General features: G+C 45.8%; 51 protein-coding genes and 4 tRNA genes (1 of these 55 cut by a window edge). 7 read left to right on the top strand and 48 right to left on the bottom strand.

What is annotated here, in order from left to right:
- The first annotated feature begins 276 nt into the window (after positions 1-276).
- Both WMO28_RS07595 and WMO28_RS07590 read left to right on the top strand, forming a co-directional pair.
- Positions 277-1,095: a histidinol-phosphatase HisJ family protein gene (locus WMO28_RS07595; protein WP_178644283.1), complete on the top strand. Its 819-nt coding sequence runs from the start codon at positions 277-279 to the stop codon at positions 1,093-1,095.
- 55 nt (positions 1,096-1,150) lie between these two features.
- Positions 1,151-3,253 carry an alpha-amylase family glycosyl hydrolase gene (locus WMO28_RS07590; RefSeq protein ID WP_349056578.1) on the top strand — a complete coding sequence of 701 codons (2,103 nt, stop codon included), beginning with the start codon at positions 1,151-1,153 and terminating at the stop codon, positions 3,251-3,253.
- 134 nt (positions 3,254-3,387) lie between these two features.
- Here WMO28_RS07590 and WMO28_RS07585 read toward each other — a convergent pair whose 3' ends face one another.
- From WMO28_RS07585 to WMO28_RS07570, 4 genes are all read right to left on the bottom strand, one after another.
- Positions 3,388-5,919 carry a cation-translocating P-type ATPase gene (locus tag WMO28_RS07585; protein ID WP_349056577.1) on the bottom strand — a complete coding sequence of 844 codons (2,532 nt, stop codon included), beginning with the start codon at positions 5,917-5,919 and terminating at the stop codon, positions 3,388-3,390.
- An 88-nt stretch (positions 5,920-6,007) separates the two neighbouring features.
- Positions 6,008-6,454, bottom strand: coding sequence for a Fe-S cluster assembly scaffold protein NifU (nifU, locus tag WMO28_RS07580; RefSeq protein ID WP_349056576.1), 447 nt, complete (start codon positions 6,452-6,454; stop codon positions 6,008-6,010).
- Between the two features lie 28 nt (positions 6,455-6,482).
- Positions 6,483-7,670 (bottom strand): cysteine desulfurase NifS, encoded by a 1,188-nt coding sequence (gene nifS, locus WMO28_RS07575; RefSeq protein WP_349056575.1) that lies wholly within the window; start codon positions 7,668-7,670, stop codon positions 6,483-6,485.
- Between the two features lie 25 nt (positions 7,671-7,695).
- Complete coding sequence (locus WMO28_RS07570) at positions 7,696-8,124, bottom strand: RrF2 family transcriptional regulator (RefSeq protein WP_119239594.1); 429 nt, start codon at positions 8,122-8,124, stop codon at positions 7,696-7,698.
- A 122-nt stretch (positions 8,125-8,246) separates the two neighbouring features.
- Between WMO28_RS07570 and WMO28_RS07565 the strand changes: the two genes are divergently transcribed.
- Together WMO28_RS07565 and WMO28_RS07560 are read left to right on the top strand one after the other, a co-directional pair.
- On the top strand, positions 8,247-9,587 hold the full coding sequence (locus tag WMO28_RS07565) for an oligosaccharide flippase family protein (protein ID WP_349056574.1): 1,341 nt from the start codon (positions 8,247-8,249) through the stop codon (positions 9,585-9,587).
- An 80-nt stretch (positions 9,588-9,667) separates the two neighbouring features.
- Positions 9,668-10,699 carry a 3-deoxy-7-phosphoheptulonate synthase gene (locus tag WMO28_RS07560; RefSeq protein WP_178643306.1) on the top strand — a complete coding sequence of 344 codons (1,032 nt, stop codon included), beginning with the start codon at positions 9,668-9,670 and terminating at the stop codon, positions 10,697-10,699.
- Between the two features lie 81 nt (positions 10,700-10,780).
- Here the strand turns inward: WMO28_RS07560 and xerD are convergent, their stop codons facing one another.
- From xerD to recA, 5 genes are all read right to left on the bottom strand, one after another.
- Positions 10,781-11,665, bottom strand: coding sequence for a site-specific tyrosine recombinase XerD (xerD, locus tag WMO28_RS07555; protein ID WP_178643308.1), 885 nt, complete (start codon positions 11,663-11,665; stop codon positions 10,781-10,783).
- A 206-nt stretch (positions 11,666-11,871) separates the two neighbouring features.
- The gene (locus tag WMO28_RS07550; RefSeq protein WP_178643310.1) at positions 11,872-12,480 is read right to left on the bottom strand and encodes a stage II sporulation protein M; all 609 of its coding nucleotides are present in this window, start codon (positions 12,478-12,480) and stop codon (positions 11,872-11,874) included.
- Between the two features lie 162 nt (positions 12,481-12,642).
- Positions 12,643-14,202, bottom strand: a complete 1,560-nt coding sequence (gene rny / locus WMO28_RS07545; protein WP_349056573.1) for a ribonuclease Y — start codon at positions 14,200-14,202, stop codon at positions 12,643-12,645.
- A gap of 142 nt (positions 14,203-14,344) precedes the next feature.
- Complete coding sequence (locus WMO28_RS07540) at positions 14,345-14,830, bottom strand: RecX family transcriptional regulator (protein ID WP_178644348.1); 486 nt, start codon at positions 14,828-14,830, stop codon at positions 14,345-14,347.
- Between the two features lie 3 nt (positions 14,831-14,833).
- Positions 14,834-15,895 carry a recombinase RecA gene (gene recA / locus WMO28_RS07535; protein ID WP_349056571.1) on the bottom strand — a complete coding sequence of 354 codons (1,062 nt, stop codon included), beginning with the start codon at positions 15,893-15,895 and terminating at the stop codon, positions 14,834-14,836.
- A 282-nt stretch (positions 15,896-16,177) separates the two neighbouring features.
- Here recA and pepT point away from each other — a divergent pair, with 282 nt between their 5' ends.
- Entirely contained in the window at positions 16,178-17,404 is a 1,227-nt protein-coding gene (gene pepT / locus WMO28_RS07530) for a peptidase T (RefSeq protein ID WP_349056570.1), read from the top strand.
- A gap of 87 nt (positions 17,405-17,491) precedes the next feature.
- Here pepT and WMO28_RS07525 read toward each other — a convergent pair whose 3' ends face one another.
- The 28 genes from WMO28_RS07525 to WMO28_RS07390 all read right to left on the bottom strand — a co-directional run bounded on the left by WMO28_RS07525 (position 17,492) and on the right by WMO28_RS07390 (position 47,500).
- Positions 17,492-19,117 (bottom strand): putative polysaccharide biosynthesis protein, encoded by a 1,626-nt coding sequence (locus tag WMO28_RS07525; RefSeq protein ID WP_349056569.1) that lies wholly within the window; start codon positions 19,115-19,117, stop codon positions 17,492-17,494.
- Positions 19,118-19,133: 16 nt separating this feature from the next.
- Positions 19,134-19,808, bottom strand: a complete 675-nt coding sequence (gene ung / locus WMO28_RS07520) for a uracil-DNA glycosylase (RefSeq protein ID WP_178644356.1) — start codon at positions 19,806-19,808, stop codon at positions 19,134-19,136.
- A 24-nt stretch (positions 19,809-19,832) separates the two neighbouring features.
- A complete protein-coding gene (hisF, locus tag WMO28_RS07515) occupies positions 19,833-20,591 on the bottom strand; it encodes an imidazole glycerol phosphate synthase subunit HisF (protein WP_178644358.1) in 759 nt (252 codons plus the stop codon).
- A 2-nt stretch (positions 20,592-20,593) separates the two neighbouring features.
- Entirely contained in the window at positions 20,594-21,226 is a 633-nt protein-coding gene (gene hisH, locus WMO28_RS07510) for an imidazole glycerol phosphate synthase subunit HisH (RefSeq protein WP_349056568.1), read from the bottom strand.
- 171 nt (positions 21,227-21,397) lie between these two features.
- Positions 21,398-22,915, bottom strand: a complete 1,518-nt coding sequence (locus WMO28_RS07505) for an ATP-binding protein (RefSeq protein WP_178643058.1) — start codon at positions 22,913-22,915, stop codon at positions 21,398-21,400.
- Positions 22,912-23,592, bottom strand: coding sequence for a response regulator (locus tag WMO28_RS07500; RefSeq protein WP_178643060.1), 681 nt, complete (start codon positions 23,590-23,592; stop codon positions 22,912-22,914). Before WMO28_RS07500 ends, WMO28_RS07505 begins: the two co-directional genes overlap by 4 nt.
- A gap of 157 nt (positions 23,593-23,749) precedes the next feature.
- A complete protein-coding gene (locus tag WMO28_RS07495) occupies positions 23,750-24,616 on the bottom strand; it encodes a phosphatidylserine decarboxylase (RefSeq protein ID WP_178643063.1) in 867 nt (288 codons plus the stop codon).
- A complete protein-coding gene (locus WMO28_RS07490; protein ID WP_349056566.1) occupies positions 24,613-25,296 on the bottom strand; it encodes a CDP-alcohol phosphatidyltransferase family protein in 684 nt (227 codons plus the stop codon). The genes WMO28_RS07495 and WMO28_RS07490 overlap by 4 nt, the downstream gene beginning before the upstream one ends.
- A gap of 45 nt (positions 25,297-25,341) precedes the next feature.
- Positions 25,342-26,397, bottom strand: coding sequence for a flippase-like domain-containing protein (locus WMO28_RS07485; protein ID WP_178643065.1), 1,056 nt, complete (start codon positions 26,395-26,397; stop codon positions 25,342-25,344).
- Positions 26,394-27,095, bottom strand: coding sequence for a phosphatase PAP2 family protein (locus WMO28_RS07480; RefSeq protein ID WP_178643067.1), 702 nt, complete (start codon positions 27,093-27,095; stop codon positions 26,394-26,396). The genes WMO28_RS07485 and WMO28_RS07480 overlap by 4 nt, the downstream gene beginning before the upstream one ends.
- Positions 27,096-27,437: 342 nt before the next feature.
- On the bottom strand, positions 27,438-28,085 hold the full coding sequence (locus tag WMO28_RS07475; protein ID WP_178643069.1) for an L-rhamnose mutarotase: 648 nt from the start codon (positions 28,083-28,085) through the stop codon (positions 27,438-27,440).
- A gap of 70 nt (positions 28,086-28,155) precedes the next feature.
- The gene (locus WMO28_RS07470) at positions 28,156-29,079 is read right to left on the bottom strand and encodes an AEC family transporter (RefSeq protein WP_178643071.1); all 924 of its coding nucleotides are present in this window, start codon (positions 29,077-29,079) and stop codon (positions 28,156-28,158) included.
- A gap of 30 nt (positions 29,080-29,109) precedes the next feature.
- Entirely contained in the window at positions 29,110-30,297 is a 1,188-nt protein-coding gene (locus WMO28_RS07465; RefSeq protein ID WP_178643073.1) for a S41 family peptidase, read from the bottom strand.
- Positions 30,298-30,423: 126 nt separating this feature from the next.
- The gene (ftsX, locus tag WMO28_RS07460) at positions 30,424-31,329 is read right to left on the bottom strand and encodes a permease-like cell division protein FtsX (RefSeq protein ID WP_178643075.1); all 906 of its coding nucleotides are present in this window, start codon (positions 31,327-31,329) and stop codon (positions 30,424-30,426) included.
- Complete coding sequence (ftsE, locus tag WMO28_RS07455; RefSeq protein ID WP_178643077.1) at positions 31,319-32,002, bottom strand: cell division ATP-binding protein FtsE; 684 nt, start codon at positions 32,000-32,002, stop codon at positions 31,319-31,321. Before ftsE ends, ftsX begins: the two co-directional genes overlap by 11 nt.
- Before the next feature lie 283 nt (positions 32,003-32,285).
- Positions 32,286-33,377 (bottom strand): helix-turn-helix domain-containing protein, encoded by a 1,092-nt coding sequence (locus tag WMO28_RS07450; protein WP_178643624.1) that lies wholly within the window; start codon positions 33,375-33,377, stop codon positions 32,286-32,288.
- Between the two features lie 136 nt (positions 33,378-33,513).
- Positions 33,514-34,383 carry a YitT family protein gene (locus WMO28_RS07445; protein ID WP_178643626.1) on the bottom strand — a complete coding sequence of 290 codons (870 nt, stop codon included), beginning with the start codon at positions 34,381-34,383 and terminating at the stop codon, positions 33,514-33,516.
- A gap of 191 nt (positions 34,384-34,574) precedes the next feature.
- Positions 34,575-34,949 carry a PqqD family protein gene (locus WMO28_RS07440; protein ID WP_021650789.1) on the bottom strand — a complete coding sequence of 125 codons (375 nt, stop codon included), beginning with the start codon at positions 34,947-34,949 and terminating at the stop codon, positions 34,575-34,577.
- Entirely contained in the window at positions 34,949-36,847 is a 1,899-nt protein-coding gene (locus WMO28_RS07435; RefSeq protein WP_178641074.1) for an OPT family oligopeptide transporter, read from the bottom strand. Before WMO28_RS07435 ends, WMO28_RS07440 begins: the two co-directional genes overlap by 1 nt.
- Positions 36,848-37,067: 220 nt before the next feature.
- Positions 37,068-38,864, bottom strand: a complete 1,797-nt coding sequence (locus WMO28_RS07430; RefSeq protein WP_435376096.1) for a vWA domain-containing protein — start codon at positions 38,862-38,864, stop codon at positions 37,068-37,070.
- Positions 38,857-39,774: an AAA family ATPase gene (locus WMO28_RS07425; RefSeq protein WP_178641069.1), complete on the bottom strand. Its 918-nt coding sequence runs from the start codon at positions 39,772-39,774 to the stop codon at positions 38,857-38,859. The genes WMO28_RS07430 and WMO28_RS07425 overlap by 8 nt, the downstream gene beginning before the upstream one ends.
- Before the next feature lie 112 nt (positions 39,775-39,886).
- The gene (locus WMO28_RS07420; protein ID WP_349056565.1) at positions 39,887-42,004 is read right to left on the bottom strand and encodes a glutamine synthetase III family protein; all 2,118 of its coding nucleotides are present in this window, start codon (positions 42,002-42,004) and stop codon (positions 39,887-39,889) included.
- Between the two features lie 63 nt (positions 42,005-42,067).
- Complete coding sequence (locus WMO28_RS07415; RefSeq protein ID WP_178641063.1) at positions 42,068-43,033, bottom strand: diacylglycerol/lipid kinase family protein; 966 nt, start codon at positions 43,031-43,033, stop codon at positions 42,068-42,070.
- Between the two features lie 180 nt (positions 43,034-43,213).
- A tRNA-Met gene (locus WMO28_RS07410) sits at positions 43,214-43,287 on the bottom strand.
- 16 nt (positions 43,288-43,303) lie between these two features.
- Positions 43,304-43,376 (bottom strand) — tRNA-Val (locus WMO28_RS07405).
- A gap of 6 nt (positions 43,377-43,382) precedes the next feature.
- Positions 43,383-43,456 (bottom strand) — tRNA-Met (locus WMO28_RS07400).
- 15 nt (positions 43,457-43,471) lie between these two features.
- Positions 43,472-43,544, bottom strand: a tRNA-Val gene (locus WMO28_RS07395).
- 197 nt (positions 43,545-43,741) lie between these two features.
- Positions 43,742-47,500, bottom strand: coding sequence for a phosphoribosylformylglycinamidine synthase (locus tag WMO28_RS07390; protein ID WP_349056564.1), 3,759 nt, complete (start codon positions 47,498-47,500; stop codon positions 43,742-43,744).
- 155 nt (positions 47,501-47,655) lie between these two features.
- Here WMO28_RS07390 and WMO28_RS07385 point away from each other — a divergent pair, with 155 nt between their 5' ends.
- A complete protein-coding gene (locus WMO28_RS07385) occupies positions 47,656-48,525 on the top strand; it encodes a LysR substrate-binding domain-containing protein (RefSeq protein WP_178640899.1) in 870 nt (289 codons plus the stop codon).
- A gap of 88 nt (positions 48,526-48,613) precedes the next feature.
- Here the strand turns inward: WMO28_RS07385 and WMO28_RS07380 are convergent, their stop codons facing one another.
- From WMO28_RS07380 to WMO28_RS07370, 3 genes are all read right to left on the bottom strand, one after another.
- The gene (locus WMO28_RS07380; RefSeq protein WP_178640896.1) at positions 48,614-49,444 is read right to left on the bottom strand and encodes a P-loop NTPase; all 831 of its coding nucleotides are present in this window, start codon (positions 49,442-49,444) and stop codon (positions 48,614-48,616) included.
- Between the two features lie 93 nt (positions 49,445-49,537).
- Complete coding sequence (locus WMO28_RS07375) at positions 49,538-49,909, bottom strand: metal-sensing transcriptional repressor (RefSeq protein WP_178640893.1); 372 nt, start codon at positions 49,907-49,909, stop codon at positions 49,538-49,540.
- 14 nt (positions 49,910-49,923) lie between these two features.
- On the bottom strand, positions 49,924-50,151 hold the full coding sequence (locus tag WMO28_RS07370; protein ID WP_178640877.1) for a hypothetical protein: 228 nt from the start codon (positions 50,149-50,151) through the stop codon (positions 49,924-49,926).
- A 176-nt stretch (positions 50,152-50,327) separates the two neighbouring features.
- On the opposite strand from WMO28_RS07370, the gene WMO28_RS07365 reads away from it, so the two are divergent.
- Positions 50,328-50,900, top strand: a complete 573-nt coding sequence (locus WMO28_RS07365; RefSeq protein WP_178640874.1) for a xanthine phosphoribosyltransferase — start codon at positions 50,328-50,330, stop codon at positions 50,898-50,900.
- A 104-nt stretch (positions 50,901-51,004) separates the two neighbouring features.
- Here the strand turns inward: WMO28_RS07365 and WMO28_RS07360 are convergent, their stop codons facing one another.
- From WMO28_RS07360 to WMO28_RS07325, 8 genes are all read right to left on the bottom strand, one after another.
- The gene (locus WMO28_RS07360; protein WP_349056561.1) at positions 51,005-52,372 is read right to left on the bottom strand and encodes a substrate-binding domain-containing protein; all 1,368 of its coding nucleotides are present in this window, start codon (positions 52,370-52,372) and stop codon (positions 51,005-51,007) included.
- A 13-nt stretch (positions 52,373-52,385) separates the two neighbouring features.
- Positions 52,386-52,997 carry a hypothetical protein gene (locus WMO28_RS07355; protein ID WP_178640868.1) on the bottom strand — a complete coding sequence of 204 codons (612 nt, stop codon included), beginning with the start codon at positions 52,995-52,997 and terminating at the stop codon, positions 52,386-52,388.
- A 10-nt stretch (positions 52,998-53,007) separates the two neighbouring features.
- Complete coding sequence (locus WMO28_RS07350; protein ID WP_178640865.1) at positions 53,008-53,736, bottom strand: glutamine amidotransferase; 729 nt, start codon at positions 53,734-53,736, stop codon at positions 53,008-53,010.
- Positions 53,733-55,067 (bottom strand): MurT ligase domain-containing protein, encoded by a 1,335-nt coding sequence (locus WMO28_RS07345; protein ID WP_178640861.1) that lies wholly within the window; start codon positions 55,065-55,067, stop codon positions 53,733-53,735. Before WMO28_RS07345 ends, WMO28_RS07350 begins: the two co-directional genes overlap by 4 nt.
- Positions 55,068-55,098: 31 nt before the next feature.
- On the bottom strand, positions 55,099-55,953 hold the full coding sequence (locus WMO28_RS07340; protein WP_349056560.1) for a phosphatidylinositol-specific phospholipase C/glycerophosphodiester phosphodiesterase family protein: 855 nt from the start codon (positions 55,951-55,953) through the stop codon (positions 55,099-55,101).
- Positions 55,954-56,189: 236 nt separating this feature from the next.
- Positions 56,190-56,462, bottom strand: coding sequence for a hypothetical protein (locus WMO28_RS07335; RefSeq protein WP_349056558.1), 273 nt, complete (start codon positions 56,460-56,462; stop codon positions 56,190-56,192).
- Positions 56,463-56,659: 197 nt separating this feature from the next.
- Positions 56,660-57,196: a L17 family ribosomal protein gene (locus tag WMO28_RS07330; protein WP_178640856.1), complete on the bottom strand. Its 537-nt coding sequence runs from the start codon at positions 57,194-57,196 to the stop codon at positions 56,660-56,662.
- A gap of 136 nt (positions 57,197-57,332) precedes the next feature.
- Positions 57,333-57,671: the final stretch of a DNA-directed RNA polymerase subunit alpha gene (locus WMO28_RS07325; RefSeq protein WP_178640853.1), read on the bottom strand. Its footprint extends 621 nt past the window's final position; only the last 339 of its 960 coding nucleotides appear in the window; its start codon lies beyond the right edge, outside the window; its stop codon occupies positions 57,333-57,335.

Here is a 57,671-nt window from a genome sequence, read left to right as displayed (position 1 = left end):
AATTGAATGGTGATTAAATCGTTCCTTTGTTAAAGAAACATCAACCTGTTTCATATTGTACCTAATTCCAAACAAAAATTCAAGAGCTATTTATAAAAAAGCATATCAAAATAAATATTAAGAAAATTCCTGGAAAATGTGCTATAATTCTGTGATAGAAAGTTCTGTCCTGTAAATATGGAAATACAGCCGGACAGAAACCAACTGTACCACTGCTGTTACAGGTACAGCCTCACAATCGAAAAACACAGATGTTATAAATTACGGAGGTACAACATGGACCAGAAAATTTTATGGGACTGCCATATGCACTCCTCTTTTTCCGCAGATTCCGATACTCCTATGGAGGATATGATCCAGACTGCATCAGACCTTTGTCTTGAGGGAATCTGTTTTACCGAGCATCTTGACCCGGATTATCCAAAAACACCGGAAGGACTTGATTTTTCTCTGGATATTCCGGCATACCGCAGTCGCCTTGATGAGCTTAAAGAAGCTTTTAATGATCAGATCTCTGTGAATTTCGGAATCGAGCTGGGACTTCAGCCTCATCTAGCCGGAACTTTTTCGGAGCTTCTGAAAGAGGTTCCTTTTGATTTCGTTATCGGATCTTCCCATCTGGTGCACGGATATGATCCTTACTATCCTGATTTTTTTGAAGGACGCCGGGAATCCGAATGTTACATGGAATATTTTGAATCCATCCTGGAAAACATCGCTGCTTTTGATGAAATGGATGTGTACGGACATATTGACTACGTAGTACGTTATGGTCCTAACCAGAACCGCCAGTATTCCTACGGACGTTACAAGGAGATTCTGGATGAAATTCTCCGTACACTGATCCGTAAAAATATCGGCATTGAGCTGAACACCGGCGGTTATCATTACGGACTTGGCGAACCTAACCCCTGTGTAAACGTTATCCGACGCTATCATGAACTGGGCGGTGAAATCATCACCATCGGCGCCGATGCACACACTCCGGATAAGATCGGCTACGCCTTTGACAAGGCAGCTGACGTTCTAAGAGAATGTGGTTTTTCCTATTATACTGTATTCCAGAACCGCCAGCCGGTTTTTCATAAGCTTTAGATTTAATTTTTCACAACCGATACTAATCACTTAATTTAAGGAGGAAATATTTATCATGGCAAAAAAAAGACTCCAGAAGAAAAAAGCAACCATGCAGGCAAAACAGACGAGCCAGCAGAAAAAAGCTCCCGTTGCTGCAGGCGATGTTAAAAAAATTGAAACTGCGAAAGTAGAACCAAAGAAAGTTACAACTACTAAGACGGAACCTATTAAGGTCGAGACTTCTAAAACAGAGCCGATTAAAGTTGAAACTTCCAAGACGGAGCCAGTCAAAGTCGAAACCTCTAAGACGGAACCGATCAAGGTTGAGACTTCTAAAACGGAGCCGATCAAAGTCGAGACCTCTAAAACTGAACCAATTAAAGTCGAAACCTCTAAAACTGAACCAATTAAAGTCGAGACCTCTAAAACTGAACCAATTAAAGTCGAGACCTTTAAAACTGAACCAATTAAAGTCGAGACCTCTAAAACTGAACCAATTAAAGTCGAGACCTCTAAAACTGAACCAATTAAAGTCGAAACCTCCAAGGAAGACACCGCTTATGATGCCCTCTACAAAAAGCGTCTGAACCACTACTACAACGATCTGAAATGGCTCTACTGCGAGCTGTTCCGTGACCATCCGGAAGTCGCCGGAACTTTCACCAGCCTTACAAAAAAAATGAAAGAAATCTACAGCGAACGTTCTCTTTCCCTGAAAGCTGCCGACCTGATCTGTGCAGAAGATCCGGACTGGTTCCGCAAAACTACCTTTACGGGAATGGCTGTCAATCCGGCAGACTTTGCAGGTACCCTGGCCGGACTGTCCGATAAACTGGACTATATCAGCGAATGTAACGCAGACACCCTGTACCTCACCGATCTTTTCCAGGCGACCTCCAACTGTGCGCTTCGCATCATCCCTGAAATCGGAAGCTCTGATGACCTGCACGCACTTGCTGTAAACTGCCGGAAAGCGAATATCCGCCTTGCAGTTGAGATTCCTTTAAGTCTCTCTGTGGATGATCCCCAGTCCGGTATTCCATGCGTACTTCAGACACCGGCATATTTCAATGCCATGCTCCTTCAGATTCTGGAGCTCGCAAACGAAGGCACAACCGTTTTCAGCCTCGGTGTCCTTCCAATGCTGAACACCGAAGATCTCTGGAAGCTTCACTCCCTGCTTCGCATGACACGTATGGTCTGCGAGATCGTATGCCCCGGAATTCTTCTCCTTGGTGAGACAGACCGCACACCTAGTGAAGCTGCTGCATTTGGTGGAACCGCTGATATGCCGGAACTCCACATTGTAAACAGCACACAGCTGATGTCCGATATCTGGCACACCGTTGCCACAAAGGATGCTTCTCTCCTTCGCCACGGAATCGACAAAACGGCTGATCTTTCCCAGGCACCGGTATTCCAGAACTACCTCCGCAACCGTAACACCGTACGCTGGAATCTGGACTACGATTTCCTGAAAAACAGCTTCATCACAGAGGGACCGCACAGAGATTATCTGAATGAATTCCTCGCAGGACTTTTCCCGGCTTCCTTTGCAAGGGGCGAAATCTACGAAAATCCGGAAACACAGGAAGCAGAGCTCTGCGGTACAACTGCATCTCTTGCAGGAATCGAACGTTTTGACTACGAAGGCAATGCAGATGGTGTCAGCCGCGGAATCCGCTACGATGTAACCCTTCATGCTCTCCTTCTTTCCCTCCCGGGAATCCCGGTACTTCGAAGCGGAGACGAGATCGGACAGCTCAATGACTACACCTACAAAACCGATCCGTCCAAAGCAGCTGATCCACGCTGGCTCCACAACGGCCACTTCAACTGGACGCTGGCCCGGAACCGTGCTGACGCCGAGACCATCCAGGGACGCATTTTCAACAGTCTGGAGCAGCTGGAAGCCATCCGGAACAGTCACTCCGCATTCGCCCCTGAAATCCCGGCCCACACCCTGGAAACCTGGGACAAAGCTCTGCTCGCACTCGTAAAAGAAACTGAGCAGGAAAAACTGATCTGCCTCTACAACTTCAGCGACCAGGACAAAGTCGCCTGGATCAACGAACAGGACGGCACCTACGAAAACCTCCTCACCGGAGTCCAGCAGGACGCCCAGGCCGTAGAGCTGGAAGCATTCAGCTTCACCTGGCTTCTCCGCATCAAATAAACGCCTCAAAAAAGAAGCAGACCCAAACAGTCTGCTTCTTTTTGAATGCCCAAGCCCTCCCAAATCACAGCCGTTCACTCACCAAAAGAAGAAAAGGCACTGTTTTTCAACAGCACCTCTTCCAATCATCTTATCTACTTTCTCAGTTTATCAATAAATGTAGCAAATTTTCCCTGCTCTCCCTTATCCAGCGACCGGTCATAGATATTCCGGATCCACGCCGTAATCACATCAATAAGGATCGGAGAAAACGTCATAAGCAGGAATACCAGAATGATCATACCAAACTCCAGCGATCCCAGTGTCAGAAGATTCTGCAAAACAACCGCAGCACCGAAAAAGATCACCTGCATACTGTAAATGATCACCTTACGATACCTGTTAAGCGGCGCATAGACCGTCTTCAGTGCCGCCATATAATTCCAGCCTGTAACCAGCACACAGGCTGTATTCAGCATGGCATTTGAGTGATAAACATTCTGACATACCAGCATTACCGTAAATACACAGCCCGTGATCGCCACGGCAGCCGGAAACGCATTCATAAACACATGACGCAAAAATGTATGGTCGATCTTATCATAATTATTCTCCTGAGCCAGCAGGAAGGTAGGAATACCAACCGCACACGCACTGATCAGAGACATCTGTATCGGCTCAAACGGATATGCATCCCCGAAAAAGATCGTGATCAGTGACAACAGCACCGAAAAGATCGTCTTGATCAGGAACATGGACGCCGCCATCCGGATATTATTTACAACACGGCGGCCCTGGTTCACGATCTCCGGCATCGCCGCAAAATTCGAGTCCAGAAGAACCACATTGGCAATGTTCTTGGCAGCATCACTGCCCTCAGCCATGGCAATACTGCAATCCGCCTCCTTAAGAGCCAGAACATCATTCACACCATCACCAGTCATGGCAACGGTATGACCTTGCGCCTGCAGAGCCTTCACCATTGCCTGCTTCTGCTGCGGGGTCACACGTCCGAAAACGCTGTACTTCGCAACTGCTGCATCCATCTCCTCCTGGGTAGTTATGGTCGTGGCATCTACATATTGTTCCGCATTCTTAAGACCGGCACGCTTCGCAATAGCGGAAACCGTCACAGGATCATCACCGGAGATCACTTTCAGATCCACACCCTGACTCTCGAAATATGCCAGCGTATCCGGTGCCTCCGCACGGATCACATCCGTCAGAAGTAAAAGCCCGATCGGTTCCAGTCCCTCCGGAAGTTCCGTCCCCTCATTCACCTTATCACTGTGTGCAAGAACCAGGACACGAAGACCATCACTGGCAAAGCCTCCACAGTATTCCATAAGCTCCGGATTTCCCTCCGGGAAAAGAAACTGTGCGGCCCCCATCAGATACGTACCTGCATCTTCAAAAGCCGCTCCACTGTATTTCCTGTCGGAAGAAAACGGAATCGCATGATCCAGTGTCAGATCCTGTCCAACCGGAAATCTTGCACGCAGGGCATCCGCCGTAGCATTCTGATCCTTCAGAACAGCAAGAAGATTTCCCATGATGTGCTCGATCTCACGGATCTCCGGGGTGACTTCCTGAACATTTTTTTCGTTCACCGGAGATGGTGCCGCCTGTTCTGAAAGCACCTCGCTTCCGTCCTCCCTGGAAATCGCATCAGCTGCATCCAGCTTTTCGGAATCCTGTTCTGCTGTTTGCAGTGTTTCTTCTGCCGGCTTCTCATCTGCATTTCCTGTGGGCGGATAGCTCTCCACAGCCTCCACACACATGGTTCCCTCTGTGATAGTTCCTGTCTTATCCAGACAAAGCGTATCCACACGTGCCAGAGTCTCAATACAATAGAGCTCCTGCACAAGCGTTTTCTTCTGTGCAAGCTTCAGGGCTCCAAGTGTCAGGGCAACACTGGTCAGCAGTACCAGTCCCTCCGGTATCATACCCAGAACCGCTGCAACCATACTGACTACAGAATCCCGGATATTATCTCCCACAAAATAATACTGTTTATAAAAAAGCACCGCACCAAGAGGTACGATAATAATACTGATCACCTTAAGGATCGCATTCAGAGAATTCCGAAGTTCTGAATTATGGCGCTTGAATTCCTTCGCCTCACTGGTGATCCTGGAAGCATAATTCTCACTTCCCACATGAATAACCTGACAACAGGCCTGCCCGGCCGTCACAAAGCTTCCTGAAAAAAGCTCATCTCCCAGATTCTTCGGAAGATTATCCGCTTCACCTGTAAGAAGCGACTCATTAACTTCCAGATTACCTTCCAGAATCTTCGCATCCGCCGGTACCTGTTCACCGGCTTTCAGAAAGATCAGATCATCCACCACTAACTTTTCTGTAGATATTTTCCATTTTTTTCCTTCGCGCAGGACTACAGTCTTGGCTTCTGTCAGGATCGCCAGCTTGTCGATCGTCTTCTTCGCACGGATCTCCTGAATGATTCCAATAACCGTATTAATAAAAATGATTCCTACAAACATGGAATTCTTGTAGGAACCAACCAGCAGTACGAGAACCAGCAGCACCAGGTTCAGAAAGTTGAAGAATGTCAGTGTATTCTCCAAGATGATCTGTTTATATGTCCTGGTGTTGGGGTTTTCGTTATTATTTACCTGGCCCTGTGCAATTCTCTCCTGAACTTCTTCGTTCGTAAGTCCTGTCATTCTCTGTACTTACCTGTCCTTTCAATGGCTTACGGTTCCGTTCGCGCGAAGCTTGCTCATGCCACGGTTATGATCTTGTAAAAGGGAATTAATATTCCTCCTCTGTATCCTCTTCTCCTTCGTGGATATCAGACTTCGGTTTGGAAAGACCCTCGATCTTAATGTGATGTTTCTCTGCGTAATCCCAGAGAGCTGCATGAATTGCCTCTTCAGCAAGCAGGGAACAGTGGATTTTTACTGGCGGAAGTCCGTCCAGTGCCTCCATAACAGCCTTGTTGGTTACTTCCATTGCTTCCTCAATAGTTTTTCCCATTACAAGCTCTGTTGCCATGCTGCTTGTCGCAACTGCTGCACCGCATCCAAATGTTTTGAATTTGCAGTCTTTGATAATATGAGTCTTGTCATCGATATCAAGGAATATTCTCATAATATCGCCGCATTTGGCATTTCCTACAGTACCCACGCCGCTTGCATTCTCGATTTCGCCTACATTACGTGGATGCTGAAAATGATCCATTACTTTTTCACTATACATTATTTTTTCCTCCTGGCAAGTGTTTTTATTATTTTTTCTGTTTTTTCATAAAATCTTCATATAATGGAGACATACTTCTTAAGTTTGCAGTAATATCTTTCAGTTTATCTACTACAAAATCAACGTCCTCCAGAGTTGTCTCCTCGCTTAAAGTCATACGGAGAGAACCATGTGCGATCTCATGAGGAAGACCGATCGCCAGCAGAACATGTGACGGATCCAGGGAACCGGATGTACATGCAGAACCGCTGGATGCACAGATTCCGAAGTTGTCAAGCATCAGAAGAAGGGACTCACCCTCGATGAACTGAATGCTTACATTCACGTTGTTCGGAAGACGTTTTACCTTGTCTCCGTTAAGACGAACATACGGAATCTCTGTAAGGATTCTGTTGATCATATGGTCACGAAGCTCAATCTCCTTGGCTGTACGCTCTTTCATGGATTTGTTTGCACGCTCTGCTGCAAGACCATATCCTACGATACCCGGAACATTCTCTGTACCTGCACGACGTTTTCTCTCCTGTGCTCCGCCGTGTACGAAGGAACGGATCTTTACGCCTTTACGGATGTAAAGAAAGCCGATTCCTTTCGGTCCGTTGATCTTATGGCCGCTAGAGCTGAGCATATCGATATTGAATTCATCTACATTGATCGGAACCTGGCCGAATGCCTGAACAGCGTCTGTGTGGAACAGGATTCCGTGCTCACGTGCGATCTGTCCGATTTCTTTCAGCGGCTCAAGTGTACCGATCTCATTGTTTGCAGCCATAACAGAGATCAGGATCGTCTCCGGTGTGATGGCTTTCTGGAGCTCATCAAGATCAACAAAACCATTCTCATCTACATCAAGATATGTGATCTTCGCTCCGCGCTCTTTCTCAAGATACTCGCAGGTATGAAGGATCGCATGATGCTCGATCTTTGTTGTGATGATATGATTTCCTTTATTCTTATACGCTTCAAAAGTAGCTTTCAGAGCCCAGTTATCAGACTCGGAACCGCCTGCTGTGAAGTAGATCTCCTCTTTCTTGGCTCCGATCACATCTGCGATCTGCTGTCTTCCCTTGGCAATAGCTGCCTTGCTGTTTGCAGCAAAATCATAAACTGTTGATGCATTACCATAAAACTCTGTAAAATACGGCAGCATTGCTTCCACAACCTCAGGTGCGGTCTTTGTTGTTGCCGCATTATCCAGATATATCATTTTTCCCATTTTCTTTTCCTCCTGATCAGGATAATTATTTTTCGTGTATTCTCCGGCTCTCTTCGATCAGCTCACTGAGCATCAGTGTATCCACTGCATCTGTAATGCTGTCGTTGATCCTCTTCCATACCAGCTTCGCCACACAGAGATCGGATCCCTGGCAGCCTCCGTCGCCTTCTGTTCCCGGACATGAGGCAGCCTCCAGGCCACCCTCCAGAACACGAAGGATATCACCCACTGAAATCTCCTCTGCCGGTCTTCCAAGAAAATATCCTCCGGCAGCGCCACGGACACTCTTCACAAGACCCGCTTTTTTCAAAAGTGCCATCAACTGCTCCAGATAGCTGACTGATATATTCTGACGGCCCGCAATACTCTGAAGCGAGACCGCTTCTTTTTCACTGTAAAGACCAAGGTCGATCAGGGCCTTAAGTCCATATTTTGCTCTTGTTGACAGTTTCATCCGTTCACCTCTTTTTTAATTCCCAGTGTTTTCCTCGGATTTCATGTTTACTGTATCAGAAACGTTTAGTTCTGTCAAGACTAACTTATTCATATACTGAAAAAAAGCACGCAGGCGTTTCTATGTCAAAAAAAGTATTTCTGAAAGGAACTCTGATTCTTGCCTGTACCGGCCTTATCAGCCGTCTTGCAGGCTTCTTTTATAGAATATTCCTGTCTCATTCCATTGGTGCAGAAGGTATGGGACTGTACCAGCTCGCCCTTCCGATCCAGGGACTGATGGCAGCTCTTTCCTATGCCGGGATCCAGTCCGCTCTTTCACGTCTGATCTCCGCAAAGCTTACACTTCACAGGAAAAAAGACGCCCGTTTTTCCCTGATCCTTGGAACCGTTGCCGCAGTTATCCTCTCTGCCATGGCCGGATTTTTTCTCTTTGAAAATGCAGATTTTTTTGCGAAAGCAGTTCTGAAAGAGCCAAAAACCTCCGACCTTCTCCGTCTGATCGGCTTTACAGTTCCTGTCTGTGCCATCCACGCCTGCATAGACAGCTATTATTATGCCCGTAAAAAAGCCATCGTACCCGCAGCAGTTCAGCTGACGGAACAGGCAGTACGCATCGGTGCTTCCTATGTGCTTTATCTTATCTGTCTGCGGGAAAGCCGCCCGGTCACTGCTCTTATTGCAGCCGGGGGCTCTCTTGCCGGTGAGATCGCGGCATCCCTTGTTTCTCTTCTTGCCATTACTTTTTATTTTGGAAACTGTCACTTTTCAGAAACAGATGTCCGAACCTGCCGGACTTTCTCTCTTGCAAAAGAAATCTTCGGGCTTTCCTTTCCCATATCTCTGAACAGGATTCTTCTGACTCTTCTCGGAAGCATCGAAGTCGTTCTGATTCCGCAGATGCTTCTTCGCTTTGGCCTCACTGCATCGGATTCGCTTCAGATCTACGGAATTTTCACAGGAATGGCACTTCCGCTGATTCTTTTTCCTTCTACGCTCACAGCTTCCGCCTCTGTTATGCTCATGCCTTCTGTGGCGGAACTGGATACCCTTGGAGACCGGAAAAAAATTCAAAAGGTTATTGACCAGACTTTTTTTCTTTGCATGCTGCTTGGTTTCCTCTGTGGAGCAGCTTTTTTCCTTATGGGACCGTTTCTCGGACGTCTCCTCTTTCACAGTCCCACTGCCGGAACATACATCCGCTACATGGCTTTCGTCTGCCCTTTTCTCTACACCAATACAATGCTTGCCAGTATCCTCCACGGTCTTGGCAGACCGGGACGCTGCCTTGTACATAATATTTCCGGAATCCTGGTACGGATCTTCTTTGTCACTGCCGTGATTCCTGTAATCGGAATACGAGGCTATTTTTACGGAATTTTTCTGGGCGAGCTTCTTCTTTCTCTTCTACACGTGAAAGCGCTAAAATTTCCCTATCGACAATCCGACAATAATCGTTTATAATTAGTAATCGAAATATGACAGTTCAGCAAATACGGAACTGTCATAACAGAAAATAGGGAATCACGGAGGAATTAAGTACTATGAGCTTTGAATTCATAAAGAAGCTGCCGACTCCTGAAGAAATTCGCAATCAGTATCCACTTGATGCTGAGCTTCAGGCTCTTAAAGAGAAACGCGATGCAGAGATTCGCGATGTTTTCACTGGTAAATCTGATAAATTCCTCGCTATCATCGGACCATGCTCCGCAGATAACGAAGATGCTGTATGTGATTATCTTTTAAGACTTCGCAAGGTGCAGGAGAAGATCGAGGATAAAGTCCTCATCATCCCACGTGTTTACACAAACAAACCACGTACAACAGGCGAAGGCTACAAGGGAATGCTTCATCAACCGGATCCGGAGAAGAAGCCTAGTCTTCTTGCAGGTCTGGTTGCTATCCGTAAGATGCATATGCGCGCGATCCGTGAGAGCGGTTTTACCTGCGCTGATGAGATGCTTTACCCGGAGAACTACCGTTATCTTTCTGACCTGCTTTCCTACGTTGCAGTAGGTGCACGTTCCGTAGAGGATCAGCAGCACAGATTAACGGTCAGTGGTATGGATGTTCCGGCAGGTATGAAGAACCCGACCAGCGGTGACTATAGCGTTATGCTAAACTCTATCGTTGCTGCACAGGGTGCACACCGTTTCATTTACAGAAGCTGGGAAGTTGAGACAACCGGTAATCCGCTTTCTCATGCAATCCTTCGTGGTGCCGTAAACAAACATGGCGAGGCGATCCCGAACTACCATTACGAGGATCTTCGTCTCCTCTATGATAAATACCACGCTAAAAACCTTGCCAACCCGGCAGTTATCGTGGATACCAACCACTCCAACTCCAACAAGCAGTACGAGCAGCAGATCCGTATTGCAAGTGAAGTTCTCCACAGCCGTAATGTAGATTCTGAGCTTCATACTATGGTCAAGGGTCTTATGATCGAGAGCTACATCGAGCCAGGCAACCAGAAGATTGGTGGCAACCATGTTTATGGTAAGTCCATCACAGATGCCTGCCTTGGTTGGGAACAGTCCGAGCAGCTTCTCTATACTATCGCTGAGAACTGCTAAGAAGTGCCCTGACATTCTTAATCTATTTAAAAATATTTCCCGCCAGATCAGTTATCATTTTCTGACTTGGCGGGATTTTTCTTAATGGCGCGGATGCGCCTTCATATATACATCTCTCATTTTCGCCACTCCGAAATTCAGGTACACCTGTGTAGTGGAAATATCGGAATGTCCCAGCATCTCCTGCACGCTCTTTACATCAGCTCCATTCTGAAGCATATGCGCTGCAAAGGAATGACGCAGCGTGTGAGGTGTGATATCGTGCTTAATGCCAGCATCCTCCGCATAGCCCTTCAGAACCTTCCAGAAACCCTGTCTGCTCATGGATTTTCCGGAGCAGTTGGTAAAAAGATACTCTGTCTCGTTCTCTTTCACAAATTTATCCCGGGCCTCGCCGAGATATTTCTCCATTGCATCTCTGCATACATTTCCGATGGGAATGACTCTCTCCTTGCCCTCATCTCTGCATATCACGTATCCAAGCTGAAGGTTGATATCGGTAAGCTCCAGTCTCAGAAGCTCACTCACACGCATTCCTGTGGCATAAAGAAGTTCCAGCATGGCACTGTCACGGATTCCCTTGGGTGTCGTCCTGTTCGGCTGCTTTAAAAGCCTGTCTACTTCATCTACAGAAAGGATCTCCGGCATCCGCTTCTCTACCTTAGGTGGCTTCAGCTCCAGGGATGGGTCTCTCTCGATCCTGCCCTCCTGATGAAGATACTGAAATAATGCACGGATCGATGCCACATTTCTGGATATGGTAGAGAAAGCAAACTGTCCCCGTTCCATATAGCTTAAATATCCTTCCAGCTCCAGATCTCCTACATCCCTGATATCATATATCCCACGTTCCTCAAAATATGCCGCCATCTTTTTCAGATCTCTCTGATAAGACACTTCTGTATTGTGCGATGTTCTCTTTCTGTTATGTAAATATGTAATAAATTCCCGTATCTCTATTTCCATTCCCTGCATCTCGTTTCTAATAATCTAAACCCGTTTATTTTCTGTGGTAAATCTGTACTCTTTTATTACTGAATTATACTGTGAATTTTACATAAAATCAAACGGTTTTTTAGCGAAAAATCGCGCATTTTCAACACTTTCAGGCATTAACTACAAAATGTCGCGGATTTTATGGAAACCATCACTAGATATTGTGGAATTTCTTTTTAAAAAAATTTTAAACCCTTTATAATTTTTTCAACGATCCATGGATTCAGAAAGCTCTCCGCCAGAATCCCTCCGAAAAACAATGTCAGAGCCGCCATCCCCTGTCTTACGTAAAGCCCGTTTTTTGCAGGCACCAGACCATAGTTTTTCCAGATTCCAAAAGACTGCCTGTACACAAGACCTGCCAGCCAGAAATAAACAGGAACATAGATCACATACTGAGGAAACAGAAGTCCTGCTCCTGCAAGTCCCCCATAAAGTCCAAATTCCAGCACACACAAAGTAAGTATCAGACCCGTTTCCAGTCCCAGGATCAGTGTATACGTAACTGCCAAAGGCACGCCAAATACAGTAAAACCGCATAGAAACAAAAGTACCGCAAATCCTCCTCTGCGCCGCAGAACCTCCATAAGATATGCTATGCCCGAAATATCCGTTCTCGCAAAGCTCCTGATCAGATAAAAAGACGCCAGGGTTTTCTGCTTCCATTCCATTTTCCAGACAATATTCGGCAGGATCGTTCCCACCAAAAAGCCGGTGAGAAACAATATTTCTGCTGGAAATCTTCCGGCTGTCTTCCACTTTCTGTTCTCGGTCTTATTCTCCATTCACTCACCCTGTACCAGTTTACGTCCGGTAAACAGGTAATATAACTACAAATCTTCCTGACATTCTAACAGAAACATGCGCCATATAAAATCGCGAAAAAAAACCAGGCAGTAAAAACTGCCCGGCTTTCGTTATTTTTCAGTACTCACGTGATCTATGACTTACTTCGCGTAGTCAACTGCTCTGCTCTCACGGATCACATTAACCTTGATCTGTCCCGGATATTCAAGCTCTGCCTCGATCTGCTTTGCAATGTCTCTTGCAAGGAGAACCATATCAGCATCACTTACATGCTCCGGTACAACCATAACACGAATTTCTCTTCCTGCCTGAATAGCAAAAGATTTCTCTACGCCCTTGAATTCATTTGTAATGTCCTCAAGCTGTTTCAGACGATTGGTATATGTCTCCAGTGTCTCTCTTCTTGCACCAGGTCTTGCTGCGGAAATTGCATCGGCAGCCTGTACGATGCATGCGATAAGAGATTCCGGCTCCACATCACCATGATGGGACGCAACTGTGTTGATAACGATCGGAGATTCCTTATATTTCTTACAGAGATCCACACCGATCTGAATATGAGAACCTTCCACCTCATGGTCAATGGATTTACCAATGTCATGAAGAAGTCCGGCACGCTTGGCCATACGCACATCCACACCGATCTCTCCTGCAAGGAGTCCGGAAAGCTGTGCAACCTCAATTGAATGTCTCAGAGCATTCTGACCATAGCTTGAACGGAATTTCATACGTCCAAGAAGCTTCAGAAGCTCCGGATGGATTCCATGTACACCCACATCCATAGCAGCTGTCTCACCGTCTTCACGGATCTGTGCTTCCACTTCTTTCTGGGCTTTCTCAACCATCTCTTCGATTCTTGCCGGATGGATACGGCCATCCACGATAAGTTTCTCAAGAGCCACTCTGGCGATCTCTCTTCTGATCGGATCAAATGCAGAGAGAACTACTGCCTCCGGTGTATCATCAATAATAAGATCCACACCTGTAAGTGTCTCTAATGTACGGATGTTACGGCCTTCACGACCGATGATCCTTCCCTTCATTTCATCACTTGGAAGCTGCACCACAGAAATTGTTGTCTCGGATACATGATCTACTGCACATTTCTGAATTGCATTGACTACATATTCCTTGGCTTTCTTGGATGCCTCTTCCTTGGCTCTGTTCTCAAGCTCCTTGTAGAGTCTTGCAACATCAACCTTTACGTCATCTTCTACAGATTTCAGTAATTCTTCTTTTGCCTGTTCGGAGGTAAGACCTGAAACTCGTTCCAGTTCCTGTACTCCTTTTTCCTCAAGTTCATTTACTCGTTTTTCTTTTTCTTGTAACTCGTTAAATTTCGCTGTACATTCCAGCTCACGCTTCTCCACTGCATTCGCTTTCTTATCAACAGATTCCTCTTTTGATAATACTCGTTTCTCATATCTCTGCAGCTCGTTTCTCCGTTCCTTGGTTTCCCTTTCCAGTTCATTTTTAGTTCGCAGAGATTCTTCCTTTACCTCAAGTAAAGCTTCACGTTTCTTCGTCTCTGCTGCTTTCAATGCTTCATCAAGAATGTTCCTTGCCTTATCCTCTGCTGTACCTATGACTTCCGCATCCTTGCGTACTTTCTTGTCAACAGCAACCTTGCAAGTAACAGGAACTGCAATAAGTAGCGTGACTACCACAGCGACAATTACACCAATGATCGTGCTTGCCACAGGAGCACCTCCTTATTTAGTTTTCATTGTACAAATACAACAATACAAGTTTAGCTGTTTTTCACATTTATGTCAAGTTTTTCTCATGAAAAAGCAGATTTTGGTCTTTTCCTTTAAAATACCTCCGGCAGCGAAAGTTTCTTCATATATCGTGTTTCACACGGATATTCATCTCTTCCAGAGTTCGGGAAATGTCCTCATATTTAAACGCCCTTCTTCCAAGGTAGCCATACAATCTTCGCATCTGCCCCTCATCAAGCTCTGTATCCGGCTGGTATTTCTTCTCAATGGTCTTACGGAGAACTGCCCTCTCATCCGGTGCAAGAAGCTCTTCCATCTCCTCCCAGGCTTCCAGTGCAGTCTGACGGTCCACACCCTTCATCTGCAGCTCTGTCAGGATCTTCTGGCGGCTCCTGGATTCTATGCGGAATGAAATATAGGTTCTTGCATAACGGGCATCATTGATATAGCCGTAGGATTTCACATAGGCTATGGCATCCTCCACTGCTTCCGGAGAAAATTCGGCCTGACGGAGCTTGTCCGTCAGGCCTTTCTCTGTGCGGTCCATATGTTCCAGAAGACGCATAGCTTTTTTTCTTGCACGGTTTCGTTCTTCGGGATTCAACATGGATTACTCTTCTTCCTCTGTATCTGCGGCCGGTGCTGCTGCCGCTTCTGTTGTCTCTGTTTCATCTGTCGGATCCAGGTGATAATGTACTCGCACTTTCTTCTCGATCTCATCACGAAGCTCCGGATGCTCCTTCAGAAACAGCTTGGCATTCTCACGTCCCTGACCGATCTTATTGCCCTCATATGCGTACCATGCACCACTCTTATTCACAATGGAGCACTCTGCTGCAAGATCCAGGATATCGCCCTCTCTGGAAATACCGGTTCCGAACATAATATCAAACTCTGCCTGCTTAAACGGCGGTGCAACCTTATTCTTAACGACCTTCACACGGGTATGGTTACCAACCATCTCGCCGCCCTGCTTCAGTGTCTCTACACGACGTACATCCATACGGACAGATGCATAGAATTTCAATGCACGTCCACCGGTTGTCGTCTCCGGATTACCGAACATAACACCTACCTTCTCACGGAGCTGGTTGATAAAAATAACCACACAGTTAGACTTGCTGATCACGGCAGTCAGCTTACGCAGTGCCTGTGACATCAGACGTGCCTGCAGACCTACATGACTGTCTCCCATATCACCCTCGATCTCGGCCTTCGGAACAAGTGCCGCAACGGAGTCTACGATCACGATATCTACTGCGCCGGAACGCACCATAGTCTCTGTGATCTCCAGTGCCTGCTCACCGTTATCCGGCTGGGAAATATAGAGGTTATCAATATCCACACCGATGCTCTTGGCATAGACAGGATCCAGCGCATGCTCTGCATCGATAAATCCTGCGATTCCGCCTCTCTTCTGTACCTCTGCAACCATATGTAAAGCTACAGTTGTCTTACCACTGGATTCCGGTCCGTAGATCTCCACGATACGTCCCTTTGGAACACCGCCCACTCCAAGAGCGATATCAAGGCTCAGGCAGCCGGTAGGAACTGCTTCTACCTGCATATGGGAACTGGAGTCTCCGAGCTTCATGACAGAGCCTTTACCGAACTGCTTCTCAATATTTCCAAGGGCTGCCTCCAGCGCCTTCTGCTTCTCTTCACTGATCATCCTGTGATTCTCCTATTCTTTATTCTCTTCTATGATACGGTTTCTTTTTTTCGAACCTTTGTTCGTGTTTTCTGTATTACATAGTATTATAAAACGGCACGATTGTCAATAAGAGACTTCAAAATCACCCTGTTTTTTTGCTGACACAATACCTCAAAATCCGACATATCACTTCCTTGTTCCTGCTTCCCGGAGATATGCTTTCGTTTTTTGCAAACTTACGGAGCATCTGTGGTATACTGTTCTTATATACTTTATCATCAGAGAAAGGACGCTATTCATATGAAAGCATACCAGAGACTTTTGTCTTACGTAAAAATATTTACACCCAGCAATGAAGAAAGCACTTCTTCCCCATCTTCCCACTGTCAGTTTGATCTGGCACATGCTCTCGTGACAGAGCTTCATGAGCTGGGAATCTCCGATGTCACACTGGATGAGCACTGCTATGTCTACGCGCACATCCCGGCAACCGAAGGACTGGAACACTGCCAGACCTTGGGCTTTATCGCACACATGGACACAGTATCCGATTTCTGCGACCATCCTGTCACTCCCGTTATCACAGAAAATTATGACGGAAAAGATCTCCCACTTGGCACAAGCGGAAGGATTCTTTCCCCGGAAATGTTCCCTCATCTTGCTTCTCTGAAAGGCAGAACTCTGATCACTTCTGACGGAACTACAATCCTCGGTGCAGATGACAAGGCCGGTATCGCAGAGATCCTTACAGCTCTGGAGCAGCTTTTTGCAGAAAAAATCCCTCACGGCCCTCTTTCCGTTGCTTTTACACCGGATGAAGAGATCGGCATGGGAACTGCACATTTCGATGTAAAAAAATTCGGTGCCGATTTCGCCTACACCCTGGACGGAGATACCGAAGGTGAGATCCAGTACGAAAATTTTAACGCCTGCGGCGCAAAAGTCGTCTTTCATGGCATCAATGTTCATCCCGGCTCCGCCAAAAATACCATGGTCAATGCTTCCCTTGTTGCCATGGAGTTCAATTCCATGCTTCCGGACTGTGATACGCCACGTAACACCGATGACTATCAAGGTTTCTTCCATCTGCTTTCCATGAAAGGTGATGTTTCACAGGCCGAACTTCAGTATATCATCCGCGATCACGATGCCAATACTTTCGCTTTCCGCCAGAAAACCATGAAGCATATCGCCGAACTTCTCAACAAAAAATGGGGAGAAGGTACTGTAGAACTTACCATCACCCAGCAGTACCGCAATATGAAAGAGATCATTGATACCTGCCCGTGGCTGATCTCCCTTGCAGAAGAAGCCTGCCGCTCCTGTGATGTCACACCGCTCATTCTTCCGATCCGTGGCGGCACAGACGGTGCCCAGCTGAGTTTTCTCGGACTTCCCTGCCCGAATCTCGGAACCGGCGGACATGCTTATCATGGTCCTTATGAGCATATCACAGTGGAAGGTATGGATGCAGCTGTAAAAGTCGCTCTGCATATCATAAAACTTTTTGCCCAAAAACAGTTCTAAAAATCTCGACATATTTTTTATGCAAAAAAATGCCCGCAGAACCTTCAGATTTTTTATCCTCTGAATGTTCCACGGGTATTTTTATTTTCAGATGATCTTCATCATTCTCGCAAGCTTCTTCATATAGCTTCCGCCAGGCATCATACCCAGCTCTTCTTCACTTGGCCTGCTTACAAACAGATATACAACAAAATATACGATCACTGCCAGGATCACAGAAATTCCAAGACAGATGATATTGGAATGAATCAGCGCATACAGTCCGTAATATACCACACCTGCAGCCACTCCCATAGGAATGGAAGCCAGGAACGGACTTAAGTAAGCACTTCTCCACGGATTCTTATAGCCCATATATTTCTTGATCGAGCGGTCATTGAGAATGCACATCACTACTGCATATATGATCTGTGCAATAACGATCGTATAAACTCCAAGATTCGTAAATACCAGAAGCAGTGCCATTGCGATCACATCCGCTACCAGAGCGATCGCTGCATGGATCATCGGAAGCTTTGGCTTGCCGATTCCCTGAAGCACACCGTTGGTAATGTTGGAATTACCGTTAAGGATAATGGTGACTCCTCCCAAAATCAGAAGCTGTCCGCCCACACCATTGGTTCCCGGGAAGATCAGTCTTGTGACCGGTCCGGAAAGAACAGCAAGTCCTACAGCAGCCGGAATGGAGATCAGCATACTGATCCAGGTAGCCCGGTCTGTTTTTCTATTGGCACCCTCGATATCATGCATGGCATAATGTGCGGAAACCTCCGGGATCATGGAAGTCGGTGCTGTACTCGCCAGCGTCAGAGGAATATTGATCAGCGTCATATAATATCCGTACTCGGAATACAACGTCTGGATCACATCTTTGGCTGCGCCCTTGATATCCATAATTCCGGAATACATATAGCTGTTGATATATCCGTTTACATTATAGATGAACGCACTTAAGATGATCGGCATGATAATGAGCACGATATTGCTCATAACATGACCCATACTCTCATTTACGGAATGATGGTCATTGGCGATCCTTTTCCGGATGATCTTGCGGTTCACTGCATAGACGATGAGCATAAAGATCAGAGCGGAAGCCACACCTGCACCGGTACCCATTGTTGCACCGGCAGCGCCCCATCTGTGTACCAGATCTGCATCTCCTGTGGCAGAAAAATGCCTGATAAATACATTTGACATGAGAAGTGCAAATGTCGCCACAAAGATCTGCTCAATGATCTGTGAGATCGATGTCGGCATCATATTCCGGTATGCCTGGAAATATCCTCGGAACACGCCACAGAGACCGGACATAAAGATCGTAGGTGCAAGCATCTGTAATGCCAGACGGGCATTCGCCATACTGTCAGGCACCAGGATTCCCGCGCCAAACACACAGATCAGTGCCACGATCCCGCCGGCAACTGCCGCGTAGATCAGAGCCCCGTAAAATACCTTCTGTGCATCCTTATATCTGTGAAAAGCGATCTTCTCAGCCATGATCTTGGACACAGCCTGCGGAATACTGAAAGACGCGATCATCAAAAGAATGAAATATACATTCTGTGCAAACTGGAAAAGTGCAAAGCTCTGGCTTCCCAGTGTTGTTGAAAGCGGGCTCTTGTACAGCATTCCGATAATTTTGGAGATCAGCGCCGCAACCATAAGGAAGGACGCGTTTTTCACAAGTGTATTATCGTTTTTTTTACCCATTTTATTTTCCTTACTACTAAATATTTTCAATCTGCCAGTCAATCGGTTCTTCACCGTTGGCTTTCAGAAATTCATTGGCCTTGCTGAAGTGCTTGCATCCGAAAAATCCTCTGTAAGCAGAAAGAGGACTGGGATGTGGTGCCTCCAGTATCAGATGCTTCGGATTGTGAAGCATGGATGCCTTCATCTGGGCAGGCCTTCCCCAGAGAAGAAATACGATCGGACGGTCCTCCTCATCCAGGATCCGGATCGCAGCGTCTGTAAACTGCTCCCAGCCGATTCCTCTGTGGGAGTTTGCCTGATGGGCACGGACAGTCAGCACGGTGTTCAGAAGAAGCACACCCTGTTTCGCCCATTTTTCAAGATTGCCGTTATTCGGGATATAGCAGCCCATATCATCCTCAAGCTCTTTATAAATATTTACCAGTGACGGCGGTGTCTCCACACCTTTTTTTACAGAAAAACAAAGTCCATGCGCCTGTCCGTCATTGTGATAGGGATCCTGTCCCAGGATCACCACCTTCACCTTGTGAAGCGGCGTAAAATGAAACGCATTAAAAAGATCCTCCGGTGGCGGAAAAATCTTTCTTGTTCTGTATTCTGTCATTACTGTCTTATAAAGCTTGGCATAGTACGGCTGATGAAACTCGCCCTTCAGCGCCTCCTGCCAGTCTCCTGCTATAGGAGCCATATCCTTCACCTCTCATCCAGCTCTTTATCTTCTCACTGAGATTCCTTTTTCCGCAAGATAATCCTTGACTTCACGGATCTCCAGCTCTTTGTAATGGAACAGAGATGCGGCAAGTGCTGCATCTGCTCCTCCTTCTGTCAGGGCATCATAAAAATGCTCCAGGGTTCCTGCTCCGCCGGAAGCGATCACAGGAATGGAAACTGCGTCTGCAACAGCCCTTGTAAGTGCGATATCGTATCCCGCTTTCGTTCCGTCACAGTCCATACTTGTAAGCAGGATCTCACCTGCACCAAGTTCTTCCACCTTCTTCGCCCATTCAAGAGCATCGATTCCTGTATCCAGTCTTCCGCCATGCTTGTAGATATTCCAGCCGCCATCCTCTCTTCTCTTGGCATCAATGGCAACTACCACACACTGGCTTCCGAATTTCTGTGCAGCCTCGCTGATCAGCTCCGGACGGTCGATTGCAGCAGAATTAACAGAAATCTTATCTGCACCTTCACGGAGCAGCTTACGGAAATCATCCACTGTACGGATTCCTCCGCCTACCGTAAACGGAATAAATACATTCGCTGCAACGGCTCTTACCATGTCAACTACAGTATCTCTCTCCTCACAGGAAGCTGTGATATCCAGAAAAACAAGCTCGTCCGCACCGGCTGCGTCATACGCCTTCGCGATCTCCACCGGATCTCCGGCATCCTTCAGATCAACAAAATTAACGCCCTTCACTACCCGGCCTTTGTTCACATCCAGGCATGGAATGATTCTTTTTGTAAACATGATTATGCCTCCTCCTTTCCGGTGCCTGCCTCAAGTGCTGCAAAATTCTCAAGAATCTTCAAGCCCCACCGGCTGCTCTTCTCCGGATGGAACTGGCATGCAAATACATTTCCTTTTTCTACTGAGGCATGGATACAGGTACTGTAATCTGTGGTCGCCTTCACGATCTCTTCCTCCTCTGCCTGCAGGTAATAGGAATGTACAAAGTAAACGTATGTGTTCTCCGGAATATCTTTAAATAATCTTCCATTATTCTGAAGATGCAGGGAATTCCATCCCATATGAGGGATCTTAAGTCCCGGACTTGGCGGAATACGCAGGATCTTTCCTTTCAGGATTCCAAGTCCCTCAACTCCCGGAGTCTCATCACTGCTCTCAAAAAGGAGCTGCAATCCAAGGCAGATTCCAAGGAACGGTGTTCCTTTCTCCACGATCTCTTTTATTACCGGGACAAGTCCGTACTTATGAAGATTCTCCATGGCATCGCCAAAGCTTCCCACACCTGGAAGAATTACCTTATCTGCTTTCAGAAGCACCTGGGGATCTCTTGAGACAACGGTCTCCTGTCCCAGATACTGAAGTGCTTTTTCCACACTTTTTATGTTACCTGCGTCATAGTCAATGATTCCTATCATAATAATGCTTCCTCCTGCTTTATCGTATCTCGATCGAATTCCTCTCACACGTCGATTTACATTGTCTAAGTATAACGCAAAAACAGACGGTTGCAAAGACTTTTCTCTGCATGCCGCCTGTTTTTCTGTATAACTGATCCGAGGTTCTTCCTCTTATCAGTGACTTATTTTTTACTTTCGATCCAGTGTAAACCAGAATTCCACACCATTGTCAAAATTCTGCACACCATATTCCTGGTTCATGCTCTCCATGATTGCCTTCACGATAGAAAGTCCGATACCACTTCCGCCATACTCTCTTGTTCTGGCCTTATCCACCTTGTAGAATTTGTTCCAGAGGTTCGGTACATCTGCCTCCGGAATCGGAGTTCCTGTATTAAACACTGTTACTTTCACACGGCTGTCCTTGTCCAGAAGCTTGATCTCGATCTCCTTATCTCCATCCAGATGGTTCAGTGCATTGCTCACATAGTTTGTAACGACCTCCTCGGTCTTAAATTCATCTGCCCATACATAGACCGGTTTTTCCGCATCAAAGATCACCTTTGCTTCTTTCTGTCCGATCATGATATTCATTGTCTGGAGCACACCACGGATCAGGGATACGATGTCAAATCTCTCCATCACTACTGCATCCTTGCCGGATTCCAGCTGATTCAGTGTAAGAAGGTTCTTCACCAGCTTGTTCATCTTGGCAGCCTCATCCATGATCACATCGCAGTAGAACTCTCTGCTCTCGGGATCATCGGAGATATTCTCTTTCAGGCCTTCCGCATATCCCTGTACCAGCGCGATCGGTGTTTTCAGCTCATGGGAAACATTGTCCAGAAATTCCTTTCGCATCTTGTCGATCTTGATCTTATCTTCAATATCTCTCTGCAGCTCATTGTTGGCAGATTTCAGCTCACTGATAGTATTCTCCAGCTGTGTGGACATCCGGTTAAAATTATCTCCCAGAACATCAATCTCATTGCCCACATTACTCTTATATCTGGCTTCAAAATCCAGATCTGACATTTTTCTGGAAAGCTCGGTAAGCTCACTGATCGGTCTGGTGATCCGCTTGGTCACAAGCATGATCATAATTCCGCTTAAGATAATGATTGCCAGTCCCACCACAAAATAAAACTTATTGGAAATATTCGCACTTTCACGGATGCTCTCCAGTGGTGTCCTTATGATAAAATAGTGATCCTCTCCAAGCGTTCCCCAGCATTCCACATAGTCCATTCCGGAGAAACGATCATGAGACTGCTGAATCGTATAATCGTCCTCTTTTTTCAGAACACGGCTTTTTCCGCCGTCCTCATCCAGATCATATACATAGCCGAACAGCTTGCTCTGAAGCATCTTTTCGTTCTCGCCCCAGGAAAGCCAGCTGGTATTGCTGCTGTCCACAATGACCCAGGAAAGATTGTTTTTGGAGCTGACCTGCTGGATCGCATCCGGGATGCTCTCAGATCCTTCTGTTTCATTACTGTTCATCATTTTATCGATATCAGTACATTCCAGAGTATCCCGAAGCTCCATCAGTACATCCATCTTTTTGGAAACATAATATTTTTCCAGAAATACCCCGTTAATCACAGTGATCGTCAGAATGGACAGAAACAGAAGTCCGATAAAATACGCTGTAATCTGATGGCGGAGACTGTGGATCTTTTTTGGTTTTTCTTTCGGCTTTTTCATTCTCCTACCTCAAACTTGTAGCCCATTCCCCAGACAGTTTTAATGTATTCACCTTTATCTCCCATCTTGCTTCTCAGCTTCTTTACATGGGTGTCAATGGTTCTGGCATCTCCGAAGTAATCATAATTCCATACAGAATTGAGGATCTTTTCTCTGGAAAGAGCAATTCCCTCATTTTCCAGGAAATACGTAAGAAGTTCAAATTCCTTAAAGCTCAGATCCATAGGATTTCCGTCTACTGTAGCCTGATGCGCCGCCTTGTCGATCACGATACCGCCTGCGGAAAGCACATCGTCCGGATTGCTCTGACCGGTTCTTCGAAGAATTGCCTCTACACGTGCCACCAGGATCTTAGGGCTGAATGGCTTGGAAATATATTCATCTACACCAAGTTCAAAGCCAAGAAGCTCATCTCTCTCATCTCCTCTTGCTGTCAGCATGATGATCGGAACCTTTGAATTCTTGCGGATCTCGCGGCATACTTCCCAGCCGTCCATCTTTGGCATCATCACATCCAGGATCAGAAGTGCGATGTCTTTTTCTTTATAGAATATATCCATGGCCTCCTCACCGTCTCCGGCCTCCAGTACCTGGAAATTCTTTTTTGTCAGAAAGTCTTTGACCAGCTTTCTCATTCTGCTCTCATCATCTACAACCAGAATCTTTAATGCTTCCATTCTATCTTCCTCCGTTTCTTATCACATAATCCCCCTGTTACATATGACGGGCAAAATCATTTTTTCTTATTTATATTGGTAATATATCACAGGTTTGTGTTATGTGTGTGAACGTAAATTCATTTTTTTCAAAAACTCTCAAAAAAAGAGAATCCTGTCAGAAGGATTCTCCGATTTTTTCTCCCATAAGCACTCTTGTCTCGATTCCTACCCGGGAATTTTCAAGAATATCGTTATCCGGCTTTACTGCATTTTTTTCGGTGAGCAGTACAATCGTGGAACCACCGAAAGCAAAATTGCCTTTTTCATCTCCCCGCTCCACAAAAGATCTTCGCGGACGGTTTTCAATCTTTCCCACGAGAAGCGCTCCTACCTCCATCATAAGTACCGTCCGGAAATTCTCTGTCTTAAGAAGCGAATATTCCCGGCTGTTTTCTTTGTAGATTGGATAAACATCGTTGGCAACCGGATTGACCGTATGAAGAATTCCCGGAATCCGTACACGCCTGGATTCTTTTGCATGATCCGGATAAATGTAACGGTGATAGTCCTGCACACAGAGGCGGAGGATCCACACATAACCACCCTGATATCTTTTTCCCAGGGAAGGGTTCTTAAGAAGCTCTTCCACCGTATATTCTGTATGTTTGATGCGAAGTCCTGCATGAGCGTCAACAGGATAAACACTGACGCGGCAGTCACATGGGCTGATGAAATGTCCCGACTCCATATCAATGCGCCGTGCTCCGGTCCGGATCCTGCGCTTGAAAAAATCATTATAGGAAGTATATTTCCGTTCCTCATAGTCGCTCATATCCAGATGGTTCATTTTAATAAAAGGCTTCACTATAGCTGACGAAATTCTGGAATCCAGAAGTTTTCCCATGGCAATGGAAACGCCAGGTGTGACCAGTGGCCGGATCAGTGCCCGTCCTGCTGCACACCCATATATTTTTTCCAGAAGTCTGTTCTGAAAAGAATCTTCTTCTGTGATATGACCGTTCCTGTCTGCTGTCCGGATCATAAGGTACCGCCTCTCTCCATTGAAGTTTTATAAAGATAGCTGAATCTCCACCAGCCTTCCTTGTAAAACAGTACAAAAAGCACTGCCACTGCAACAACTGCAACCAGGATCACCAGCTCCCGGTTCGTAGGCTTACAGAATCTGAAATCCAGAATGAACAGAAGTCCTACTGCAAGCATTGTAATATGAAGAAGTACCACAAACCGGTTATATCCCGGTACAATCATGGATGCCACAAAAAGAAGCGGCAGGATCACAGAAATGGAAGTGATCGGCAATCCCTGATAATATTTGCGATTCTCGCTGGTCTCACTCTGTCTTTTGGCTTCCATCACATTAAAGTATGCAAGGCGGATCAGACCTGCCAGCCCGTAAAACAAAAGGATCGCAATTCCGTAAACATGATACATGCCAAGCTTAAAACAAAGCACGATGGGCAGAATTCCGAAACAGACGATATCCGCCAGGGAATCAATCTGAATACCGAAGCATTTCTCCTCCTCCGTCCTGTTCTTCTTTGTTCTGGCGATCTTTCCATCAAACATATCACACAGTCCGGAAAAAGCCAGGCAACACACGGCCAGAGAGATCCTGTCCGTCATGGCACAGAATATTCCCACCATAGAAGACACCACACTTATGTAGGTCATTATCACCGTATAATCATAAAATCCTATCATTTGTTTAACCCCCATTTTTCTTTTTCATTTACTGTTATTGTACTGTTACTGCATTCCCTGTCCAGTCTGCTTCTGTCCTTGTTTTTTCTCTTTTCCGATAGTCAACTGCGCCACCACGGTAAACAGTGCACTGATCAGAAGTTCTCCGTAATATCCAAGTCCACGGCTTAAGACCATTCCCGGAAGCAGCAGTCCGCCAAATACCGGCTTGAAGATGGTCAGAAACAGTGTTTCGCTGATCCCCATTCCTCCCGGAAGCGGCAGCATATCCACAGACACCGCGATCACTGCCTGGAGAAAAAGAATCTCCCAGAATCCGGTTCCATGAAGCCCAAATGCCTGATACACAAACCAGGTTACTGCAAACAGCGCCATTCTCTGTATAAAAGTGATTCCAATAACTTTAACGATCACCAGCGGATTTTTCTTCAGATATGCCGCAGTATCTCTGTATGTATCCATGGAATCTTCCAGTTTTTTCAGACGTCTCTCTTTTTTCTTCACAAGATGCAGCCGTTCCAGAAGCTTAAGTCCTTTCACCATGATCGCTTTTGCCAAAAGCGGATGAAAGACCAGAATCGTCATAAATGTTACACAGAAAATATTCAGTGCCAGACCCAGATAAAATACCGGCAGGATTCCCTCCAGATATTTATGCAGAAATCCTCTTCCGAACAGTGCGATCCCCACTCCGATCACAACAAGCACCAGCTTATAGGTAATAGTCACGATCATCAGAATCACAGTAGATACCGGAATGGATATCTTTTCTTTTTTCATGTAATAGATCTGCATGGGCTGTCCGCCACTGGCGGACGGTGTGATACAGCTGAAAAAGAAGCCTACGGATGAGAACAGGAAGCAGGTTCTCTTCTTCAGACGTATTCCGCTGGAGCGCATCATATACCAGATGATGATGGATTCTCCCCAGATAAAAAAAGCCACCAGTGCGATTCCCGGAACAAGCCAGCGTTTATCCGCCCTGTGTATGGCATCCATCATGGATGAAAGGTCCTCTCCATGAAAAACACCGTAGATCGTAAGTGCAAATACCACGGCCAGAAATACACCGTTAAATATTACTTTTTTTCTGTTTTTCATCTTATTGTACCTTCTTTATATCTCTCGATTGTTTTTTCGATTTTTCCACCGATTCGTTCATAAATATGCCATAATCCGGTATGTTCTCCCAGCCAGAAGCAGATCTGTGCAAGAGCCACGCCACCGATCACATCCACGATCACATGCTGCTTGGTAAACAGTGTGGAAAAAAAGACCAGCACTGCCAGTACAAAGGAAACTGTCTTATACCACACCGGTATCTTCTTCTGATCTTTTACCCCAAGGAAACAGAACCAGCTTACCAGACAGTGAATCGACGGAAAAAGATTATCCGCCGCATCAATAGAATACAGCCATCCTGCCAGCTGATTCCAGAAGCCCGGCTCCATGATCTCCGGTCTTGTGTTCGTAGTCGGATATACAAGAAAGATCACCAGACATACACACCTTGATATACAATCTGCCGTAAAAAAGCGATAGACCTGTTCTCTATCCTGTCTGGCTGCCAGAATATAATTCACCGCCCAGAACAGATAACATCCAAAATATACGATCAGAAACTGCGGCACAAAGGGCAGCTTAAGATCCAGACTGCTCTCGATATTATGATGATACCAGCCGCCTGCGATCATCCTGGATCCGGAATACACAAGACAGTTAAATATAAACGAAAAAATAAGAGGAAACATTCCATACGCCGGAATGATCCCCGTCACATAGTTCAAAAAACGTTTCATAAGTCACGCCTCACTGTTTTATTGTTTTCAGTATAACAGCGGAAACCGTGAGTTTCAATCAATTATGGAAAGCTTAAGAATTGTTAAGATTTCTGTCACAGAAAAAAAAGATTTCCTCATTCTTTCAAAAGGCTGTTCAGCTAATTTTTCTTTTTTGTTCATACTTTTTTCAGAATGACGTCACAGAATAACCACAAAATATGAGTATATTATTAGATGTGCAAAGGGTACTACCTTTGATAACACTTTTTTCTTTTTCATACTGCCGGGGCTACCTCCAAACTAAGCCCCGGCCTCCTTCCTTTTATTTTCCCGAATTTATGATTTTTATTTTATATCTTTTTATGCATGCCACGCAAGACGCACACTTGACGGATGAACTTCTTTTGTCATCCAGTCTACATCGTTGGTGATCCAGTCCATGATTCCAAGCTGACGTGTCTCCCAGGCGATCGTTGCCTCTTTTGCCTCCGGTGTTTCTTCTACTTCCATGGTTGTATCGATCTCATCGTATCCAAAAATATATCCGCCTGCGCTCCAGATACTGAAGTTGCTGTCCGGACCCGGATCTACAGTATCGCCTCTCTGTGCGATCAGACCATCATGGCGGGCCTTGTATTCTTCTTCACAGCCATCCTTTAATTTCGTCATGAACATTCTGTGACGGATCAGCTCTTTGTTCTCTCTTACCACACCAAAATTATGATACATCAGACGCATATCTTTTCCAGGTGTTGAGATCCATGTAAAAGTATCTTCCATCTTCCCAGTAAGAGCTTCTTTTATCTTCTGCTCTTCTTCTGAGATCACAGCGCCGTCTGCATTTTCATAATATCCGAAGATCAGATCTGCTGCATTCCAGATGCTGAAATTGTGGATTTTGTTGCGGTCAAGATAAGCGGTAAGCTCCGGCCAGATCTCGCCCAGCTTCTTACGGTAATCGTTCATTTTTTCTTCTTTTACCCGCATTGCAAAAGCATGTCGTTCCATTTTATTATTCCTCCCGATACATGATATTCTGAATTGATTTTAGCACTTCCCCCCTGTTTTTACAATTATTTCAGGCAAGATAAAGCATCACCATCAGAGGCATCGTCACAATACTTACGATCGTTGTCATAACATTGATCGTGCTGGCATAAACCGGCTCCTCATCATAGAGCTGTGCCAGCTGAACTACGGTTGTTGCTGACGGCGTGATCACTGCCATGAGGCTGATAAGAAGGATCGTCTGCCCATCTTTCACCATAGACGCCAGCGGCGAATATTTCAGAAGCAGAAGCACAAACAGCGGTGTCACGATCATTTTAAGTGCTGTGATCAGATAGATCCTGGAATGGCTGAAAATTTCCTTCCAGTTTACTTCTGTCATTGTCATTCCCAGCATGATCATGCACACAGGTCCCAATGTTGCAGAAATCTGACTCATTGTATTGCCAATAACTACCGGCAGTCTGATCCGGGCAAAAAACAGAATGATGCCGATGATGATCGCGATCAGATTGATATTGCAGAGGATTTTTTTCCAGTTGACGCCAGCCTTCGCCTCCATCAACGACTCACCATGGGTCCACATCAGGATCATCTGCACACTCAAAAACGCACTGGCATAAATCACCCATTTCTCTCCAAGGACAACCGTCACCATGGGAATGACCAGGTTTCCGGAATTGGAATAAATAATCGAGGCTTTTTCCAAAACACTCAGTTTCAATGGTTTTCCGATGATCCTGACAAATACCAGAAGAAAAATATGGATCAGTACCGCAGCTGCCACTGCCAGAAGAAACCCATCCCGGATACTTTTGGAATATTCGATCTGAAACGCATTGATCATCACACACGGCATAATGATATAGATGCAGATCACAGAAAGCATCCGGCTGCTTTTTGCATCGATCAGTCCACGTTTCACAACCAGAAATCCACATGCCATCATCAGAAAAAATACAACGATCTGCTGTAATAATTGTAATGTTATCATCTCTCGTTTTCCCCCTTTAATCTGCCTGGATCAGCTCTGTCCCAGTACTTCCCGCGCCGCCTGAAGCTGTGTATCTTCCTCATGGGTAAGCTCCGTCCAGTCGCCGGAATACTCCGGAAGCGCTGCCTCCACATCCGGTGTGATTCCTTTTTTGTTGATGTCGTTACCCTTTGGCGTATAATATTTCGCAATTGTGATCTTCACAGCACTGCCATCATTCAAAGGCTGGATCGTCTGCACCACGCCTTTTCCGTAGGTCGTTGTTCCTACAATGTTGCCGATTCCGTAATCCTTCACTGCTCCCGCAAAAATCTCCGATGCACTGGCGCTGTTCCCGTTTACCAGCACAGAAAGTGGCATCTTCAGCTCGTTTTTGCCATCACATTTTTCTTCTTCCCGTTTTCCGTTTTTGTCCTCTGTATAGACGATCAGGCCTTCCGGCAGGATCTGGCGTAGTACTCCGCAGACCGCATCCAGAAGTCCTCCCGGATTATCCCTTAAGTCCACCACCAGCTTTGTCATTCCTCTCTTTTCAAGATCCTCGAAGGCTTTTTTATACTGGTCGCTGGTCACCTCGGAAAACTCGGAAATACGGATGTAACCTGTCTCATCATCCAGCATTTCATAGGAAACGGTCTGTATCTCCACGTCACGGATCTCTACCTTGATATCCTGTGTTTTTTCTTCCCCTTCTCTTAGAATAGTCAGCGTCACGGAATCCTTATCGCTTTCCTTGATCATAGATGCAATGTCTGAGGTTTCTTTTTCTGTCACATCCTCTCCATCCACAGCTTTGAGCACATCTCCCTTTTTCAGCCCGGCCTGCTCTCCGGAGCCACCCTCATAAAGCTGTACGATTTGTGCACCTCCGTCTTCGGATTTCTGAAGAACTGCCCCGATTCCCACATAAGAACCTTCATTGGAGGTTTTCAGTTCCTTATACTGCTCTGCTGTATAATAAGTGGAATACGGATCCTTAAGTCCGCTCAAAAGCCCCGCATAAAGACCTTCGCGTAAACTGTCCTCATCCTTTTTATCCAGATATTCCTCATCGATCAGATTCTCCAGATAATTCAGCTTCTGCACAGTAGAGCTGTCTGAAAGTGCGCCTCCTTTCGGAAACATCACTTTCTGATAACCGGCAAAACCTGCTCCTGTTACAAGAAGTGTTGCTGCTACGCCCACAGCGATTCCTTTTTTGAATTCTTTGTTCTGCATTTTTTCCTTTCTCTGATCTCTCCCTGTTCTTCTGCCAGCACTATGCCGAAAACGGCTGCCGGTTTCTCCGACAGCCGCTGTGTATCATACAGAAGCTTTTTTCTCACTTCTGTGTCACTTTTTTTATTATACTCTCAGATGCTTTCTTGTTGTAAAGAAGCTTCCCAGAAGGCCGATACCTACTCCCAGTCCAAGTCCCATAGGAATCAGCCCCTCATAGATCTGCCAAATCGGAATAAAATCAACAATACCTGTGAGCACGTTAAATTTTGTCAGAATAAATTCAACAGCAGAATTATACAGGAAAAACAGGCCGATCAGCGGAATCGCCGCACCGATCACACCCAGAACGATTCCCTCAAGAAGGAACGGCATACGTACAAAAGCATCGGTCGCACCAATGTATTTCATAATACCGATCTCTTCTTTTCGGACGGAAATACCCATGGATACGGTATTGCTGATGAGGAATACCGAGATCAGAAGAAGAATGGCAATGACTGCGATAGATACATAGGAAACCAGCTTATTGATCGATCCCAGTGTCTTGGATGCCTGTTCGGACTGATTTACCTTACGGACATGATCCAGTCCCTGTATGTAATTAACTAACTCTGTCTGCTTGGTGATATCGTTGAGATATACCTGATAGTTGGAGGAATTGGCAAGCGGATTATCATCCTTAAATCCATCTGCAGCCTCCTCATCTCCGAAATATTTCTCTTTATAGTCTGCCCAGGCCTGGTCTGCAGATTCATAATCAAGTCTTGCAACCTCCGGTCTTGCCTGGATCGCATCTCCGATTGTCTGGATCTCCTCATCCGTTGTTCCCTCATCAAAAAATACCGTGATTGGAACTTCCTCTTCTACCTTATGTGCAATATTGTTCACGTTGTTGACAATGGAATAAAAAATTCCTACCAGAAAGATACAGGCTGCCATTGTGATGATGCACGCAAGGGAAAACATCCAGTTTCTTTTTATGTTCTTAAAACCCTGCTTCAGGGTATACCAGATCGTACTAGGCCTCATGATATCCTCCCTCTTTCTCATCGCTGATGATCTTGCCGTTGTGCATGGTAACTACACGCTTACGCATGGCATTAACGATGTCTTTATTGTGGGTAACTACCAGAACCGTTGTTCCTCTGTCATTGATCTGCTCCATCAGTGCCATGATCTCCTCAGAAGTACGTGGATCCAGGTTACCTGTAGGCTCATCTGCCAAAAGGATATCCGGGCGGTTTACCAGAGCTCTTGCCAGGGCAACTCTCTGCTGCTCACCACCGGAGAGCTCATCCGGAAATGCCTTATATTTCCCTGCAAGTCCAACCTCCTGAAGAACCTCCGGTACACGTTTACGGATCACACGGGTCGGTCTTCCGATGACACGCTGTGCAAACGCTACATTCTCATATACATTTCGGTCCTTGAGAAGACGAAAATCCTGAAATACTACACCCAGCTTTCTGCGGTATTTGGCAACACGTCTGTGCTTCATCTTCTCCAGACGTTCTCCGCTGACTGTGATAGTTCCGCCTGTGGAATCAAGCTCCTTCATCAGAAGCTTGATCAGTGTGGATTTACCGGAGCCGCTGCTTCCGACTACGAATACAAATTCCCCTTTATCAACATGTAAGTTCGCATGATTCACAGCCGGAAGTCCCGGACCGTAAGATTTGCTCACATCTACAAGATCGATCATATATATCCTCCTCTATATTATGTATAATAATTTTCTTAATTCTTTTGTAATATTATTGTAATATATTTGTTGTGTAAATGCAAGAATATTTTCAACAGGCATTTACAGATCCCTTCGGATTATTTATTTTAACGTAAAAATCCCAAAATTACAATAGAGGCTGTGGCTTTATGTGTGAAGTTCATGTGAACTTTTGTGCGTACACAAAAAAACTGCTGCCCGTTCCATAAACTGAACAGGCAGCAGTTTTAGACTTCTCAATTATTCCCCACTACAACAGGCTTTAGTACTCTAATGTCTCCATATACTTCATATACCTTACAACCATCAGCGCGATCTTAAATGTGATCGCATCCTCGAACACACGAAGATCAAGTCCTGTGCTCTTCTGGAGCTTGTCCAGACGATATACCAGTGTGTTTCTGTGAATATACAGCTGACGTGATGTTTCGGATACGTTCAGGCTGTTCTCAAAGAATTTGTCGATGGTGATCAGTGTCTCCTCATCGAAATCATCCGGGGATTTGTTATCGAAGATCTCACGGATAAACATCTTACACAGCGGAATAGGCAGCTGATAGATCAGTCTTCCGATTCCCAGTGAGCTGTATGCAATAACTTCCTTGTCTCCAAAGAAGATCTTGCCTACATCAAGTGCCATACGCGCTTCCTTATAGGAACGGGAAACTTCCTTAAGCTCATTGACAATGGTACCATATGCCATATGGACATCTTCGCCGTCCTTATTGAGATCCAGTGTATCCAGGATCGTATGAGCAAGCTTATCCATCTCCGGATAGCCTTCTCCCTCTTCCAGCTCCTTGACAATGATGATGCTCTTCTCATCTACAGCAGTGATAAAGTCTCTGCTCTTTCCGCCAAAAAGGCTCTTCACGCTCTCCACTGAGCTGTGATCTTTCTCCTGATTCAGCTCCAGGATCATAACCACACGACGGACATCTGCCTCAATATGAAGCTTCTTCGCTCTGTTGTAAATATCAACCAGAAGAAGATTATCAAGAAGAAGATTCTTGATAAAGCTGTCCTTGTCAAAACGCTCCTTATACGCTACGATCAGATTCTGAATCTGAAAAGCCGCAAGCTTACCTACCATATAGGTATCTTCGTCATCGCCATGTGCTACCAAGACATATTCCAGCTGGTAATCATCACAGACCTTAAAGTACTGAAATCCCTTGACAAGCTGGCTGTCCGCCTGGGATTCTACAAAAGCCTGGATATCTGCTGGCTGGATTTCAAAATCAGAAAAAGTAGACGCAAGTACCTTGCCGTCTGTGTCAATGACACAAAATTCCGTCCTTGATATTTCTTTAAGTCCCTCGAGCGTATTCTGTAACACCTGATTCGATATCATTCCGTTCAATCCCTTCTCACTTATGTGTATGCTTATCTTCTGTCTTTCCCTCTTTATCTATGGCTATTTTAATACAAAATCACCAAAAATGAAAGAGGAAAACTGAAAAATTTTACAAATTTTTGTTGAAATCCGCCTAATTTTTCTCTATAAAACCTTCTCCATGAACTTCTCTTGCATCGGAAACGATCACAAAAGCGTTGGGATCAATATCATCTACCATCTCTTTCAGCTTCACAATTTCCTTTTTGTTTACCACACAGAAGATGATCGTCTTCTCCTGACCCGAATACATCCCCTTGCCACAGATCCCTGTCGCTCCGCGATCCAGATCTTCCATAATGACTCTGGCAACCTCATCCGGCTTCTCCGTGATGATAAATGTTTGTTTGGAAAACTTCAGACCCTCGATCAGACTGTCGGATACTTTTGTTACCAGATAAACCGCAATGATGGCATACAGGGCCCGCTGGATACCGAACACATACATTCCCACGATCACAATAAGCCCATCAATAAACTGCATGATCTGTGCGATGGAATAATGACGTATATACTTCTGGATCAGTGCTGCCATCATATCCGTTCCGCCTGTGGTTCCCTGTCCGAGGAAAACCATTCCGATGCCGATTCCCAGGATCACACCACCGTATACAGCAGCCAGAAGAAGATCATCTCCCGCAATATTCCACACCGGCTGAATGGCAAGCCAGGTTGAGAGGGAGATCTCACCGACCAGAGCTTTTTTTACAAAAGAAAAGCCTTTGATCCGCCATCCCAGAAAAAACAGCGGGATGTTCAGCGTGATGTTGGTAAGCCACAGCGGAACTCCGCCATCTATGATTCCACCGGTCCAGTGCTTCACCAGGATCGCAATACCGGAAAAGCCGCCTGTTACCAGCCCGGTTGCATCAAAAACGGAATTGATGGCAAGTGCCATCAGCCCAGTTCCTACTATGATCAGAAGATAATCCAGATACCAGTCCTTTTTTTTCACAAGACTCATAAAGTGCTCCTTTCATTTTTTACAGCAATTCCCGGAATTTCTGTCTTGAAATGTCCTCAATATTTCTATTCCGCTGTGAAAATCCCGGAAATGCTATAGTATCATATGACAACTGCATCAGTTTCCCGCACTGACGTGTCATAAAAAGAACGGGACCGTACACTATTCTGCGTCCGTTCCCGTTCTCCATGCTATTTTTCTGTCTTTTTATTTATAAAATGAACAAATTCATAGCTTTCCATTATCTGAAAGTATTTTACGATTCTCGGATAAAGCGGTTCTGCCTTATCTCCGAAATGCTCTTTCACCAGCAGGGCAAGCTCCTGCACGGTTTTGGCTCCATCGATCTCAGGCCAGATAAAAGTTCCCATTTCATCAAGATGAACCTTGGAAAACCTTGGCTTGCCAAAAACCTTCTGCGCGATGGTATTGAACATACCCTTATTCTCTATCTCAAGAATGATCCGCTGCTTCAGGTCCCGGTGCCACCGGATCGACTGGTTTGTTTCCGGGATCAGATCAAGATAGTTGATATCCTGTTTCTTATCCTTTTTGTTTTTTCTCATCAGGCTTTCTTCTTTCTCCAGATAGAGAATTTAAGCAGTGACAGGATCATGATGATCATCAGCACAACACCGCCGATATTTCCAAGGTTTACAACGCCGGACATATCAAGACTGATACCGACAACTGCAAAGATCGCAAGAAGAATTCCAACAAGACCCTCGCCGGCGATCATACCAGCACAGTAGAGAGTACCATCTGTGGCCTGAGCTGTCTTGGTTTTTTCGTCAACACCTTTTCTGCGGTCAAGTAATCCACGAACGATACCACCGATCATGATGGTTGCGTTCAGGTAGATTGGAAGGTAAAGACCGATTGCGAAAGGCATTACCGGGATACGGAGGATCTCAAGGCAGATTGCAAGGAATACACCTACAAATACAAGTCCCCATGGAAGGTTTCCGCCCATGATTCCCTCAACGATCATCTTCATAAGCTGAGCCTGTGGCGCAGGAATCTCTGCTGTACCATAGCCCCATGCTGCATTCAGAAGATACAGAACACCGCCGATAGCAAGACCGGAAACAACAACACCGAGCATCTCGCCCATCTGCTGCTTCTTAGGTGTAGCACCAAGAAGGAATCCTGTCTTAAGGTCCTGAGAAGTATCACCGGCGATCGCTGCGATGATACAGATAACAGATCCAACAGCGATCGCTGCTGTCATTCCGTCGATACCTGTTTTACCGGAGCTCTTGATCGCAAATGTAGCGATCAGAAGAGTAGCGATAGCCATACCGGAAACCGGGTTGTTGGAGCTTCCTACAAGACCTACCATACGGGAAGATACTGTTGCAAAGAAGAATCCAAAAACTACGATGATAACTGCACCAAGAAGAGTTACCGGGATTGCCGGAACGATCCAGATGATAAATACCATGGCAACAATACCAAGAAGGATGAACTGCATCGGAAGATCCTGTGCGGTTCTCTCTGTGCTTGTGTTCTTACTTCCCTTCATGCTCTTCATGGAGTCGCGGAAGGTTGTCACGATCAGCGGCAGGGATTTGATCAGGGAAATGATACCACCTGTTGCGATGGCTCCTGCACCGATATATTTAACATAAGTAGACCAGATTGCAGATGCTCCGCCGTTTGCGTAAAGCTGGGCAATTGTTGTTCCCTCTGCTGCCGGGTACATCCATGTGTCAGGTCCGAACAGGCAGATCAGCGGGATGATGACCATCCAGCCAATAAGAGAACCTGTAAACATGTATGATGCGATCTTCGGTCCTACGATATAACCAACACCGAGAAGTGCAGGATAAACCTCCATACCGATCTCGCCCTTGAAGGATTTAAATGCTGCTGAAACATCTGCCGGAAGAAGCTTCAGTCCATCAACAACAAATTTGAAGATAGCAGCAAGTCCCATACCGGAGAATACTGTAGAAGCATTGGCTCCTCCTTCCTCACCTGCAAGAAGAACGTCTGCACAGGCAGTTCCTTCCGGATAGAGAAGAGTTGCATGCTCCTTAACGATGAGGGCATTACGAAGGGGCACCATAAAAAGTACACCAAGGATACCACCGCAAAGTGCGATCAGAGTGATCTCAACAATGCCTGGCTTGCTTGTAAGTCCTTCCTCTGCCCAGAGGAACAGTGCAGGCATGGTGAAGATAGCACCTGCAGCAAGAGACTCACCGGCTGAACCGATGGTCTGGACCATATTACTCTCCAGAATGGAGTTCCTGCGAAGAATCACGCGGATAACACCCATGGAGATAACTGCCGCCGGAATGGAGGCAGATACTGTCATACCTACACGGAGGCCAAGATAAGCATTGGCAGCACCAAAGATGACAGCAAGGATACATCCCATGATCACAGATGTCACTGTGAGCTCCGGAGTGACTTTCTCCGCAGGAATGTAAGGTTTGAACTCTGTGTTTTTGTTCATATTTCCTCTCCCTTTATTTAGTAAATTAGTAACGCTTTTTAGTATAACAAATTTCGAGTTTTTTTGCAAGGAAATATGTGCTGGCATATTATGTATTATTTACAATTTTCCGGATAATTATGAGCAAAAAATTAGTCACTATGCGGCTTTTTATGCTAACATAGTGACTGTATTCATCCTAATTGCATATTATACATTTCAAAAAAAATATCGTTTTTTTTCAGTTATCTGCTTCCAGCTGTTTTGTCAGATATCGTCCCACGATCCTGGAAAAATTGCCAATATCCCGGATATAGGCAAAATCCTTGCCGAAAATCTTCTTCTCCGCTGCCAGATCTTTTTCTTCCCCTGCAAAAACCCCCAGCACACTGACTCCCTGACTGCGGAGACGCCTTACTTCCGTTGCTGTATCCGAAATGGCATATTTTCCGTGATAAGGCTGTGGATTTCTTGCATTTGGACGGTTAATGATCACATCATAAGGACGTCCGTCGCTTAAAATGATCAGGATCTTCTTTTCCTCTTCCCGCTGTAAAAGCCCGTATCCCACTGCTTTTATGGCAAGACCGTCACGGTTGTTGGAGGAAGTCACATAATTAAAAATATCCTCATCCGCTTCCGCCGGATCGTCATACTCCCGGAATCTGTGCAGGATCGTGTGATCCCAGAAAGTGCAGTAGCTCATCACCCTGTGGGGAATGTCAACATTACTGAGCGCAGAACTGATCATATAAGCCTGCAGTGCCACGTCTCCCTGTCGACTCATCTGCGAGCCGCTGGCATCAATGAGAACATCCACAGCAAAATCCGTATTGTCTCCACGCAAAATCCTCTTAAACAGATTCGCCTCACTGCTTCTTCCCACTCTCCAGAGTCTGGATGGAACGATAAGTCCCCGGTCCGAAAGAACCTCCTGGTTCTCGCTTCGTATGACAAGTGACTTTTTCAGAAGCTCTGTAAGAGCAGAAATATTTCTCTTTGCGATTCTGTGCTTGTCATGATAGACCCAGATATTCTTATTCCGGAGACGTTTTGCATATTGATATTGATAATTATCACGAACCGGATTCTTCAGGATCCCCTCTGTGAAATACAGACTACAGTCTCCGTGAATTCCGCGGCACATCAGATAATTCATCCGTTTCTCCTCTGCAGGTGTGAGATAGGATCTTCCGAAATTCAGTTCCACATAGGTGTGCGCCTTTTGAAGTGCTTCCTCGGATACTACGGTGATCTTATTTCTTGCCTTTCGCTTCTCTTCCATATCTTCTGTAAGAGACGCATCCTCAAGATCTGTCATCCGCTCTGTGATCTTTTCCACATAATTCTCCAGGGCATCCTCATACATCTCTTCATTGAGGTAATCCTCCCAGCCGAATTCTGTCAGTTCCTCCAGAGTTACTGCCATTACCCGTTCCAGGGAACCGTTTTTTTTCTCAAAATCCGGATCGATCACCGTATTATAGAGACTGTCTATAATACGGATCAGCTCCATGGTATCCTCTGTTTTTCCGCATTCATAGATCCGGTCGCGAAATGCGGACAGCTTTTTTTCCAAAGGCTGCACACTTCCAGCCAGTACATCACGGAAAACCGCAATCTTCAGCCGGTCCAGAAGCTTGTCATAAGAAGGCAATGTCTCATACTCCTGATCCAGAATGTCCTCCAGGGCTTTTTTCCGCATACGGCGGACACCGGGACGTTCTTCGCAGATTTTTTCGCCTACAGCACTCTCAATGCAAAGCTGTGCCAGTGAGGTAAGTTCTGTCTCTGAGGCATCCAGATAGATTTTTTTGACCAGATAAAGGCCAAGAAGATTTTTGTCAAAATATTTCGCAAAAGCTCCCTGCTTGATCCCGTCATACAGGGCGATCTCCCTGGAGCGCAAAAACAGCGATACATCCGGCTTCACATCCAGGGTATAATCACCGCTTACTGTCCAGAGAAGATTCCTGATCCGGTTTTCCAGATCCAGCTTGTAGTCTTCAATAGAAAGTTCTTCAGTCTGATTATGCATAGACATCTTCCTTTGTCCACTCCTCCGGAATTCTTGTCCGGACTACATCATCCACGATCTCTTTTTCAAAAATATCAAAGGTTTTGTTCACAACTCCCATCTGTACAGCTGCCAGCGGGGAAAGCCCTGCACGAACGATCTTCATTGCTGCCAGAAGTCCACGAAGGTCCAGGGATTTTGTGGAAATCTCACTGTTTACGGATTTTTTCTGGAGATCCATAAACACACCGATAAACTGCTCCACTGCTTTTTCTTTTGCATCCGGGAACATTTTGTTGAAAATGAAGCCCAGGGTTTCCTCTGTCTGTGCCGGCATGTCAATTACCAGAAAACGGGAAACAAGTGCCTCGTTCAGCTCTTTTGTTCCTGCATAGCCGTAGTTCATCGTGCCGATAAAACGCGCTGCCGGATGCAGATCAATACGGTCATATCCCGGTACATCAATGGAACGGCGATAATCCAGGGTTGCATGAAGAACGGAAACTGCGTCATTTTTTGCCATGTTGATCTCATCCAGAATTCCAAAGCCACCATATTCCGCACACTGATAAATACTTCCCTTGCGGAGGCAGACTTCATTATTCACAAAGGTATCCGTTCCGATAAGGTCACCGCTGTTCGTATTCACATGAAAAGAGACATTGTAGATCGGACGTCCAAAAGCATACGCCAGATTTTCTGCCAGGATATTTTTTCCGGTTGCTTTCGGGCCTGCAAGAAGAAGATTTTCTCCTTCCAGAAGACCTGCAATAGCCATCTCCAGGATTTCTTTTCCATAGAACGGAATGGACGGTCTGGTAACTCTGGCCTGTGCCGCTTCCTCTACTTCGTAGCTTTTCCGGAATTCTTCGATGCCGCGGATCAGAGCATCGGAAACGTTCTGTTCTTTTAAAAATTCTAATTCTTCCATTTATTTCACTCCTGATTCGATAAAAAAGGGGCAGACTGCTACGCCTGCCCCGTTATGTTTCTCTGAAAGATGTCTCATCCAACAGGGACATCCCTTTATTCTCTTATATGGATCAAACCTCGAAAATCAGATCTCCGTAGGATGGCATTGGCCACATATCCTTATCCACGATCATCTCCAGCTCATCTACCGGTTTTCTTAATGCTTTCATAGCCGGAACAATGCTTTCTCTGAAGAATACTGCACGGTCACGTCCCTCTTCATGGGAATCTGCCTGGGCAACCAGTGTGGAAAGTGTGTCCATTGCTGTCTTGGTTTCTGTAAGAAGAGCAGATGTTTTCTCAAGAAGGCTTGTCTGTACGCTCACATCGATGGCTGCGCTCACTGCTTTTACAGAATTGATGGACTCTGCAAGAACAGTTGTGTAACGGATAACTGCCGGAATGATCTGCTTGGTGGCAATGTCGATCATGGTCTTCGCCTCGATATTGATGGCTTTTGCGTAGCCCTCATACTGAATCTCAGCTCTGGACTCAAGCTCTGCCTTCGTAAATACGTTGAAGGATTCAAAGAGCTTCACAGCCTTGTCTGTTGTCAGTGCCGGGATCGCGTCTACCATGGATGGAAGGATCGGAAGTCCACGTCTCTTCGCTTCCTCTTCCCATTCCGGTGCATAACCGTTTCCGTTGAATACGATTCTCTGGTGCTCGGTTGCATATTCCTTGATCAGGTCATGGACTGCTGTATCAAAATCCTCTGCTGTTTCCAGACGGTCACAGGCCTCACGGAATACCTCTGCTGCGATCGTGTTAAGCACAACATTACACTCGGAAATGGAATCACGGGAACCGACCATACGGAACTCGAATTTGTTTCCTGTGAATGCAAACGGTGAAGTTCTGTTACGGTCTGTAGCATCCTTCATGAAATCCGGAAGCGTCTTAACGCCAGTGTCAAGGATCTCTCCTGTCTTACTGTGTGTTGCAGTACCTGTGCTGATCAGCTGCTCCAGCACATCCTGAAGCTGCTCTCCAAGGAATACGGAAATAACAGCTGGCGGTGCCTCGTTTCCGCCAAGACGTTCATCATTTCCAACGTCTGCTGCAGATTCTCTTAAAAGATCTGCATGTTCATCAACTGCTTTCAGGATACAGGTCAGTACAAGAAGGAACTGGATATTCTCATGAGGAGTTTTGCCCGGCTCAAGAAGATTGATTCCGTCATCCGTTGTCAGGGACCAGTTGTTATGCTTACCGGAACCGTTGACTCCTGCGAACGGTTTCTCATGAAGCAGACAGCGCATGCCATGGCGGCTTGCAACTTTCTTTAAAATACGCATCATGATCTGGTTGTGGTCTGCTGCGATATTTACCGGCGCGTAGATCGGAGCCAGCTCGTGCTGTGCAGGTGCAACCTCATTGTGCTGTGTCTTGGCTGTAACGCCCAGTTTCCAGCACTCCTCGTTTACTTCTTTCATATATGCGGAAATTCTCTGACGGATGGTTCCGAAATAGTGGTCGTCCATCTCCTGGCCCTTCGGAGGCATGGCACCGAACAGAGTTCTTCCTGTATAGATCAGGTCTTTTCTCTGGAGCCATTTCTGTTTATCAACCAGGAAATATTCCTGCTCAGCTCCAACGGAAGGAGTTACTTTTTTGGAGGTTGTGTTTCCAAACAGGCGAAGAAGACGAAGTGCCTGTGTGTTGATTGCCTCCATAGAACGAAGAAGAGGTGTTTTCTGGTCAAGAGCCTCTCCTGTGTAGGAGCAGAAAGCGGTCGGAATACAAAGAATTCCGCCTGCTGCATCGTGGCGTACAAAGGCCGGTGATGTACAATCCCAGGTTGTGTAGCCTCTTGCCTCGAATGTTGCACGAAGTCCGCCTGACGGGAAAGAAGACGCATCCGGCTCACCCTTGATCAGTTCTTTGCCTGAAAAGCTTAAGAGAACCTTGCCATCCTCGCGCGGTGCTGTAACAAAAGCGTCATGCTTCTCAGCTGTGACACCTGTCAGCGGCTGGAACCAGTGACAGTAATGTGTAGCCCCTTTCTCAATGGCCCATTCCTTCATCTCATGAGCGACCACATCTGCGATCTCCATGGAAAGCTCCTTGCCCTCTTCTATTGTCTTCTTCAGTTCACGGTATACCTTCTTCGGCAGACGATCCTGCATCACAGAATCGTTGAATACATCGCAGCCAAAGATTTCCTTTACGTTGATATAATCTTCCATTTCTTCCTCCTTTTCGTTCCTGTATATCCAGTCTTTCTTATGAGGAAAGACGTTTTTCACATATTATTCCTGTGGATTCTGAGCGATCTCCTTGATCTCCTGAATCTTCTGATTGAGGCTCTTCTTCCTGTTCTTCTTGGTACTGGTAAGATAAAGATTCATGGCCTCATGAAGGTTGCGGATCTCCACACGGGTATGGTCGCCTCCGAATTCCCCATCCAGAGTCCATGGTACTTCTTCTTCTGATTCGATCACTACATGTGCAGATTTGAAAGAATAGACCAGATCTGTATTGTCCTCTGCTGTGAGAAGGGCAGTCATGATCTCCTGAAGCTCCAGCGGATTCTTCGGGTTGGTGATCAGTGTCACCTCAAAAAGACCATCATTCATATCCACATTCTTTCCGGTAAGATTCTTAAATCCTCCTACAGATCTGGAGTTGCTGACCATTCCGTAGATAAAATCATCCTCCACAGTCAGTTCATCAGAGGTTACCTTAAGATGATAGGATTTCACCTCCAAAAGCTGTTTCATACCTTCCAGAACATAAGCTACATGTCCCAGAATATTCTTCAAATCCTGATCTGTCTCATAGGAAACATTTGTAAAAAGCCCGAAAGCAGCCACATAGGCAAATGTCTGATCATTGAACTTACCGATATCACAGTGATAGATCTGTTCTTCCATGATCATGGATGCCGCAGCTGTCATACTTTTCGGCATAAAAAGACTGTTGGCAAAATCGTTGGTGCTTCCCGCCGGAATATAACCGATCGGAACAGAGCTGTCTACTTCCACGATTCCGGTAACAACCTCATCCAGAGTACCGTCACCACCGCTGCACACGATCAGATCAACCTGGTCCGCATATTCCTTGACCTGCTCATATGCGTCCTTCGGTCCCTGTGTCGCACGGATAACCACTTCATAGCCACCCTTGTTAAAGATATCCACAATATCCAGCAGATGCGTCTTGATTTTTCCTTTTCCTGCTTTTGGATTGAAAACAAAAAGCATTCTTTTTTTCATTATCAAATCCTCATTTCCTGAAATGATTCGTCATGTCTACTCTTGTACTATGATAAAAAAAACGCTGTAAAATGTCAATCTTAACTTTTCATGTCTGTTCCCCTGGCGGCCCAGGAAAACATGATAACAAAAAAAGTCCGAAAACCCAACGTTCATTGAATCTTCAGACCTTTTATCAAGTAGCGAGAGGGGGATTCGAACCCTCGACACCACGGGTATGAACCGTGTGCTCTAGCCAACTGAGCTATCTCGCCATATTCTTTTGTAACATGGGACCTATAGGGCTCGAACCTATGACCCTCTGCTTGTAAGGCAGATGCTCTCCCAGCTGAGCTAAGATCCCATATAGTAGCGAGAGGGGGATTCGAACCCTCGACACCACGGGTATGAACCGTGTGCTCTAGCCAACTGAGCTATCTCGCCATGTCTTTTGTAATATGGGACCTATAGGGCTCGAACCTATGACCCTCTGCTTGTAAGGCAGATGCTCTCCCAGCTGAGCTAAGATCCCATAACAGATACTTGTCAGTGAAACATTTCTGTTCCGCAACTCGCTTTGCTATTATATAATGGTTTTTGACTTGTGTCAACAGTTTTTTTCATTTTTTTTAACTTTTTAAAAAATATATACTTTTTATATATTTATGCAGTGACGGGGAGGTCTGAAATCCCCCACCACTGCAGTCCTTCTGAAGTATTTTTCAGATATTATTTAAAGTATTCCACACCGGACTCAAAGATCTTGATATCCTGCTCTCCGTAGATATTAACAGCCACACCTGCATCGCGGCGCTCGCTGTGTGCCATCTTGCCGAGAACACGTCCATCCGGGCTTGTGATACCTTCGATGTTCATATAAGAACCGTTTACATTGAACTCGCCCTCATATCCTGTCTCGTCTACCGGTACGTACTCGGTTGCGATCTGGCCGTTTTCTTTCAGTTTCTTAAGCCACTCATCGTTTGCAACAAAACGTCCCTCACCATGGGAAGCCGGGTTACAGTAAACACCGCCAAGCTGTGCCTTCTGAAGCCATGGAGACTTGTTGCTCACAACCTTTGTATAAACCATCTTAGATACATGGCGTCCGATGGTATTGTAGGTCAGTGTCGGAGAATCCTTTTTCTGTCCGCAGATCTCGCCGTACGGTACAAGTCCCAGCTTGATCAGCGCCTGGAAACCGTTACAGATACCAAGTGCCAGACCGTCACGCTCATTGAGAAGCTTCATAACAGCCTCTTTGATCTTCTCATTCTGGAATGCGGTAGCAAAGAATTTCGCAGATCCGTCCGGCTCATCTCCTGCTGAGAATCCGCCCGGGAACATGATCATCTGTGCCTGGCTGATTGCTTTCTCAAAGAGCTCTACGGAATCGTGGATATCTTCTGCTGTCAGGTTCTTGAATACCTTGACGTCAACCTCTGCACCTGCTCTCTCAAATGCACGTGTACTGTCATACTCGCAGTTTGTTCCAGGGAATACCGGGATAAATACGCGAGGTTTTGCAACTTTATGCTTGCATACATAGATGCTGTCTGCCTTATAAAGGGAACCGTCATCAGACTGAACCTCTTCATCACTTCCTGCTGCTGTCTTGAACACACTCTCAAGAGTTCCTTCCCATGTATCCAGAGCTTCTTTCAGAGTGATCACTGTATCTCCATAGGAGAATTTACCATCGTCAGTAACCTCACCGATCACTGTGTATGTGATCGCAAGCTCACCCACTTTTCCATCTGGAACTTCGCAGATAATATCACCAAATGCCGGGGCAAAGAAATCTCTCGGATCAAGATCGTGCTCGATCTTTACTCCCATACCGTTTCCGAATGCCATCTTGCTCACTGCTGCTGCGATTCCGTGACGGTCAAGTGCATACGCGGAGATCACACGGCCAGCCTGGATATCCTGATGCAGCTTATCATACTGCTCCATAAGTGCCGGATAATCAGGAAGATCATAAGCATCCTTCGGTGCGCGGAGCCATACAAGCTTGCTTCCGGATTTTTTAAGCTCCGGTGTGATCACATCTTTGATCTTCGCAACATCTACAGCGAAAGATACCAGTGTCGGAGGAACATCGATATCATTGAATGTTCCGGACATACTATCCTTACCACCGATGGACGGAAGTCCGAAGCCGATCTGTGCTGCATACGCACCAAGAAGTGCAGAGAACGGCTGACTCCATCTCTCCGGATCCTCGGTCATACGACGGAAGTATTCCTGGAATGTGAAACGGATTTTCTTATAATCACCACCTGTTGCAACGATCTTTGCAACGGATTCTGTTACTGCATAGGCAGCTCCATGATACGGGCTCCAGGAGGAAAGGTATGGATCGAAGCCATAACTCATCATGGTAACTGTCTCTGTTTTTCCATTCTGTACCGGAACCTTGGCAACCATAGACTGTGTCTCTGTCAGCTGATATTTACCACCATGCGGCATAAATACGCTTCCTGCTCCGATGGAACCGTCGAACATCTCCACAAGTCCCTTCTGGGAGCATACATTTAAGTCAGCCAGAGTATCCAGCCATTTTTTCTTCACATCTGCCACATCCGGACGTTTCTCGAAAAGATTGCCGTCTTTGGACGGGATTTCAACCTCAACAGAAGTCTCCTGATGTGCACCGTTGGTATCCAGGAATGCACGGGAGATATTTACGATCTCTTTTCCTCTCCAATTCAGTACAAGGCGTGGCTCCTTCGTTACAACAGCAACCGGAACTGCCTCAAGATTCTCTTCATTTGCATATTTCAGGAAAGTATCTACATCTTTCGGGTCAACAACAACTGCCATACGCTCCTGGGACTCGGAGATGGCGATCTCTGTTCCATCAAGGCCTGCATATTTCTTCGGTACTTTATCAAGGTCGATCTGAAGTCCCGGTGCCAGCTCGCCGATAGCAACGGAAACACCGCCTGCTCCGAAATCGTTACATTTCTTGATGATATGGCTGACTTCCTCTCTGCGGAACATACGCTGGATCTTACGCTCTGTAGGTGCATTACCTTTCTGCACCTCTGCGCCGCAGACCTCGATAGAAGCCTCTGTGTGTACCTTGGAGGAACCGGTTGCACCACCGATACCGTCACGGCCTGTACGTCCGCCAAGAAGGATGATGATATCTCCCGGATCGGAATTCTCACGAATTACCGCACGTCTCGGAGCTGCGCCCATAACAGCACCGATCTCCATACGTTTCGCAACGTAGTCCGGATGGTAGATTTCTTTTACTGCGCCGGTTGCAAGACCGATCTGGTTTCCGTAGGAGCTGTAGCCATGCGCTGCGCTTCTTACCAGCTTCTTCTGTGGAAGCTTGCCTTTCAGAGTTTCTTTCACGGATACAGTAGGATCTGCCGCACCGGTCACACGCATAGCCTGATATACATAAGTACGTCCGGAAAGCGGGTCACGGATGGCACCGCCAAGACAGGTTGCCGCACCACCGAAAGGCTCGATCTCTGTCGGATGGTTGTGTGTTTCATTCTTGAAGTTGATCAGCCACTCTTCTTCCTTGCCGTCAACATCTACCGGTACCACGATACTGCAGGCATTGATCTCATCAGACTCTTCCTGGTCTGCAAGCTTGCCTTCTGCTTTCAGCTTCTTCATAGCCATAAGAGCCAGATCCATCAGGCAGACAAACTTGTCGTCGCGTCCTTTGTACATGGTCTTATGTGCGTCCAGATATTCTTCATATGTTTTTTCGATCGGAGCCTTGTAATCACCCTCATCAAACTTCACGCTGGTAAGCTCTGTTGAGAATGTGGTATGGCGGCAGTGATCTGACCAGTATGTATCAAGAACACGGATCTCTGTCATGGACGGATCGCGTTTCTCTTCATTTTTAAAATATTTCTGGATGTGCTGGAAATCCTTGAAGGTCATGGCCAGGTTCAGGGAATCATAAAGTGCCTTAAGCTCAGCCTCCGGCATATCCTTGAATCCGTCAAAGATCTTCACATCTTCCGGATCCGGGAATACCGTTACCAGAGTCTCCGGCTTCTCAAGTCCTGTCTCACGGGAATCTACCGGGTTGATGCAGTGATGCTTGATTGCCTCAAACTCCTCATCTGTAACAGCACCTTCGATCACATAAGTTGTTGCGGAACGGATGATCGGTGCTGCATTCTCATCCAGAAACTGCACACACTGTACAGCGGAATCTGCTCTCTGGTCAAACTGTCCCGGAAGGAATTCTACGGAAAATACGCGTGCACCTTCTGCCACATCGAATTTCTCAAGATACAGATCATCTACAGGTGGCTCTGCAAATACAGTCTTGCAGGCTTTCTCAAATACTTCGTCGGAGATATTCTCCACGTCATAACGGATCAGCTCGCGTACTGCGGTTACAGTGCTGATACCAAGATAATGTTTGATCTCATGTTTCAGTTCCTTTGCTTTTACGGCAAAGGCAGGTTTCTTTTCTACATACACACGTCTTACGTTGCTCATAGAAGGCTCCTTTCTTGTTGCTGGTCACAAGCAATCTTCCGCTCTTGTTTCCAATAAATCGCACTTTCTTTTCTGCTGAAAATATAGTATCATAGGAAATATCATTAGTAAAATTAATATATCTTATATCATTTATAAGCGGAGGATTTTTGCATATGGATATCAATCTTGAACTCTACAAAGTATTCTACTATGTAGCTACGACTTTAAGCTTTTCCGAGGCTTCCAGACAGCTTTTTATCTCTCAGTCAGCAGTAAGCCAGGCTGTCAAAAATCTGGAAAAAAAGCTGGGCCACACGCTTTTCGTCCGAAGCACAAAAAGAGTCATCCTCACACCGGAGGGCGAACTGCTTCTTCAGCATGTGAAGCCGGCTCTTTCCATGCTCAATGAAGGGGAGGCCGCTCTTTCCGGAGAAGGGAATCTTACCGGACAGCTTCGTATCGGTGCCAGCGATACTCTGTGCCGCTATTTTCTCATCCCTTATCTTCGCCGTTTTCACAAGGATCATCCGGACGTACGGATCAAGATCATCAACAGCACCTCCATCGGCTGTGCCGAGCTTCTTGAAAACGGACAGGCTGAGCTGATCCTCACCAACTATCCGAACTCCAGGCTTTCTTCCCATATGAAGCTTCAGACAGTTCTGGAATTCCATGATATTTTTGTTGCAAACCCGGAACATTTTTCCATGGGACACAAGCCGCTCTCCCTGAAAGAACTTCTGAATTATCCGATCCTGATGCTGGCTCCCAAAAGCACCACCAGCGAATATCTGCATCAGGTTTTTGCAGCCCAGGGCTTAAAGCTGCTGCCTGAGGTAGAGCTGAACAGCAACGACCTCCTCATCGATCTTGCCGAGATCGGGCTTGGCATTGCCTGTATCCCGGACTACATGCTGAAAAACCGCCCGGGACTGGAACCGGTGGATCTCAAGACGCCGCTTCCTGCCAGAAGCGCAGTAATCGCCCATCACGAAGCGTTGCAGCTTTCCCAGGCTGCACAGTGCTTCCTGAAATATTTTTAAAAATAAAAGACCATCGGAACTGATATATAAGTATATCAATGATTCCGATGGTCTTTTTTTACTCTCCGTGCAACAGCACGATTCCGTCTTATTCTTTCGGCATTACTTCTGCTGCCGCAGTGATATATTCGTTCTCGATCTTGCTGAACAGGCCGCTGTCTGCAAGCTCCGCAAGCTTCACATCGATCGGCATCTTGCCAAGAACCGGAACTTTAAGCTCTGCTGCGATCTCGTCGATATGGCTCTCGCCAAAAACATGGATCTCTTTTCCGCAATCCGGACATTTCACATAGCTGTAATTCTCCACGATTCCAAGAACCGGAACTTTCATCATATCTGCCATGTTATAGGCTTTCTTGACGATCATCCGCACCAGATCCTGTGGAGATGTGACGATCACAACACCCTCGATCGGCAGAGACTGGAATACAGTCAGCGGAACATCACCTGTTCCTGGTGGCATATCTACGAACAGATAGTCCAGCTCGCCCCAGATCACATCACTCCAGAACTGTTTTACCATATTTGCAAGAACCGGGCCTCTCCAGATCACCGGTGTCTCCTCATCCGGGAGAAGAAGGTTTACAGACATAACCTCGATTCCGTTTGCTGTAGGAATAGGATAGATTCCATTGTCACTGCCCTGTGCATTTCCCTTGATGCCGTACATCTTAGGAATGGACGGTCCTGTGATATCCGCATCCATAATACCTACTTTATATCCCTTGGAGGCCATCAGATTGGCCAGGGAGCCTGTCACAAAGGATTTACCGACTCCACCCTTTCCACTTACAACTCCGATCACGTGTTTTACATCCGAAAAAAGATTCGGCTCTGCCAGAAGGCTCTGTGGCTGCTTCTGTCCACAGCCTTCACAGCTGGATTTGTCGCAGGATGAATTGCTGCACTCTTTTGCCATAATAGGTTCCTCTCATTTCCTTATATTTGCCTCTGTACAGTACTCTGTGCAGAATGCATATTTCTCATTCACGATCGCTCATGAACTTCTTACTTATTTCATAAATCTGTCGATCGCTTTTTCCAGTTCCTTGATTGCTTCCCGGTCTCCATGCTCCACTGCATCCACGATACAGTGCTCGATATGATCCTGCAGAATGATCTTGCCTGTATTATTGATCGCAGATTTCACGGCTGACAGCTGGATCAGTACCTCGCTGCAGTCTCTTCCGTCCTCCACCATGCGCTTGATGGATTCCATATGACCGATGGCCCTGGAAAGTCTGTTGAGCACAGCCTTGGTCTGTGCGTGGCTGTGATGATGAGGATGTGTACTGCTGTGGTCATGCTCATGTTCCCCGTGGGTATGCCGAAGAACCGTTCCATCCTCGAGAACGTGCACATGCGTTTCGTTCGTATCACTCATGTGTAATTCCTCCTTCAGATTTCCGTGAAAGAACAACGCTGACGGATCATGGATGTTGTAATGTCAAAGATGATCGTTCCGTCTTCAAGTACTGTCTTCTCATAGGAAACATCCTTCCCCTGAAATTTATGCTTCACATACTCTTCCGGGTCAGCGATCTCTACTTCCTCCACAAACACATCACGCATCTGATTTCTCGGGCATTTATTAAAAATTTCCCAGATTACCTCATATTCCTTCATATGCGTCTGTTCCTTTCTTTTGTCATCTTATCTATTATAATAATTTTATGATTTTTTGTCAAAAATAATTGCACTTGTCCAAATATTGTCGTATGATACATAGTCAAGAGGATATTCGCAATCCGCTTCAATACTTGCTCGTATCAAAAACAGCGATAGATCAAAGGAGATAAATCATGCAGCTTTTAAAAGACAGAATCCTGAAAGACGGCGTAGTAAAAGAAGGAAATATTTTAAAAGTGGACAACTTTCTGAATCATCAGATGGACATCGATCTGATCAACGAGATCGGTAAAGAATTCAAGAGACGTTTTGACCACTGTCCAATCAACAAGATCCTTACCATTGAAGCTTCCGGTATCGGAATCGCCTGCATTGCAGCCCAGTATTTCCATGTTCCAGTAGTCTTTGCCAAGAAGGCACAGAGTGTAAATCTTGACGGTGAAATGTACACAACAAAAGTAGAATCCTTTACCCACAAGAAGGTCTATGATGTGATCCTCTCCAAGAAATTCCTTGGACCGGATGATCACGTTCTCCTTATTGACGATTTTCTTGCCAACGGCTGTGCTCTTTTGGGCCTTATTGACATCGTAAAGAAATCAGGCGCAACCCTTGAGGGTGCCGGAATCGTTATCGAAAAAGGCTTCCAGTCCGGCGGACAGACCATCCGCGATATGGGAATCCATCTGGAGTCTCTTGCCATTATTGATTCCATCGAAGGTGGCAAGCTTACATTCCGCGAATAAAGTCTCAGATAAAGAATTTTATCATTAAAGTTTAAAACACTCCCTAGAACCCACCACACTGATCACGTGTGATCCGTTCCCGGGAGTGTTTTTTATTTTTGCTTTTATGCTACGGAACTTTTGTCCGCTTTCTCTGTCGGGGTTGGCGTTACCGGCTCTTCTGTCGGTGTGGCCGTCTCCCCTGCTGCTACAGACGGTGTCGGCATCACTGTTCCTTCCGCCTCTTCAGACGGAGTTTCCGTCACAGTCGGCTCCGGTGTCGGTGTCGATGTCACCTCCGGCAGTATCTCATCTTCATCAAAATATCCGTCATCCACAAGCATCTGATAGTTATCCTTGTCGATCAGCTGGAGATCACTTGTTACCGTACCCACAATTTTGGTTCCATTATCATACTGGGAATAGTTGTTAATTTCCGGTTTTTCGCCTTTCAGATAAGTATCTACCATAGTCACACAGTCTGCTGCAAGCACACGGTTGTCCAGAAATACACTGTTCGATAATCTTCCTTCAATAATGGCAGTTGCAGCCTCAGCCTCACAGCCACAGCCTGTGATCATAGGCCAGTCCTCACTACCTGCTGTATATCCAGCTTCCTCCAGTGCTTCTGCTGCTCCAAGTGCCAGTTCATCCGCACCTGTGCAGATGATATCCGGAGCTCCATCCGCGTAATTCCCGGAAAGAACAGCTGTGAGATCATTTTTTGCAGTACTTCTGCTGTTACGCATTACTGCTGTGTCGTCAAAGCTCTGCTTACCGGACTTACATACAAGTGTACCGTCATCAAAGTATTTCTGAAGTTTTTCCATTACTCCATTGAAAAAGAAAAGTGCATCTCTGTCATCCGGGGAACCCATGAGAAATTCGATTGTTAAGGTCTGTTTATCCTCACTGGCTTTCTCCAGATCCTTGTTCTTAATAATGGCATCTCCGATCATCTTTCCTGCCTTACGTGCATCAAAGGTCACAAAATAATTCACCTTATCTGTATCCATGATCAGCTCATCATAGGAAAAAACAGGAATGGATTTCTCGTAGACCTGCTCCAGCACATCATTCAGCCCGTACGGATCTGCAGGTGCCACAATAAGAGCAGATGTTTTTTCATCATCCAGAATGCCACTGATCTGGGATACCTGTGTATCTCCGCTCTCATCTGCGAAAAATACCTCTGCATCGTATCCGTCATCCTCAAGTGCATGTACAAGAGTTTCCCCATCAGACGCCCATCTCGTATCATCGGACGCTGACGGCAGAAAAATACCAACCTTCTTATCTGCTGCTGCCTTTTCCTCTTCTTCTCTCTTTTCTTCTTCCTCCGCATCATCGCTGTTTTTGGCTTTTCCTTCCGGGTCTTCAGACTCCACACTCTCGTTAGCCGCTTCGGTTGCCTCTTTATTTTTACCACAGCCGGAAAAAACTGCTGCCAAAGTTATTGCCCCTACAAGCAGGATCACTGTTTTTTTCTTCATTGTCAAATCTCTCCTATAAGCCTTTATATTCCCTTGCCAGTGATTTCAGATAGTCTCTATAGGCCAACGCTGATTTCCTGGGCTTGAGTATGCGTACACTTCCGCCCATTCCTGTCAGCCAGCCATAAAATTTCATATTTTCAGGAAGCTCTGCTGTTATCATCAGATCTCCACTGTCCTTAATCTTATATTCTGCGTTATCCCTGAAATAATCGCGAATCTCTGCCTGTACGCCACCGGCGCACAGAAGCTTCATCTCTCTTTTTATACTTTTTGCGGAAGCTGCAAGCAGTTCTTCATAGCCACATACAGAACGGGTTTCCTGAAGCGGTTCAGACTTCGGCTCTGTTTCTGATGCCGGTATCTTCCGAACAGGTTTCTCTTTTATGTCTGCATTTCCGTAAAGATAATATCCGCCCGGCCGTTCTCTTGTATAACGGATATCCATTCCGAAAGCCCTCAAAACCTCCACATCAGCATAAATACTTTTCCGCTCTGCACTTATCCCATATTCCCTCAGAGTCTCCAGGATCTCCTGCATGGATAACGCATGGTGCTCCCCTGTTTCTTTAAGCATTTTTTCCAGATACAGGATCTTCGCTTTCTGATTGTTTGATTTCGCCATACTGACCTCTTTATCCTTCGTTTTTTACAAAGCGATGGAAGATATAGGAGTTTGCCTCCTGCTCCTCGCTGTCATCCAGTTTCTCAAGTTCGATCTTTTTCCCGTATTTTCTCTCCAGCGCACGGCTGATCAGAAGATCCGCAAGCTGTGGATTCTTCGGAAGAAGCGGACCATGCAGATAGGTACCGATCACGTTCTTGTATACCACGCCTTCTTCGCCTGACTGTCCATCATTGCCGTAACCTGCAAGGACCTTTCCGAGAGGACGGTTATTTCCGATGGTGGTACGTCCTCCATGATTTTCAAATCCTACGATCGGCATATCAAAAAGATCGCTCTTCATCACGATATTTCCGATCAGACGGCCCTTACCCTGCTCTGTGCTCATATCTACCAGCTTCAGTCCTTCGATCATTCCCTGGTCTGTCTTGTAATAATTACCAAGGAGCTGATATCCGCCGCAAATGGCGATCACAACACCATTGTCCTCCACATACGCCTTAAAATCTTTCTGAATTTCTTTTAATTTTTCACATACGAGCATCTGCTCCCTGTCAGAACCGCCTCCTAGAAGCACGATATCCAGTTTGGAAAAATCTATTTCATCACCAAGTTCAAAAGCGATCGTCTCTGCATCAATTCCTCTCCAGAGACATCTTTTCATCAGGCACTGAATATTTCCTCTGTCACCGTAAAGGTTCAGAAGATCCGGATATAAATGTCCAATCGTTATCTTCATTTCTCACCCTCCAGTTTCTTCAGAATATTTCTGGTGCCAAACAGCGCCGTATAGTTTACCAGTACATAGAGATTGCCTGTTCCATCCTCAATCCTCTTACGAATCGCAGTCTCCACATCATTTTCCAGCATGGACGGAATATCCACATATTTCAGACGGAGACGCATATCCTGGCAGCGGATTCCGCTGACTGTGATCGAGTTGATGCTTTCTCCTCCAAACAGATCAAAATCCACATCCCAGAGCCAGGAGATGTCTTTTCCATCCTGGGCATTGTCATTGATCACGATAATAATATCCTTCGGTGACTCGTCCTGCATCACAGCAGAAATATTCTGGTTAAAGCCTGCCGGATTCTTGGCCAGATTCAGGATCACGCTGGCACCCTTGATCCGAAACTGCTCATTACGTCCGTTTTCCGGATTAAATTTCTTCAGCATATCATTAAAATGCTCTGCCGCAAAACCGGCAGTACGGATGCCTGCATACGCCGCCAGAATATTATATACATTATAGAAACCTTTATAATTAGCCACGATGTGCTTATCCTCAACGGTAAAAGCAATCTGGTCATCTACTTTCACATCTGTGGCATCAAAATTGATCTCCGGACGTTTGAAGCCGCATTTCGGACATCTGTAATCCCCAAGCTGGCTATAATGATAAAAGCTGTAAATCAGCTTCTCGCCGCAGCGCTTGCAGAAACGTCCTTCGCGGATTTCGTTTGTCTTGTTCTGAATTACCGGCTTGCTGATTCCGTAAGTCACATATGGATTGCCGCAGTCCATGGCAAGATATGCGGAAAGTGCATCATCTCCGTTGACGATCACTTTCATATCAGGAACCTTTTTCATCATCTCCTCCAGAATATTCATGGTAATATCAATTTCGCCATAACGATCCAGCTGATCGCGGAACAAATTGGTCATAACCATGTAATCCGGATTGATCTTCGTGAATACATGCCTTGTAGATGCCTCATCCACCTCGATACAGGCATAATCTGCGTCCAGCTTCCCGCTTGGCTTCGCCCCAAGTACGAACGCTGCCACAACCCCGTTAAGCATGTTGGAACCGGTATGGTTGCAGATAACTTTTTTCCCCTCTGCTTCCAGTGCAGCACAGAGCATATTGTTAGTGGTTGTCTTTCCATTGGTTCCACATACTACGAATATCTTTTCTCTTACCTGGGAAGAAAGTTCCTCCAGAATATCCGGACATATCTTCAATGCGATCTTACCGGCCCAGGTCACTCCCTGTCGTCCCATAAGTTTGCAGACATATCCTGTGATCTTTGCTGCTGTCACAGCAATGCTTGTTCTTATTTTCATAATCGTCTGTTTCCTTTGTTTTTATTTCTTTTTACCACAAATCCTCTCCTGTGAGAAAATCTGTACAGATTCCTTCTGCACCTTCAGAAAGATATCCTCTTGCCTGGTTTCGGTCATTTACCGTATACACATAAAGCCGTATTCCCAGATTTTCAAAAATCTGCTCTGCCTCTTCCGACCAGTATTTCCAATAGATCGTTGCAGCACCTATCCCTTTCTCGTGGCAGAAAGAAGCAATCTCCTCCAGATCTTCTTCTGAGTATTCCTGCCAGAGTGAATAAATATACGAGGGAAATGTATAGATCATTGCAGTTCCGGCAAACATGGCCTGACTGTAAATTTCCGGAATAATCTGGTTCAGAACATCCTCTGCCCCTACCGCCCTGGCTGTCTCCACGTATTCATAATAATCTTCCAGAGTTCTCTGGTAATTCCGCAGGGAATACTGTTTGGAATCGATCATCACAAACGCATCCGGATAATCCTTAAGGAGCAGAAAAAAATCTTCCAGCGTCATGGGTGTGTATTTGCCATATATCTTACTTTCCTTAAACTGCTTCTCTGTAAGGACTTTTTTTTCTTTACCATTCCACTGTCCCATAGGTTCATTCCAGTTGTGGCGGCATACCCATACCCCGTCCGAAGTTTTGGAAAGATCCAGCTCAAAAAGCCGAACTCCCCGGCGGTACATATCCAGAAAGCCTTCCCGGCAGTTCAGATACTCTCTGCCAGCAAAACCGCCAAGTGCATGTGCGATCGTTCTGTTATCTGTCCATGAAAATTCCGGGGTTCTGGCAGCTGCAGTCTGTGGGATTGCATAACTTCCTCCAAGAATGAACAGTGACAGTATCAGTATCTCCACTGTCAGTAAAAAACGGCGGATCATTTCGGGCAACAAAAAAATGCACAAGATGTAAAGGAAAACATTCCTTCCATGTCTTTCTTCATATCTTCTGCAAGTTTATTATATCCAGACTGTACATCTGAACTGTTCGTATATTTAATCTGTCCGGTAGTACCAGAAATTCTGCCGACCATCTTTATCATCCTTTCGCGTATCCGTACTTTTATTTTTTGTACATTACCGATTGTACGCTAAAAAGGAATAAAAATCAAGGAGGACTATTCTCCAATCTCTTCCTGCTGTAATTGCAGATAGTCATCATGTCTTGCATGCGCGGTTTTGTTGTAGGAACGAGAAATCGGTATCACATGCTCACCAATCCGGAAACTGTCTGTCCTGGCTCCTGTGATCCGCTCCATTTCTTCCAATAAAAGCTCTCCGCTTTTAAATATCCGAATTTCTGACCCTGGAACGACTCGCTCAAGCTGTTTGTAAAGTTTCCTGGCATCTGCCTGCATATCGTCACAAATGGCAATGGTCATCATCGTCATATTTATGTATCCCCTTTTATTCCGTCATTGTATCTTCTGTTCTATATATTATACCATGATTTATTACTCATATTTTACTTTCTTGATGTAAATTATGGTCGTAAATCCACCATTTCTGCATTTTTTCGCTCTTTAAGGGATACAAAAAAGGACATCTGCATTTCTGCAAATGTCCTCTAAAAAGGTCAAAATAATAATTATACGAGCTCGATAAGAACTTCCATAGCAGCATCGCCCTTACGCTGTCCGATCTTAACGATTCTTGTGTAACCACCGTTACGATCAGCATATTTCGGAGCGATCTCGCTGAACATCTTGTCAACCATGTCGATCTCTTTTGTGTTTTTCTTCTTGCCAGCGCCCTTAGTAGGAACTTCTGTTACAGGATAGAAAACTTTGAGCATCTCACGACGTGCATGAAGTCTGGAAGGAGCATCTTTCTTGATCTCTTTCTGAACTTCATCGTAAACTGTTTTCTTCTTTCCGTCTACGACTTCTTTCACACGTTTTCCGTCAGCATCTTTACGAGCAACCTTAGCTGTTACTGTAACTGTCTCGAAATTGTCTTTCTCACGTACAGCCATAGCGATAAGTCCCTCAGCGATCTTGCGGATCTCTTTAGCCTTAGCTTCTGTTGTCACGATTTTTCCGTGATGAAGAAGGTTAGTAACCTGATTTCTCAGGAGTGCTTTTCTCTGGTTAGATGTTCTGCTTAATTTTCTATATTTTGCCATTTTATTATCCTCCATCTGTGGGACACCAGGACATGCTTGTTCGGTCTTACTGTCCTGCTGCTGACACCCCACTCACTATTCAAAATCTCCGGCAGTGTGCAGATTCCTTAAGAATCTGCTGGTACCGGAGCGTTAATTACTCTTCTGTTGGCTGGAGCTGAAGTCCCAGCTCTTTGAGTTTCGCAAGTACTTCCTCTAATGATTTACGGCCCAGATTACGAACCTTCATCATATCATCAGAAGTCTTGTTACATAATTCCTCAACCGTATTGATACCGGCTCTCTTGAGGCAGTTATAGGAACGAACAGAGAGCTCAAGCTCATCAATGCTCATCTCCAGAACTTTTTCCTTCTCATTATCTTCTTTCTCGATCATAACCTCTGCGGTCTTAGCATTCTCGGAAAGATCGATGAAAAGGCTTAAATGCTCGCTGAGAACCTTAGCTGCAAGGCTTACTGCTTCGTCCGGATCAAG

The organism is Blautia aquisgranensis (assembly GCF_040096615.1).
Taxonomy (GTDB): Bacteria; Bacillota; Clostridia; order Lachnospirales; family Lachnospiraceae; genus Blautia_A; species Blautia_A aquisgranensis.
The sequence above is the reverse complement of the archived record's forward strand: the minus strand, read 5'-3'. Positions and strand labels throughout refer to the sequence as shown.

Coding starts and splice junctions, on each gene's coding strand:
- WMO28_RS07345 (WP_178640861.1), bottom strand. CDS start 55,067: ATGAAAATAAGAACAAGCATTGCTGTGACAGCAGCAAAGATCACAGGA.
- WMO28_RS07450 (WP_178643624.1), bottom strand. CDS start 33,377: ATGATATCGAATCAGGTGTTACAGAATACGCTCGAGGGACTTAAAGAA.
- WMO28_RS07525 (WP_349056569.1), bottom strand. CDS start 19,117: ATGGGTAAAAAAAACGATAATACACTTGTGAAAAACGCGTCCTTCCTT.
- WMO28_RS07465 (WP_178643073.1), bottom strand. CDS start 30,297: ATGCAGAACAAAGAATTCAAAAAAGGAATCGCTGTGGGCGTAGCAGCA.
- WMO28_RS07360 (WP_349056561.1), bottom strand. CDS start 52,372: ATGAAGAAAAAAACAGTGATCCTGCTTGTAGGGGCAATAACTTTGGCA.
- WMO28_RS07330 (WP_178640856.1), bottom strand. CDS start 57,196: ATGGCAAAATATAGAAAATTAAGCAGAACATCTAACCAGAGAAAAGCA.
- WMO28_RS07365 (WP_178640874.1), top strand. CDS start 50,328: ATGCAGCTTTTAAAAGACAGAATCCTGAAAGACGGCGTAGTAAAAGAA.
- WMO28_RS07565 (WP_349056574.1), top strand. CDS start 8,247: ATGTCAAAAAAAGTATTTCTGAAAGGAACTCTGATTCTTGCCTGTACC.
- WMO28_RS07495 (WP_178643063.1), bottom strand. CDS start 24,616: ATGATCCGGACAGCAGACAGGAACGGTCATATCACAGAAGAAGATTCT.
- WMO28_RS07550 (WP_178643310.1), bottom strand. CDS start 12,480: ATGGAGAATAAGACCGAGAACAGAAAGTGGAAGACAGCCGGAAGATTT.
- recA (WP_349056571.1), bottom strand. CDS start 15,895: ATGATCAGTGAAGAGAAGCAGAAGGCGCTGGAGGCAGCCCTTGGAAAT.
- nifU (WP_349056576.1), bottom strand. CDS start 6,454: ATGTATAGTGAAAAAGTAATGGATCATTTTCAGCATCCACGTAATGTA.
- ftsX (WP_178643075.1), bottom strand. CDS start 31,329: ATGAGGCCTAGTACGATCTGGTATACCCTGAAGCAGGGTTTTAAGAAC.
- WMO28_RS07425 (WP_178641069.1), bottom strand. CDS start 39,774: ATGGAAGAATTAGAATTTTTAAAAGAACAGAACGTTTCCGATGCTCTG.
- WMO28_RS07490 (WP_349056566.1), bottom strand. CDS start 25,296: ATGATAGGATTTTATGATTATACGGTGATAATGACCTACATAAGTGTG.
- WMO28_RS07585 (WP_349056577.1), bottom strand. CDS start 5,919: ATGACAGGACTTACGAACGAAGAAGTTCAGGAGAGAATTGCACAGGGC.
- nifS (WP_349056575.1), bottom strand. CDS start 7,670: ATGGGAAAAATGATATATCTGGATAATGCGGCAACAACAAAGACCGCA.
- WMO28_RS07475 (WP_178643069.1), bottom strand. CDS start 28,085: ATGGAACGACATGCTTTTGCAATGCGGGTAAAAGAAGAAAAAATGAAC.
- WMO28_RS07595 (WP_178644283.1), top strand. CDS start 277: ATGGACCAGAAAATTTTATGGGACTGCCATATGCACTCCTCTTTTTCC.
- WMO28_RS07370 (WP_178640877.1), bottom strand. CDS start 50,151: ATGAAGGAATATGAGGTAATCTGGGAAATTTTTAATAAATGCCCGAGA.
- WMO28_RS07485 (WP_178643065.1), bottom strand. CDS start 26,397: ATGAAAAACAGAAAAAAAGTAATATTTAACGGTGTATTTCTGGCCGTG.
- WMO28_RS07430 (WP_435376096.1), bottom strand. CDS start 38,864: ATGCATAATCAGACTGAAGAACTTTCTATTGAAGACTACAAGCTGGAT.
- WMO28_RS07415 (WP_178641063.1), bottom strand. CDS start 43,033: ATGAAAAAAAGAATGCTTTTTGTTTTCAATCCAAAAGCAGGAAAAGGA.
- WMO28_RS07335 (WP_349056558.1), bottom strand. CDS start 56,462: ATGACGATGATGACCATTGCCATTTGTGACGATATGCAGGCAGATGCC.
- WMO28_RS07375 (WP_178640893.1), bottom strand. CDS start 49,909: ATGAGTGATACGAACGAAACGCATGTGCACGTTCTCGAGGATGGAACG.
- WMO28_RS07350 (WP_178640865.1), bottom strand. CDS start 53,736: ATGAAGATAACGATTGGACATTTATATCCGGATCTTCTGAACCTTTAC.
- hisF (WP_178644358.1), bottom strand. CDS start 20,591: ATGTTTACAAAAAGAATCATTCCATGCCTGGATGTGAACAAAGGCCGG.
- WMO28_RS07385 (WP_178640899.1), top strand. CDS start 47,656: ATGGATATCAATCTTGAACTCTACAAAGTATTCTACTATGTAGCTACG.
- WMO28_RS07420 (WP_349056565.1), bottom strand. CDS start 42,004: ATGGAAGATTATATCAACGTAAAGGAAATCTTTGGCTGCGATGTATTC.
- ung (WP_178644356.1), bottom strand. CDS start 19,808: ATGGCTCCTATAGCAGGAGACTGGCAGGAGGCGCTGAAGGGCGAGTTT.
- WMO28_RS07480 (WP_178643067.1), bottom strand. CDS start 27,095: ATGAAACGTTTTTTGAACTATGTGACGGGGATCATTCCGGCGTATGGA.
- WMO28_RS07435 (WP_178641074.1), bottom strand. CDS start 36,847: ATGAACAAAAACACAGAGTTCAAACCTTACATTCCTGCGGAGAAAGTC.
- WMO28_RS07590 (WP_349056578.1), top strand. CDS start 1,151: ATGGCAAAAAAAAGACTCCAGAAGAAAAAAGCAACCATGCAGGCAAAA.
- WMO28_RS07505 (WP_178643058.1), bottom strand. CDS start 22,915: ATGAAAAAGCCGAAAGAAAAACCAAAAAAGATCCACAGTCTCCGCCAT.
- WMO28_RS07540 (WP_178644348.1), bottom strand. CDS start 14,830: ATGTTGAATCCCGAAGAACGAAACCGTGCAAGAAAAAAAGCTATGCGT.
- hisH (WP_349056568.1), bottom strand. CDS start 21,226: ATGATAGGAATCATTGACTATGACGCAGGTAACATAAAAAGTGTGGAA.
- WMO28_RS07355 (WP_178640868.1), bottom strand. CDS start 52,997: ATGGCGAAATCAAACAATCAGAAAGCGAAGATCCTGTATCTGGAAAAA.
- WMO28_RS07390 (WP_349056564.1), bottom strand. CDS start 47,500: ATGAGCAACGTAAGACGTGTGTATGTAGAAAAGAAACCTGCCTTTGCC.
- pepT (WP_349056570.1), top strand. CDS start 16,178: ATGAAAGCATACCAGAGACTTTTGTCTTACGTAAAAATATTTACACCC.
- WMO28_RS07470 (WP_178643071.1), bottom strand. CDS start 29,079: ATGATAACATTACAATTATTACAGCAGATCGTTGTATTTTTTCTGATG.
- WMO28_RS07340 (WP_349056560.1), bottom strand. CDS start 55,953: ATGATCCGCCGTTTTTTACTGACAGTGGAGATACTGATACTGTCACTG.
- WMO28_RS07500 (WP_178643060.1), bottom strand. CDS start 23,592: ATGGAAGCATTAAAGATTCTGGTTGTAGATGATGAGAGCAGAATGAGA.
- WMO28_RS07560 (WP_178643306.1), top strand. CDS start 9,668: ATGAGCTTTGAATTCATAAAGAAGCTGCCGACTCCTGAAGAAATTCGC.
- ftsE (WP_178643077.1), bottom strand. CDS start 32,002: ATGATCGATCTTGTAGATGTGAGCAAATCTTACGGTCCGGGACTTCCG.
- WMO28_RS07445 (WP_178643626.1), bottom strand. CDS start 34,383: ATGAGTCTTGTGAAAAAAAAGGACTGGTATCTGGATTATCTTCTGATC.
- WMO28_RS07440 (WP_021650789.1), bottom strand. CDS start 34,949: ATGAGAAAAAACAAAAAGGATAAGAAACAGGATATCAACTATCTTGAT.
- WMO28_RS07570 (WP_119239594.1), bottom strand. CDS start 8,124: ATGAAACTGTCAACAAGAGCAAAATATGGACTTAAGGCCCTGATCGAC.
- xerD (WP_178643308.1), bottom strand. CDS start 11,665: ATGGAAATAGAGATACGGGAATTTATTACATATTTACATAACAGAAAG.
- WMO28_RS07380 (WP_178640896.1), bottom strand. CDS start 49,444: ATGGCAAAAGAGTGCAGCAATTCATCCTGCGACAAATCCAGCTGTGAA.